Annotated in this window: 46 protein-coding genes and 2 pseudogenes; 29 read left to right on the top strand and 19 right to left on the bottom strand. The window is 73.9% G+C overall.

All coding sequences use genetic code 11. From position 1 onward, the window contains the following. The first annotated feature begins 29 nt into the window (after positions 1–29). Positions 30–974 (top strand): aldo/keto reductase, encoded by a 945-nt coding sequence (locus ACZ4W9_RS18720; RefSeq protein ID WP_467936985.1) that lies wholly within the window; start codon positions 30–32, stop codon positions 972–974. A gap of 18 nt (positions 975–992) precedes the next feature. Here the strand turns inward: ACZ4W9_RS18720 and ACZ4W9_RS18715 are convergent, their stop codons facing one another. Further along, entirely contained in the window at positions 993–1,952 is a 960-nt protein-coding gene (locus tag ACZ4W9_RS18715; protein WP_467936983.1) for a DUF4232 domain-containing protein, read from the bottom strand. Positions 1,953–2,630: 678 nt separating this feature from the next. On the opposite strand from ACZ4W9_RS18715, the gene ACZ4W9_RS18710 reads away from it, so the two are divergent. Beyond that, positions 2,631–3,239, top strand: coding sequence for a CocE/NonD family hydrolase C-terminal non-catalytic domain-containing protein (locus ACZ4W9_RS18710; RefSeq protein ID WP_467936981.1), 609 nt, complete (start codon positions 2,631–2,633; stop codon positions 3,237–3,239). Here the strand turns inward: ACZ4W9_RS18710 and ACZ4W9_RS18705 are convergent. Next, entirely contained in the window at positions 3,176–4,150 is a 975-nt protein-coding gene (locus ACZ4W9_RS18705) for an NAD(P)-dependent oxidoreductase (RefSeq protein ID WP_467936979.1), read from the bottom strand. The two genes, ACZ4W9_RS18710 and ACZ4W9_RS18705, sit on opposite strands and share 64 nt — an antisense overlap. A gap of 64 nt (positions 4,151–4,214) precedes the next feature. Here ACZ4W9_RS18705 and ACZ4W9_RS18700 point away from each other — a divergent pair, with 64 nt between their 5' ends. Beyond that, the gene (locus tag ACZ4W9_RS18700; protein WP_467936977.1) at positions 4,215–4,604 is read left to right on the top strand and encodes a MerR family transcriptional regulator; all 390 of its coding nucleotides are present in this window, start codon (positions 4,215–4,217) and stop codon (positions 4,602–4,604) included. A gap of 316 nt (positions 4,605–4,920) precedes the next feature. Beyond that, entirely contained in the window at positions 4,921–5,961 is a 1,041-nt protein-coding gene (locus tag ACZ4W9_RS18695; RefSeq protein ID WP_467936975.1) for a ParB/RepB/Spo0J family partition protein, read from the top strand. Positions 5,962–6,001: 40 nt separating this feature from the next. On the opposite strand, the gene ACZ4W9_RS18690 is transcribed toward ACZ4W9_RS18695, so the two are convergent. The 8 genes from ACZ4W9_RS18690 to ACZ4W9_RS18655 all read right to left on the bottom strand — a co-directional run bounded on the left by ACZ4W9_RS18690 (position 6,002) and on the right by ACZ4W9_RS18655 (position 14,673). Then, positions 6,002–6,604, bottom strand: a complete 603-nt coding sequence (locus ACZ4W9_RS18690; protein WP_467936973.1) for a hypothetical protein — start codon at positions 6,602–6,604, stop codon at positions 6,002–6,004. 89 nt (positions 6,605–6,693) lie between these two features. Continuing rightward, positions 6,694–7,683 carry a TauD/TfdA family dioxygenase gene (locus ACZ4W9_RS18685; protein WP_467936971.1) on the bottom strand — a complete coding sequence of 330 codons (990 nt, stop codon included), beginning with the start codon at positions 7,681–7,683 and terminating at the stop codon, positions 6,694–6,696. Continuing rightward, entirely contained in the window at positions 7,680–9,560 is a 1,881-nt protein-coding gene (locus tag ACZ4W9_RS18680; protein WP_467936969.1) for a WD40 repeat domain-containing protein, read from the bottom strand. Before ACZ4W9_RS18680 ends, ACZ4W9_RS18685 begins: the two co-directional genes overlap by 4 nt. A 48-nt stretch (positions 9,561–9,608) precedes the next feature. After that, positions 9,609–10,793: a hypothetical protein gene (locus tag ACZ4W9_RS18675; RefSeq protein WP_467936967.1), complete on the bottom strand. Its 1,185-nt coding sequence runs from the start codon at positions 10,791–10,793 to the stop codon at positions 9,609–9,611. Between the two features lie 81 nt (positions 10,794–10,874). After that, entirely contained in the window at positions 10,875–12,248 is a 1,374-nt protein-coding gene (locus ACZ4W9_RS18670; RefSeq protein WP_467936965.1) for an MFS transporter, read from the bottom strand. Next, the gene (locus tag ACZ4W9_RS18665) at positions 12,245–13,375 is read right to left on the bottom strand and encodes a glycosyltransferase family 2 protein (RefSeq protein ID WP_467936963.1); all 1,131 of its coding nucleotides are present in this window, start codon (positions 13,373–13,375) and stop codon (positions 12,245–12,247) included. The genes ACZ4W9_RS18670 and ACZ4W9_RS18665 overlap by 4 nt, the downstream gene beginning before the upstream one ends. Before the next feature lie 443 nt (positions 13,376–13,818). Next, positions 13,819–14,463, bottom strand: coding sequence for a GTP cyclohydrolase II (locus ACZ4W9_RS18660; protein ID WP_467936961.1), 645 nt, complete (start codon positions 14,461–14,463; stop codon positions 13,819–13,821). A 54-nt stretch (positions 14,464–14,517) separates the two neighbouring features. Further along, entirely contained in the window at positions 14,518–14,673 is a 156-nt protein-coding gene (locus ACZ4W9_RS18655; protein ID WP_467936959.1) for a hypothetical protein, read from the bottom strand. A gap of 154 nt (positions 14,674–14,827) precedes the next feature. On the opposite strand from ACZ4W9_RS18655, the gene ACZ4W9_RS18650 reads away from it, so the two are divergent. The 7 genes from ACZ4W9_RS18650 to ACZ4W9_RS18620 all read left to right on the top strand — a co-directional run bounded on the left by ACZ4W9_RS18650 (position 14,828) and on the right by ACZ4W9_RS18620 (position 23,788). After that, positions 14,828–15,853: a helix-turn-helix transcriptional regulator gene (locus ACZ4W9_RS18650; protein ID WP_467936957.1), complete on the top strand. Its 1,026-nt coding sequence runs from the start codon at positions 14,828–14,830 to the stop codon at positions 15,851–15,853. A 177-nt stretch (positions 15,854–16,030) separates the two neighbouring features. After that, positions 16,031–17,134 (top strand): radical SAM protein, encoded by a 1,104-nt coding sequence (locus tag ACZ4W9_RS18645; protein ID WP_467936955.1) that lies wholly within the window; start codon positions 16,031–16,033, stop codon positions 17,132–17,134. A gap of 67 nt (positions 17,135–17,201) precedes the next feature. Beyond that, positions 17,202–19,289, top strand: coding sequence for a DegT/DnrJ/EryC1/StrS family aminotransferase (locus ACZ4W9_RS18640; RefSeq protein WP_467936953.1), 2,088 nt, complete (start codon positions 17,202–17,204; stop codon positions 19,287–19,289). Continuing rightward, complete coding sequence (locus ACZ4W9_RS18635) at positions 19,286–20,485, top strand: hypothetical protein (RefSeq protein WP_467936951.1); 1,200 nt, start codon at positions 19,286–19,288, stop codon at positions 20,483–20,485. The genes ACZ4W9_RS18640 and ACZ4W9_RS18635 overlap by 4 nt, the downstream gene beginning before the upstream one ends. Then, positions 20,482–21,615 carry a class I adenylate-forming enzyme family protein gene (locus ACZ4W9_RS18630; RefSeq protein WP_467936949.1) on the top strand — a complete coding sequence of 378 codons (1,134 nt, stop codon included), beginning with the start codon at positions 20,482–20,484 and terminating at the stop codon, positions 21,613–21,615. The genes ACZ4W9_RS18635 and ACZ4W9_RS18630 overlap by 4 nt, the downstream gene beginning before the upstream one ends. 45 nt (positions 21,616–21,660) lie before the next feature. Next, positions 21,661–22,545: a phytanoyl-CoA dioxygenase family protein gene (locus ACZ4W9_RS18625; RefSeq protein WP_467936947.1), complete on the top strand. Its 885-nt coding sequence runs from the start codon at positions 21,661–21,663 to the stop codon at positions 22,543–22,545. Between the two features lie 34 nt (positions 22,546–22,579). Continuing rightward, positions 22,580–23,788 carry a glycosyltransferase family 2 protein gene (locus ACZ4W9_RS18620; protein ID WP_467936945.1) on the top strand — a complete coding sequence of 403 codons (1,209 nt, stop codon included), beginning with the start codon at positions 22,580–22,582 and terminating at the stop codon, positions 23,786–23,788. On the opposite strand, the gene ACZ4W9_RS18615 is transcribed toward ACZ4W9_RS18620, so the two are convergent. Genes ACZ4W9_RS18615 through ACZ4W9_RS18605 form a run of 3 tightly spaced genes read right to left on the bottom strand, consistent with a single transcriptional unit; the run spans position 23,769 to position 27,118 of the window. Beyond that, on the bottom strand, positions 23,769–24,725 hold the full coding sequence (locus ACZ4W9_RS18615) for a Gfo/Idh/MocA family protein (protein WP_467936943.1): 957 nt from the start codon (positions 24,723–24,725) through the stop codon (positions 23,769–23,771). The two genes, ACZ4W9_RS18620 and ACZ4W9_RS18615, sit on opposite strands and share 20 nt — an antisense overlap. A gap of 22 nt (positions 24,726–24,747) precedes the next feature. Further along, positions 24,748–25,743: a zinc-dependent alcohol dehydrogenase gene (locus ACZ4W9_RS18610; protein ID WP_467936941.1), complete on the bottom strand. Its 996-nt coding sequence runs from the start codon at positions 25,741–25,743 to the stop codon at positions 24,748–24,750. Continuing rightward, positions 25,730–27,118 carry an MFS transporter gene (locus ACZ4W9_RS18605; protein ID WP_467936939.1) on the bottom strand — a complete coding sequence of 463 codons (1,389 nt, stop codon included), beginning with the start codon at positions 27,116–27,118 and terminating at the stop codon, positions 25,730–25,732. Before ACZ4W9_RS18605 ends, ACZ4W9_RS18610 begins: the two co-directional genes overlap by 14 nt. Before the next feature lie 247 nt (positions 27,119–27,365). Between ACZ4W9_RS18605 and ACZ4W9_RS18600 the strand changes: the two genes are divergently transcribed. The 3 genes and pseudogenes from ACZ4W9_RS18600 to ACZ4W9_RS18590 all read left to right on the top strand — a co-directional run bounded on the left by ACZ4W9_RS18600 (position 27,366) and on the right by ACZ4W9_RS18590 (position 30,704). Then, entirely contained in the window at positions 27,366–28,880 is a 1,515-nt protein-coding gene (locus ACZ4W9_RS18600) for a glycoside hydrolase family 3 protein (RefSeq protein ID WP_467936937.1), read from the top strand. Positions 28,881–29,014: 134 nt separating this feature from the next. Continuing rightward, positions 29,015–29,161: a hypothetical protein gene (locus ACZ4W9_RS18595; RefSeq protein WP_318199498.1), complete on the top strand. Its 147-nt coding sequence runs from the start codon at positions 29,015–29,017 to the stop codon at positions 29,159–29,161. Positions 29,162–29,358: 197 nt separating this feature from the next. Then, positions 29,359–30,704: pseudogene (locus ACZ4W9_RS18590) on the top strand (phytase). Between the two features lie 64 nt (positions 30,705–30,768). Here ACZ4W9_RS18590 and ACZ4W9_RS18585 read toward each other — a convergent pair. Then, positions 30,769–32,103, bottom strand: coding sequence for a hypothetical protein (locus ACZ4W9_RS18585; protein WP_467936935.1), 1,335 nt, complete (start codon positions 32,101–32,103; stop codon positions 30,769–30,771). Between the two features lie 510 nt (positions 32,104–32,613). Here ACZ4W9_RS18585 and ACZ4W9_RS18580 point away from each other — a divergent pair. The 3 genes from ACZ4W9_RS18580 (at position 32,614) to ACZ4W9_RS18570 (ending at position 36,045) form a co-directional block, all read left to right on the top strand. Continuing rightward, entirely contained in the window at positions 32,614–34,608 is a 1,995-nt protein-coding gene (locus ACZ4W9_RS18580; RefSeq protein WP_467936933.1) for an eCIS core domain-containing protein, read from the top strand. Between the two features lie 115 nt (positions 34,609–34,723). Further along, positions 34,724–35,392 (top strand): hypothetical protein, encoded by a 669-nt coding sequence (locus tag ACZ4W9_RS18575; protein WP_467936931.1) that lies wholly within the window; start codon positions 34,724–34,726, stop codon positions 35,390–35,392. A 2-nt stretch (positions 35,393–35,394) separates the two neighbouring features. Continuing rightward, positions 35,395–36,045 carry an RES family NAD+ phosphorylase gene (locus tag ACZ4W9_RS18570; protein WP_467936929.1) on the top strand — a complete coding sequence of 217 codons (651 nt, stop codon included), beginning with the start codon at positions 35,395–35,397 and terminating at the stop codon, positions 36,043–36,045. Between the two features lie 37 nt (positions 36,046–36,082). On the opposite strand, the gene ACZ4W9_RS18565 is transcribed toward ACZ4W9_RS18570, so the two are convergent. Beyond that, positions 36,083–38,071 (bottom strand): caspase family protein, encoded by a 1,989-nt coding sequence (locus ACZ4W9_RS18565; protein ID WP_467936927.1) that lies wholly within the window; start codon positions 38,069–38,071, stop codon positions 36,083–36,085. A 96-nt stretch (positions 38,072–38,167) separates the two neighbouring features. Next, positions 38,168–42,310, bottom strand: a complete 4,143-nt coding sequence (locus ACZ4W9_RS18560; RefSeq protein ID WP_467936925.1) for a CHAT domain-containing protein — start codon at positions 42,308–42,310, stop codon at positions 38,168–38,170. A gap of 267 nt (positions 42,311–42,577) precedes the next feature. Here ACZ4W9_RS18560 and ACZ4W9_RS18555 point away from each other — a divergent pair. Both ACZ4W9_RS18555 and ACZ4W9_RS18550 read left to right on the top strand, forming a co-directional pair. Further along, positions 42,578–42,628: pseudogene (locus tag ACZ4W9_RS18555) on the top strand (LacI family DNA-binding transcriptional regulator); the annotation flags it as partial. 471 nt (positions 42,629–43,099) lie between these two features. Continuing rightward, positions 43,100–43,576, top strand: a complete 477-nt coding sequence (locus ACZ4W9_RS18550) for a substrate-binding domain-containing protein (RefSeq protein ID WP_467937030.1) — start codon at positions 43,100–43,102, stop codon at positions 43,574–43,576. Here the strand turns inward: ACZ4W9_RS18550 and ACZ4W9_RS18545 are convergent. Next, positions 43,566–43,988, bottom strand: coding sequence for a DUF6003 family protein (locus ACZ4W9_RS18545; RefSeq protein ID WP_467937029.1), 423 nt, complete (start codon positions 43,986–43,988; stop codon positions 43,566–43,568). The genes ACZ4W9_RS18550 and ACZ4W9_RS18545 overlap by 11 nt on opposite strands. A gap of 278 nt (positions 43,989–44,266) precedes the next feature. On the opposite strand from ACZ4W9_RS18545, the gene ACZ4W9_RS18540 reads away from it, so the two are divergent. Then, positions 44,267–45,793: a glycosyl hydrolase family 18 protein gene (locus ACZ4W9_RS18540; RefSeq protein WP_467936923.1), complete on the top strand. Its 1,527-nt coding sequence runs from the start codon at positions 44,267–44,269 to the stop codon at positions 45,791–45,793. 68 nt (positions 45,794–45,861) lie between these two features. On the opposite strand, the gene ACZ4W9_RS18535 is transcribed toward ACZ4W9_RS18540, so the two are convergent. Next, positions 45,862–46,386, bottom strand: coding sequence for an Lrp/AsnC family transcriptional regulator (locus ACZ4W9_RS18535; RefSeq protein WP_467936921.1), 525 nt, complete (start codon positions 46,384–46,386; stop codon positions 45,862–45,864). A 136-nt stretch (positions 46,387–46,522) separates the two neighbouring features. Between ACZ4W9_RS18535 and ACZ4W9_RS18530 the strand changes: the two genes are divergently transcribed. The 3 genes from ACZ4W9_RS18530 to ACZ4W9_RS18520 all read left to right on the top strand — a co-directional run bounded on the left by ACZ4W9_RS18530 (position 46,523) and on the right by ACZ4W9_RS18520 (position 49,262). Further along, positions 46,523–47,209 (top strand): nitroreductase family protein, encoded by a 687-nt coding sequence (locus tag ACZ4W9_RS18530; RefSeq protein ID WP_467936919.1) that lies wholly within the window; start codon positions 46,523–46,525, stop codon positions 47,207–47,209. 266 nt (positions 47,210–47,475) lie between these two features. After that, positions 47,476–48,192: a lytic polysaccharide monooxygenase gene (locus ACZ4W9_RS18525; protein ID WP_467936917.1), complete on the top strand. Its 717-nt coding sequence runs from the start codon at positions 47,476–47,478 to the stop codon at positions 48,190–48,192. A gap of 128 nt (positions 48,193–48,320) precedes the next feature. Beyond that, a complete protein-coding gene (locus ACZ4W9_RS18520; RefSeq protein ID WP_467936915.1) occupies positions 48,321–49,262 on the top strand; it encodes a Rieske (2Fe-2S) protein in 942 nt (313 codons plus the stop codon). Positions 49,263–49,370: 108 nt separating this feature from the next. Here ACZ4W9_RS18520 and ACZ4W9_RS18515 read toward each other — a convergent pair whose 3' ends face one another. Next, positions 49,371–49,946, bottom strand: a complete 576-nt coding sequence (locus tag ACZ4W9_RS18515; protein WP_467936913.1) for a phosphodiesterase — start codon at positions 49,944–49,946, stop codon at positions 49,371–49,373. A gap of 275 nt (positions 49,947–50,221) precedes the next feature. Between ACZ4W9_RS18515 and ACZ4W9_RS18510 the strand changes: the two genes are divergently transcribed. The 6 genes from ACZ4W9_RS18510 to ACZ4W9_RS18485 form a co-directional block, all read left to right on the top strand. Further along, positions 50,222–51,148 (top strand): ABC transporter permease, encoded by a 927-nt coding sequence (locus ACZ4W9_RS18510; RefSeq protein WP_467936911.1) that lies wholly within the window; start codon positions 50,222–50,224, stop codon positions 51,146–51,148. A 70-nt stretch (positions 51,149–51,218) separates the two neighbouring features. Then, positions 51,219–52,994 carry an ABC transporter substrate-binding protein gene (locus ACZ4W9_RS18505; RefSeq protein WP_467936909.1) on the top strand — a complete coding sequence of 592 codons (1,776 nt, stop codon included), beginning with the start codon at positions 51,219–51,221 and terminating at the stop codon, positions 52,992–52,994. Between the two features lie 11 nt (positions 52,995–53,005). After that, positions 53,006–53,998, top strand: a complete 993-nt coding sequence (locus tag ACZ4W9_RS18500; RefSeq protein WP_467936907.1) for an ABC transporter permease — start codon at positions 53,006–53,008, stop codon at positions 53,996–53,998. Then, positions 53,995–55,644 (top strand): dipeptide ABC transporter ATP-binding protein, encoded by a 1,650-nt coding sequence (locus tag ACZ4W9_RS18495; RefSeq protein WP_467936905.1) that lies wholly within the window; start codon positions 53,995–53,997, stop codon positions 55,642–55,644. Before ACZ4W9_RS18500 ends, ACZ4W9_RS18495 begins: the two co-directional genes overlap by 4 nt. A 287-nt stretch (positions 55,645–55,931) precedes the next feature. After that, positions 55,932–56,261, top strand: coding sequence for a hypothetical protein (locus tag ACZ4W9_RS18490; protein WP_467936903.1), 330 nt, complete (start codon positions 55,932–55,934; stop codon positions 56,259–56,261). A gap of 384 nt (positions 56,262–56,645) precedes the next feature. After that, a partial coding sequence (locus tag ACZ4W9_RS18485; protein WP_467936901.1) for a HAMP domain-containing protein occupies positions 56,646–57,671 on the top strand: 1,026 nt, incomplete at its 3' end.

Raw genomic sequence — 57,671 nt, 5'->3', positions numbered from 1 at the left:
ACCCCGACACGTCCACCACGGAGACCGACATGGCGGCAGAGACCGACATACGCACACACAAGCTGCTGTACGGCTGCATGGGGCTCGGCGGCGGCTGGGACACCGAGCCGTACACGGCCGAGGACATCCGGCACGCGGAGTCCGCGATCGAGGCGGCGCTGGCCGCCGGCATCACGGCCTTCGACCACGCCGACATCTACCGGTACGGCAAGTCGGAGGCCGTCTTCGGGGAGGTGCTCGCCCGCAGCCGCGGCCTGCGGGAGCGCATCGTGCTGCAGACCAAGTGCGGCATCCGGCTGCCCGACGGCGACCGGCCCGGACACTACGACCTGCGGGGCGCCGGCATCGTGCGGCGGGTCGAGGAGACCCTGCTCCGGCTGCGCACGGACGTCCTCGACGTGCTCCTCCTGCACCGGCCCGACCCGCTGACCGACCCCCGGGAGACCGCCGGGGCACTGACCTCCCTGCACGCCCAGGGGCTGGTCCGGCAGTTCGGCGTGTCCAACATGAGCGGCCCGCAGATCGCCGCGCTGCAAGCCCACACGGAGCTCCCGCTGGTCGTCAACCAGCTGGAGATGAGCCTGGCCCGGCGGGACTGGGTGGAGGCGGGCGTCCTGTTCAACACACCCGACGCCACCCGCAACGGCTTCGCGCCCGGCACGCTGGAGTGGTGTGCGGCGAACGGCGTGGGGCTCCAGGCGTGGGGCCCGCTCGCCCAGGGCCGGTTCACCTCGGGCGCGGACACACGGGTGAACCGGCTCGTCGCGGAACTCGCCCGGCGCAAGGAGACCACACCGGAGACCATCCTCCTGTGGTGGCTGCGCCGCCACCCGGCGGGCATCGCCCCCGTCGTCGGCACCACCCGCCCCGGACGCATCACCGCCTGCCGGGACGCGGCCCTCCGCGAGCCGGACCTCACCCACGAGGAGTGGTACGGCCTGTGGACGGCCGCGCGGGAGGCCCCCCTGCCCTGACCGGTGGCCGGCCGGTGCCTAGCCCCGCTTCTTCTTCCACGGTCCGACCCCGAGCTTGCCGGTGGTCCCGAGGTCCAGGTGCGGGGTCACCGTCACCGGTTCGGCGCCCTCCTTCGCCCGGACCCGCACGTAGGGCGCGTTCACCGGTGTGCCGAACCCGGTGGTGTTGCGCCAGACCAGGCCGGCGGTCGCCGACTCGCCGGGTTCCAGGGTGACGGTGCGGGGCGGTTCGTCGAGCCCGGTGCCGGTGGTGATCCCACCGCTGCCGTGGAGGATCCGCACCCCGTCGACGGGCCGGCGGTCGCCGTCCAGGAGTTCCAGCAGCGGGTAGCCGTCGACGGTGTAGGCGCGCGTGCCGCAGTTGTCGAGGTGCAGGCCCACGACGCGCAGGCCCATGGCCGCGTCGCCCTCGTCGGCAGTGACCCGGATCCCGGAGGCCGGGCACGTGCCGGGCCCGGCCGGTGCCTCGCGCGCGGGCACCTTGGTCACCCGGAACACCTCGGCCCCCGTCACCCGTGGTGCGCCGGGCGGCAGTTCCCCGGCCCGGACCGTGCCCCGCGCGGTCTTCCCCGGGCCGATGTCGCGCACGGTCCCGGTCCGGTTGGTCACGGCCCCGCCGTCCGCGCTCACGAAGGTGAAGACGACCGAGTACGTCAGTGTTTCGGTGCCCTCGTTGGTGACCTCGTAGGCGGCGGAGACACCCGAGTCCGCGCCCGTGGCGAGACCGCCGGCGGAGACGGAGTGGTCGCGGGTGGGCGAGGGGGAGGCCGGGGGGAGGGTCAGCGACGTGATCCGTACGCCGTCCTTGCCCGGGTCGTCGACCCGCGTGACGTTCTGCGACGCGGCCGGGCGGGCGTCGGTGCTCCCGGCTCCCGCGCGCTCCGCCCCGCAGGCCGTGAGCAGCAGGGCGGTCGCGGCCAGGGCCGGCAGGAGAAGGGGCGCGGCACATGTCGGCCGGAGGTCAGCGGGTCTGCGCATCCCGACATCTCATCAGGGCGCGCCCCCCGCGCATGCGACGGGGGTCACAGTTCCCGTCACAAGGACGTCACAAGCGAAGGGTCGAGCGGAGCCTGTGAAGATCACCGGTTCCGGTGAGCGGGGCACTGATCGGCGGCACGTGTGAACGGCATCGCGGCGGCGGCCGGCGTGGGCGAGGCCCTGGTCGCCGCCCTGCAAGGCACCGCCCGCCGCCAGGTGCTCACCCCCCACCTGCAGGAGCTGGTCGCCGAGGTCCAGCGGGGACTACGCGCAGGAGTACTTCAGCCCGAGCCGGATCGCGTTCCTCGGCGAGTCCTGCGGCTCCGGGATCAGCCGGCTGGTCGCCGCTCACGACCCCGACGGCCGGGTGGAGACGGTGGTGGCGCCGAGCACCTGGGGCAACCTCCACACCGCGCTGCCCGGCAACGACACCCGGCACCGGGTCGCCGTCGACACGCTGGTCGACGTCACCGGCGGCCCGGAGGAACGGAAGTCCGACGCGGACACCCGGAAGATCCTCCAGGACTTCCGGGACGGCGTGGATCTGCGCGCCGTGCGCGACTGGGCCCTGGAACGTTCGCCGCAGACCTATGCCGACCGGACCAACACCCGTGGCGTCCCGACGTTCTACTCCAACACCTGGCACGAGCCCCTGTGCCCGGTCAACGTGCCCCGACCGTGCGCGAGGCCAGGGCGGGCTGGGACGAGGTCACCACCGGCACCGAGAGGCTGTACCTGGGCGCCACCCCGCCGGGATCCCAGGACGGCGCGCTCGGCACCGATCCGGCCGCCGGCTGGCAGGTCTCCTTCACCACCGGCAATCTCACCGAGGCCACCGCCGTGGACGCCCTGATGACCACCGGCCAGGAAGAGCGGAAGGGCGACCCGAAGGTCTACGACACCGGGAAGTCCGACCGCCGCCACCTCGCCACCTGGGTCTCCCCGGCCGGTGCCCGCCGCGTGCGCGGCATTCCCCGCGTGCACCTGACGGTCACCGGCATCGCGGACCGCTCGACGCTGGTGGCCTACCTGTTCGACCTGGCCCCGGACGGGACCGCCCGCATCATCACCCACGAGCCGTACACCCTCACCGCGGACGGACCCGGCCAGGCCACCACGGCCGCCTGGGACCTCCAGGCGGCCGCCTACGACATCGCCCCGGACCACAGGATCATGCTCGTGGTCAACGCCGGGGACCAGCTGTGCTCGGACGACAATCCCGCCTACAGCTCCCTCCGGATCAGCTCCACCGCGGGCTCCGAGGCCCGCTGCGACCCCCTGGGCTGACCACCCCGTGGGGCCGGCTTCTTGAACAGCTCGTGGACGGCCAGGTAGCTCTGCCCGCCGTGGCCCTCGGCGACGGCGCGCTCGGCGATCTCCTTCATCAGCCGGGGATGGTCGGAATGGATGCCCTGCTCCTCGCTGGTGCGGGTGATGTGGTCCAGCGCGTTGAGGTTCATCTCCAGCGTGTTCAGCGTGCCCGGGTAGTGGCCGGCGTCCAGGTCGGGCGCCACCCGTGCCAGGGCCGCGTAGTCGACCACGACCGGCATGAACCAGCCGAGCGCCAGCTCCGCGAACGTCTCGGCCGGCACGTTCGCGGAGCCGACCAGGGCGGTGGCGTGCAGCCAGCCGTTCAGGGTCGTGTACATCATGTCGAGCATGGCGGTGTTGTAGAGCACCGCGAGACCGGGGTCGTCCCCCAGGTGACGCGGGTCGCCGAGGCTCGTCAGCGGCTCCAGATGCTGTTCGAAGACGGCACGGGAACCGCTGTACAGGAACACCGCGCCCGGTTCGCCCACCATCGGCGGCGGCACCATGATGGCGCCGTCCAGGTAGTCCGCGCCCCGCTCCCGCGACCACCCGACGGCCGCGTGTGCCTCGGCGGGCGTACCGGAGCAGAGGTTGACCAGGGTGCGGCCCCGGAGCGCCTCGGCGGCAGGCTCCAGGACCTCGTACAGGGTGGCGTAGTCGGAGAGGCACACGATGACGAGGGGGCTCGCGGCGACCGCCCCGGCCACGGTCCGCGCCCGCCGGGCCCCCTTCGCGACGAGTCCGTCGGCCTTCTCGGGGCTGCGGTTCCAGACGGTGAGCGGGTGGCCCTTCCTCAGCAGGGTCTCGGCCAGGGCCGTGCCCATCGGGCCGAGTCCTATCAGGGTAACGGGCTTCTTCTGCCAGTCGGTTGGCTGCTGTGTGGTCATGCCGACTAGGTTGGGGTCTCACATCGATGTGAGAGTCAACCCGAGTCTGTGTGGTGAGCGGCACATGCGTATCGGAGAGCTTTCCCGCCGGACCGGCGTCAGCGTGCGTCTCCTGCGCTACTACGAGGAGCAGGGGCTGCTGCGGCCCGAGCGCCGCCCCAGCGGGTACCGCGAATACCCCGAGGACGACGTCCGTACGGTGCGGAACATCCGTACGCTGCTGGGGGCCGGTCTCTCCACGCGGACGATCGCCGCGCTGTTGCCGTGCATGGTGGACGACGGTGACACGCTGATGGCGGCCTGTTCCGGGACGCTTTCCGACCTCCGGCGCGAGCGGGAGCGCATCGACCGGGCGGTGGCCGATCTCCAGGCCGCCGGCGCGGTCCTGGACACCCTCATGACCGCCCCGCTGCCGTACGACATCACCGAGACCGGCGCCTGCCACGCGGCGTAGAAGCTTTGCTCACGCGCCCGCGCTTGCCACGCGTGCGGCCGTTCAAGTGCGGAGGGGAAACGGTTGAACGGCGGGGAGCCGTACGGGGCTTCACCTGCCTCCGTATGATTTGACTAGACCAATCATCGGGTCTACTGTCCTGCGGGTGTTGTGATCACCCGGTGACGGCGTACGGGGAGGGGGAGCCGAGGGCCGGGTGGATGCCGGCGCTGTGGGCCCCGTTCTCGACGGCTTGTCCTTTCCGGTTTTCCAGCGCGACCGGTGCTGTCCAGCGAGCCGCCCCTCATCGTGTGTGCCCGCGGAGGTGCATGACGCAGTGACCGGAACCATCAGGAGCATCGCGCCCATCACCGACGACGTCGATTTCCCTGACGGGATCGACCTCTCCGCCCTTCCGGTCCACCTGCTGTCCACCACCGGTCTGAAGACGGACACCCCTTCCTTCCTGCGGTCGGCGGGTCTCGATCCGGAACACGTGCGCACGCTGTACGAGGCGGGAGCGGACGCGCCTCCGATCGTGGTGCACCGGCGCACCATGCGGGTCGTCGACGGCAGGCACCGGCTGTGCGCCGCCCGGCTCCGGGGCGAGGAGTACATAGCGGCCCGGCTCGTCGACGGCGAGGACGACGAGATCTTCCTCCTGGCCGTGAGGCTCAACATGAGGCACGGTCTTCCGCTGTCCCGGGACGACCGGATGGCCGCGGCCCGGCGCATCATGCGCGGTCACCCGGACTGGTCGGACCGGCGCATCGCGCGGGCCAGCGGTCTGTCGGACAAGACGGTGGCCGCCGTCAGGCGCTCGGCCGGCGACCTGGCGGAGCCGGATACGCGCGTGGGGCGGGACGGGCGGGCGCGCCCCCGGCAGACCGCCGAGGCCCGCACCCGCGCGGCGGAACTGCTGCGGGACAATCCCCGCATCTCCCTGCGGGAACTCGCGAGCGCGGCCGGGATCTCGCTGGGTACGGCCCGGGACGTCAAGGTGCGGGTCCTGCGCGGCGACGACCCGGTCCCGGACGGGCAGCGCCGGCCGAGGGCCTCGCAGGGTCCGCCCGCGCCGCCGGCGGAGCACCGTACCGCGCCGCTGGACCCCGGGGAGCGGCAGCGTGCCATCGCCCGGCTGGCCCGTGACCCGTCGCTGCGGCAGACCGAGACGGGCCGTACCGTCCTGCGGATCCTCGCCGTCCACTCGCTGGGGGCCGCCGAGTTGGAGCGGCTGGCCCGCGCCGTCCCGCCGCACGGGGTCGACGCGGTGCTCACCCTGGCCCGCGCGTGCGCCGACGACTGGTCCCGGTTCGTCCGGCGCCTGGAGTCGGGGGCGCTGGTCGGGCCGGCGGCGGAGGGCCGGAGCCGGCCCTGACCGGGGATGCGCGCAGGCCGCCTCCGGGGGACGTGCGGTGTCAGAGCGGCCTCTCCCCCGCGAGGTTTCCCCCGCGGCGGGACTTCCCGGTCCGCGCGTCCCCGGGCCGTGGGCGCTCCGTGGCCAGCAGGGCGGCCGCGTACGCGCGCAGTACCGGCTGTTCCCACGGGCCGACGACCTGGCGGACCCGGCAGCCGCCCGCGCGTACCGGCAGGGCGACCGCCGCGGCGTACCGGTACATCCGGTAGTCGCCGGACGCGGTGGCGTGGAAGGCGCGGGGGCTCGTGCCGGCCAGCTCGGCCCACTCCCGCTGGCCGAGGCCCAGCGCCGTACGGGACAGCTCCAGCAGGACCGGTGCGCACAGTCCCGGCCGCAGCGCCGTCACCGCCATGCCGTTCCGCGTGGTGGCGAGGTCGGCGCAGAGCGGTCCGTCGTCGCAGGCGTGCCGTTCGTCCAGCGCGCCGAGCACGGTGTCGACGGCCCAGTCCTGCTCCGGGCCCCGGCGGGGCAGCAGATACGCGGCGTGGAACGCGCACGGATGGGAGCCACCCGCGGCCCCGCCCACCCTCCAGATGGCGCAGATCCGGCGGGTGCGCCCCAGCACCAGGGCGTTGACGTGAAGTCCTGGTCCGGTGGCTGGCATCGCGTGTCTCCTGGAGGGCACCGCGTGGTGCGGTCGGGATGGTGGGCGCCGGCCGGGTCCGGGGCTGCCGGACCCGGCGGGTACTGCCCTCAGCGGCTCAGGACGTAACCGTCGCCGGGCCGGTGATCGCGGGAGCGCCGCAGATCGGCGACGGCGAAGGTACGCAGCAGCCAGCGGTCGGCACCGTCGTAGCGGGGCCGGAACGCCGTACGCCCGTGCGTGGTCACCCGGTTGTCGACGACCACGAGGTCGCCCGGGGCCAGCCGGACCGTGTGGGCCGCGGCGTCCACGGCGGCCTCCAGTTCGGCGAGCGCCAGGCGTGCCCGGGGTGTGGTCCCGGTGGTGGCGGCGAAGTCCACCCGCAGGTCGGGGTCGTCCGGGTCGCCGCGCAGGACGGGCCCGGGCGGGGTGGCCCCGCCCGCCGCCCCGAAGGAGGGCGGCGGCTGGGTGCTGAACTCCGGGAGGCGCAGGATCTCGCGGGTCCGGTCCGCAAGGGCGGGCAGCGCCTGCCGGACCGACCCGGTGCGCAGGCCCGCCGTGCCGTCGTGGTCGGCGCGCAGGCACAGCAGCATCACGAAGTCCGGCCGGTGCTCGTGGAAGGCGTTCTCCGTGTGGAAGGAGAGCGGGGTGGAGCCCGCGTTCCCCTGGAAGTCCTCCTGGCCCGGGACCGGCACCACGTCCTGCACCAGCGCGCCCGACTTCTCCGGGGCGTAGGCGGCCGGGTCCCCCAGGCCGCCGGCCGCGGTCATCAGCAGGGCCGTGGCCGGCACCGTCGCCCGGCGGCGGACGGAGCCGCTGACGGTCGGGGTGGGGGGCAGCAGTGCCTCGTCCACGGGGATGCCCCTGATCAGCAGGGCGCCGCTGTCGCCGGAGTGCCTGCGGAAGGCGCGGACGGTCTGCCGCAGCCGGACGGGCAGCCGCTCCCAGGCCGCGCACGCGGCGGCGGTGAACTCCGGGTCGTCCAGCATGCCGTCCGCGGTGTGCGCCACGCTCCGCGCGGCCCGCCGTACGGCCTCGGACTCGTCGGCGGACAGCGCCAGCGCGGGCGGAGCGGCCGTTTCGAGGCCGACGGTGCTCATCGGGTCTCCCTCCGGTCCTGCCAGTCCGTGGCCAGCTCGGTGGGGGCGGGTGCCCGGCCGGGCTCGGCCTCCGCCGACCAGAGCAGCACCCTGCTGTCCCAGGAGGCGGTGACCGGGTGGTCGCCCAGCCAGGTCACCGCGCTGACGGCGCTGCCGTGCCCGTCCAGCACGTGGCTGTGCAGCGGGGCCAGGGTGTCGGGGTCGAGGACCCACAGCCGCGCGGTGTAGTCGTAGGAGCCGGTGACCAGCAGCGGCCGGCCGCCGGGGTGCCACGCCGCGCACTTGGCGGACTCGTCGTGGCCGACCAGGACCTGGAGCAGTTCGCCGGTCTCGAGGTCGTACAGGCGGCAGGTGCGGTCCCGGGAGACGGTGGCGAGCAGCGCCCGGCCGGCCACCTCCGTCACCGATCCGCCGTTGAGCAGCTCGCCGTGCCCGCCGAAGGAGCGGATGAGGGTTCCGTCCGTGTCGATCAGGTGGGCCTGGCGGTCGGTGGAGTAGGTGACCAGGCGTCCGGAGTCCACCCAGGACACGTCCTTGATGGCTCCGTCGTGGCCGTCGTAGTGGACGCCGGGCACCAGCTCGGCGCCCGTCCAGGTGTACAGGTCGAGCCCGCCCTCGTAGTCGGCGACCGCGAGCCGCCGGCCGTCCGGCGACCAGGCGACCCGGTTCACCGGGTGCTCGCGCTCGACGAACGCGACATCGCGGCCGGTTCGCGCGTCGGCCACCCCGACCCGGCCGGAGAAGGAGCCGTACGCGACGAGTCCGGGCAGCCCGGCGGACAGCGCCACCGTGTTGACGAGGCTGCCGTTGCCCACCGGGACCTCGGGCGCCGTCGCGCCCGGCTCGCCCCAGAAGCGGACCGTGCCGTTGTCGCAGCCCGCCGCGAGCGCCTCGCCGGCGGCGGAGACGTGGTTGACGCCGTGGGTGGCGACCGGCGCGTCGAGGGTGATCTCCCGGACCTCGTCGGGCAGGGCGTCGGCGGGGATCTCGGGAACGTCGATGACCGCCGGGCGCGCCGAGAAGGTGCCCGCGACCAGGGTCCGCCCGTCCGCCGACCAGTCCACCGAGCGGGGCCACAGGTGCGGGCCGTACCAGCGCACCAGGGGCCGGCAGTCGGCGATGTGCCAGAGGGTGACCGTGCTGTCGTAGGCCCCGATGACGAGCCGTGAACCGTCCTGGGACCAGGCGACCGACTTCACGGCGGCGGTGTACGGGCCGACCTTGGTGACCAGTTCGCCGTCGGACCGCACGATGTGCACGAAGCCGTCGTCGCAGCTGGCCGCCAGCAGGGTGCCGTCCGGGGACCACCGGCACATCTCCGCGTGACCGGCCTGCGGGAGGTCGCGCAGCAGGGAGCCGTCGGTGTCCCACAGCCGGATGGTCGCGTCCTCGCCGCAGCTCGCGAGGACGCCCGTGGCGGAGGCGTCGACCGACATGCAGTGGTCGGCGTGGAAGATGACACCCTCCTCCAGGGTGCCGGTGCGGATGTCCCAGATCCGGCCCGTGCCGTCCTGGGAGACGGTGACCAGGCGGTTCTCGTCCAGCCAGGCCAGCGCGTTGAGGTCGTCGGGCTGCCGGGCGAGCAACTGGACCTGACGGCCGGTGGCCACGTCCCAGATCCGGCAGGTCTTGTCGGCCGAGCCGCTGGCCAGCAGCCGGCCGGAGGGGGAGAACCGCACACCGTTGACCAGGCGGGAGTGGCGGCCGACCCAGAGCGGGGCGGTGCCGGACCGCTCCCACAGGGCCACCCGGCCGTCGTACCCGGCGCTGGCGAAGTGGACGCCGTCCGGGCTGAACGCCACGGACGTCTGGGGGGAGGCGTGCACCGCGGTGCCGCTGTCGGGGGACTCGGGCTGGAAGACGTCGACGGTTCGCATGCTCTTCTCGCACTCCTTGAACGCGTTTCGGTGTCGGCGGCGGAAGGGTCAGGGTCCGGTGGTGCGGTGGGGTGTCCGCGGGCGGGCCGGGGGCGCCGGTTCGCGGGCCAGTTCCGTGCCGGTGGTCAGGCCCTCCTCGACCAGCGTGCGCAGGGGGTCCATGACCCGGCGCAGCAGCGGGAGCCCGGCCACCTGTGCCAGGCCGCCCAGGGGGATGGTCTCGGCCGCGCGCGCCCGTACGGCCGGATCGGGGCGCGGCTCGCCGGTCAGCGCGGGGCCGGTGGGCAGGCGGGCCAGGACGAAGCCGTAGAGGACTCCGGCGGTCCAGGCAGCGGTGGCGTGGTGGATGTGCAGTCCGCCGGCCGTGAGCCGGCGCAGCAGCGCGGCCGGCCGGGGCTCGTCGCGGGCCAGGCGCCGGATCCGGTCGGGGTCCAGGCCCAGCTCCGGTACGCACTCGTCCCAGTAGGTCTTCACGTAGGTGCCGTCGGGGCCGGTGGGTGTGATGCCGTAGACGTGGCCCTTGAAGAAGTGGGGGTAGAAGCCCAGTGGTCCGAGGGTGGCGGTGCCTGTCCGGCCGCCGCCCGTGTCGTCGGCGAAGCAGGCAGAACGCCGGGGCCCCTGGTTGTCGTTGCCCACCAGGCTGTCGCCCGCGCCGTGTTCGACCAGGTTGGGCACGGAGATGAACAGGGCCCGGCCCCGCCGGCGCAGGAAGGCGGCCAGCGCCTCGTCGTCGGGGGGCGCGTCGGCCGCGAGCAAGGTCTTCGCGTGGGCGGCGAATTCGGCGGCCAGCGCGCGGGGCAGCACGACGGCGAGGGAGGGCACGTACTCGTCCGGGACGGCCTGGGCCCAGCCGGCGCCCGCGAGGGCGGCGAGCCGGACGGGTGAGCCGTTCCAGTGGTTCCAGTTGCTGTAGAAGGCGATCGGGTCGTCCGGCCGGCTCCGTACGGCCTCGGCCACGAGGTCCGTGAATCCGGCGGCGGGCAGGGCGTCGTCCTGGAGGACGAGCCGGTGGCTCGCCTCGCCGTACGGGCCGTCCCAGGCGGCCGCCGCGGTGCGCAGGGCGCTCGGGGGGCCGTCGGGCTCCGGGTCGAGGACGACGCACCGGTCGTCGCCGTCGAGCCGGGCCAGGACGGCCTCCGCCTGGGGCCGTCGACGCGGGTGGGCCATGATCCGGATGCCGATGCGCGGCGCCGGTCCGGGACGGCCGGCGTCGGTGGCCGGGCGCTGTGCCATGTCACTTCCTCGGAGGGCCGCAGGGATCTGTGTCATGTCACTTCCTCGCAGGGCGTGGGGCACGGCGGGCGGGGGAACCGGTCATGTCGCTTCCTTGGCCGTCGCGGGGGGCGGGTCCCGGTCCGGCCCGGTGTCCCGGGTCGCCCGCGCCGGGTCCGGGCGGTCGGGGGGCGGGCCGGCCGTCTCCTCCTCTTCCTCCGGGCCGGCGGCGCCACGGGCCGCCACCCGGTGGGCCGTGGCCCGCAGCCCCGCGGCCGCGAGCAGGGCGATCCCGCCGAACGCGGCGCACACCCAGGGGGCGCCCCGGTCCAGGACGAACCCGGCGAGCGCGGGGGTCAGGAGCCCGGACACCGCCCAGGAGAGCTGGAACAGCGACATGTACCGGCCGCGGATCGCCGCCGGGGCGCTGCTGGCCACCAGGGCGTTGGCGGCGGGGAGGCTGATCATCTCCCCCACGGTGAAGGCCAGCAGCACCGGCACGAGCAGGACGATCGCGATGGTGGTGGGCAGGCCGGTCACCAGGTACAGGCCGGTGAAGACGGCCGTGAAGACCAGTGCCGCCCGCACCAGCAGCCGCTCCCGGGGGACACCGGAGACCTTCGCGGTGACCGGCAGCTGCGCCAGCGTGATGACGACGCTGTTGATGCCGAGGAAGAACGCCGGGACCCAGCCCGGCAGTCCCATGATCTCCACGGTGTAGGCGGGCAGCAGCGTCGCCGGCAGCGCCCAGGCGAAGGTGAGCAGCATGAAGGAGAGGCAGAACGCGGTGAACGCGTGGTCCTTCACCGCTCCCCGCCAGCCGGTCTCCGGTCCGGTACCGGGCGCCTCGGTGCCGGCCGTGCCGTCGGCGGCGCCGGCGGCCCCGGTGCGCGGCCGGGTCGCGGGAGCGCGCACCCCGGCCAGCAGCACCGCGGCGACCAGTGACGTCGCCACGTTCACGGCGAGTACCAGGTCCGCGGCCCCGTGACCGAAGGCGACGGTCAGCGCGGAGCTGGCGAGCGCGCCGGTCGCGACGGTGAAGTTCTTGATGGTGCCCACCGCCGCGTAGGTGGCGTCCAGCGCGCGCCCGGAGGCCAGGTCGACCACGAGCACCGGCCAGCTCGCCCAGTACAGCCGGTCGCCGGCCATGACCAGGAACGTCGCCACCGCGATGAGGGTCCAGTCGGAGGCGAACGGATAGAGGCCGTAGCCCAGGGCGGTGACCAGGTTCGAGCCGACCAGCACGCCCTTGGCGGCGAACCGGTCGACCAGCCAGCCCGCCACCAGCGCCATCGGCAGGGAGGCCAGGGTGCCGGCGCTGACCGCCGAGCCGATCGCCGAGAAGGACAGGCCGGTGCCGAAGGAGAAGTACAGGAACGCGAGGGGGGCGAACAGGCCCCAGCCGAACGTGTCGATGAAGACGGAGGCGAAGATCCGGCCCCGCTGCCGGACCCGGGGCAGCACCGGGCCGATCACGCCGGCCCCTGCCCGGACTCGGGCCGCACCTTGTGCCAGGTGTCGCGGCCGGTGGCCAGTTCCCACACGGCCCGCCAGGCGGAGGTCGACTCCAGGACCTCGAAGGGCAGCAGGAAGAACCAGCCCGAGCCCACCCGCAGGACCTCCCACACCGGGTCGCGGGCGACCGCGCGGATGCGCAGCGCCTCGCCGGCCAGCAGGGCGGCGGCGGGGAGGCGCAGCGCGCGGCGGCGCACCGCCGCGGCGGCCACGGGTACCACTGCGAGCTGTGCCAGCAGGCTGAGCGTCATCAGCGCCACGGCGCGGCGCGGCCGGGGCGGCAGCGGGGCGCCGGCCAGCAGCCGGAAGCCGATGTCGAGTTGGCCGCGGATCCAGCGGGTGCGCTGCCGGAGCGCGGGGCCGACCACCGAGGTGCGCGTCCCGTACGAGAAGGAGACGATCCGGCCCATACGCACCCCGCGGGCGGCGGCCCGTACGGCCCACTCGTACAGCTCCTCCACGCCGTCCTCGCGCAGCGGCCCGACCGCGTCCAGTGCCGTGCGGCGGAAGTAGACCGAGCTGCCGAGAAGCATGTGCATGCCGGTACGGCGGTTCACGTACTCCATCGCGCCGAAGAAGGCGGCCGACTGGGCCAGCGTGGTGCGGTTGACCAGGTCACCGCCGGGTTCGGGGAGTTCTATGGCGTCCACCACGTCCAGGCCCCCGGCTTCGAGCGCCGCGACCGCCTGCCGCAACTGGCCCGGGTCCGGCACCGTGTCGGCGTCGTAGACGGCGACGAACGGATCGCCGGTCCCGCGCAGCGCGTGGTTGAGGGCCTTGGCCTTGGGGGTCATCGAGGGGACCGCCACCACCCGCAGATCACCGGCGAAGTCCGCCCTGGCCGACTCGGCGACGGCCTGCGCCACCGCCACGTCGTCCGGCGTCCGGGCGTCCAGCAGCCAGCGCACGGACAGCTTCTCGTGCGGGTAGTCCAGCGACCGCAGCATGCCGGCCGAGCGCCGCAGGATGTCGGCGGGCTCCCGGTAGAAGGGGATGAGAACGGTGACCGGGGGCAGGTCCGGGCCGTCGGCCCCGGGCGGCTCCCGGTGTGCGTCGAGACGGGCGGAGGGGAGAAGGAATCCAGTCACTGTGATCCTCTGCTGGGGGTCCTCTGCTGGCGGGCCCTCTGTCACGGGGCCTCTGCCGGGGGTCAGGCGGAGGGACGGGGCCCGGGCGGCCGTGGGTCGCGTCCGGCGGGGCGGGCACCGGCGCGGAGCGCGCGGTACGGCGCGCCGGCCGGACCGGTCCCGGCCGCACGGGGCGCCGGCCGAACCGGAGCGGATCTACGGGGGCGTCGGCGGTCCGGCGCGGGCGTTCCGGTGCGGGCGTCGGCCGCCGCGCCCGGACCGCCCACGGTGGTGGCGCACTCCCGGGGGGTCCACCGCCGTTCGGCGCGTACGGCGGTGAACCTCCTCCCGGGCGGGGCCCCGGCCTTGCCCGCACGGTCCTCGCCGGCCGGTTCGGCACGAAGGCTCCCTGCCCCGGTCAGGGCCCGGGGGCAAGGGCCGGCGCGGCCCCGGTGGGCGCGCGGTCAGATGTCCAGCGCATGGCCGGCTCGCTCGCGCTTGGCCTTCAGGTAGGCCCGGTTGTTCTCGTTGAGGAACGTTCCCGTGGTGAGGACGTCGGTGATGTCAATTCCGTGCGAGCGCAACTGGGCGCCCTTCTCCGGGTTGTTGGTGAGGAGGCGGATGGTGGTGACATCCAACGCCCCCAGCATGTCCGCGGCCACCCGGTAGTCGCGCAGATCGTGCCCGAAGTTCAGTACCGCATTGGCCTCGAAGGTGTCGAGTCCCTGGTCCTGCAGGAGATATGCGTCGAACTTGTTGTAGAGGCCGATCCCGCGGCCTTCCTGCCGCAGATAGAGGATGATTCCGCCTTCCCTGGAGCAGACGGCCAGGGCCTCGTGCAACTGCGGTCCGCAGTCGCAGCGCTGCGAGCCGAAGACGTCTCCGGTGAGGCATTCGGAATGCACCCGTACCAACGGTTCGGGGGTCCGGTCCCAGCCGGGCAGGAGAAGCGCGATGTGCTCGCGGCCGTCCTGAAGGCCGTGGAAGCTCACCATCGTGCTGGGCCGGCGCCCCAGTCCGGGCACATCGACCGGCACGTCCACCCGTGATCTCACCCGTACCGTCTGCGCCGGCGCGTCAACTACGGCCGAGTTCTCCTCCGTACGCATGTCCCACCCTCCAGCCACTCGTTTTCCTGCGGAATTCGATGAACGGTGCGGTGGTCATCCCCACTGCGAATCCCCGGCGTTTCCGTCGGCCACGCTGATCTCGTGGTGAGGTTCGTGGTGCATTCCTCCGAGGGCCGGTGAACCGAGCACCAAGGCGGCCGCCACGACAAGGGCGGCGATGATTCCGTGAAGGTTCTTGGACGCGTCCATGGATACACCTCTCCGTCCTTTCCGGCGCATCCGTCCGGATCAGGTCCGGGTGTTTCCCGGTGCACCCCATGCTGCGCAGGAGTTCACTCTTGCGACAGGGGAAAGCTGTGGCAAGATCCTGCATCGCGTGAACATGAAGGTGGGACATATGTGCATGAACGCGCACACCGCGCCCGGAATTCAGGATTCCGATATCTGCGAGGCAGGACTGAGCTTCTACGCGGACGTACTGAAGGGCCGCACGCCGGCCGAGGAGTGTCCCGAATGCCTGACCCGCCTGGGGCTGCTCCGGCGGGGGGCCGACGGCTGCCTGGTCGCCATACCTCCGGGACTCGCCGCGATCGGCCTGGTACGCCCCCTCGAAGCCGCCATCGACGCCCGGCAGCACGCCCTCGACTCGGTACGCAGATCGATCAACCGCGCCGAGCTGGTCTACCGGGAGACCTACCGCAGCGACGGCGTCCAGGCCGCCCGCGTGATCACCGGGGAGGAGATCATCAGCACCACCCTCTCCCTGGCCGTTGAGTCCTGCCAGGAGGAACTGCTCACCGCCCAGCCCGGCGGCGGCCGGCCGCGGGAGCTGCTGGAGAAGGCCCTCGCCTCCGACGTGGCCGCACTCCGCCGCGGCGTCCGGCAGCGCACCATCTACCAGCACACCGTCCGCACCCACAGCCCGACCCTCTCCTACGTGGAGAGGATCTCCGAGGCGGGGGCCGAAGTACGCACCCTGGACACGGTGTTCGACCGTCTCATCGTGTGCGACCGGCGGATCGCCTTCGTGCCCGACCCGGGCGCCCGGCGGAGCCAGACCGCCCTGGCCGTCGAACATCCCGGCCTGATCCGGTACCTGGTCTCGGTCTTCGAGGACGCCTGGGAACGGGCCACCCCGCTCGACTGCCCTCCCGGCACCCACCGCCCGCCCCTGCTCGCCGACGAGACCCGCCGGGCGGTGCTGCAGCTCATGGTGAACGGCTACACCGACGAGGCCATCGCCGGCCGGCTCGGCATGAGCGTCCGGACCGTCGCCAACCACGTGCGCAAGGCGTCGGAGGTCTTCAACAGCCGCAGCCGCGCCCAGCTCGCGTACCTCATCGCCAAGGCGGGCGCCCTCGACGAGGGGCTCGACGCCTCCGCCCGCGCGCCGGAGGAATCGGATTCGCGCGTGGTACGGACCTGTTGACCCTCCGCTCAAGGTCACTTTAGGGTTGCGTCCGGATCACCGAACAATGGACTTTCGGCCACAGATGGGGATTCCATGGACCAGAACGGCACATCTCGGCGCAGTTCGGTAGGAACCTCGGATTCCGCAGCCACGCTGCCGCCGGTCAGTCTCGATCAGGCCCACTCCCCGCAGAAGGTGCTGGCACACGGTGACCTGCTGCGGAGGTTCGTCGCCGGCGAGGAGTTCAAACCGGTCCACATGAGGATCGGGATCATGGGCGCCTGCAACATGCGCTGCAACTTCTGCAACTTCCACTCCCCCAACGAGAAACAGTTCTACGACCTGTTCTCCTTCAAGGACTCGATCCCCACCGACAAGGCCGTCACGCTGATGCGGGAGTTCGCGGCCAACGACGGCCGCGCGGTGACCTTCTGCGGCAGTGGCGAGTGCACCATCCACCCCGGGTACACGGAGATCAGCCGGGCCGCCCACGAGTCCGGACTGCGCATCGGCCTGATCACCAACGGTTCCCGGCTCGGCCGTCCGGCCGTCGCCGAGACCGTCGCGGCCACCCACACCTGGGTGCGCATCGGCCTCAACGCCGGGACCGAGGCCACGTTCAACGAGATCACCCGGGACCGGGAGCAGACCTTCGCCTCCTTCGTCGGAGCGGTCGGACGGCTGCGGGAGACGGCGGTGGCGCCGGACTTCCGGATCGGCTTCAACTTCGTGATCACCCGGCAGAACCACCGGGAGATCCTGGCCGCGGCCCGGATCGGACGGGAGTCCGGGGCCCACTACGTGCGCTTCGAGCCGGAGTTCTACAGCGCGCTCGGCCACGAGACCATCGAGACGGTGATGCCGGACATCGCCGAATCCCTGCGCCGGGCGGCCGAGTTGTCCACCGACTCCTTCGAGGTCTCGGTCCCCAAGCTCGACCGCGGCCCGATGGACCGGGTCGAGGAGGTCGAGGGCGACTTCGAGCGGTGCCACTACAGCCGCTTCGTCACCGCGGTGGGCGCCGACGGCAACCTGTACCCGTGCCCGCAGGTCCACCTCAACAGCCGCTACCTGATCGGCAACGTGCTCGACCAGGGCTACGCCCAGGTGCTGGAGGGCGGCCCGCGCGCCGAGTGGGAGGCCGCCAACCCGCGCCGTACCGACCTGTGCAAGTCGTGCTTCTACCGCCCGCAGAACGAACTGCTGGAGCACCTCCACCGCGGGCAGATCCAGCTCGACCAGGCGCTGGACTCGTACGCCGTGGAAGTCCCGAGCACCCTGCACGCCGACTTCGTCTGACGGCCGTGCCGCCGGCCCGGCGGCCGGAAACACCCACCCCTCTCACGGAACCGGTCCGGCACACACCATGCAGATCCGCCACTTGCAACGGGTCCTGACGCCCGAGCCGACCCCGCGTGACACCCCCGGCGGCCGCCCGCTGCGCTCCCTCGTACGGCGGCTGGCGCGCGTCGATCCCGGGTCCCGCGACGTCACGGTCACCGCCTCCGCCACCACCGTCCGGGACGGCCTGCGGTACGAGGAGCTGACGCTCGGCTCGCCGGCACGCGGGGAGTTCCGCGCGGTGCTGCTCTCCCCCGAGCACGCCCGGCCGGGGCCCGGCGTGCTCGTCCTCGGCGGCAAGAACGCCCGGCTGGAACAGCTGACCGGCGAGGTGGCACCCGACCACCCGGACCGCAACACCGCCGAGCGGCTGGCCCGCGCGGGTTTCACCACCCTGGCGTTCGACCACGGCGTCCTCGGCGGCATCGCGCCCGAGCGGCTCGGCGGGCGGGACGAGGGTGCCGTCCTGGCCCACGCGTTCGCCCTCACCGGCCGCTGTCTGCTCGGCGCCCTCGTCGGGGACGCGCTCGGCGCCCTGGCGGTGCTGCGCGCCCATCCGCTGGTCGACGGCGAGCGCGTCGGGCTGCTCGGGCACAGTCTGGGCGCGGCCGTGGCGCTGCACACCGCGCTGCTCGCCGACCGTCCGCTCCCGGTGTGCGCCGCCAGTCACCTGGGCACCTATCCGGCCCTGTTCGGGCGGCTCTTCACGGGGTTCGAGGGCGCGGCGGTGCCGGGCATCCTCGAATACGCCGATCTGCCCGACCTCTACGCCGCGCTGGCCCCCGCGCCGCTCCAGCTCCAGTACGGCACCGACGACCCGTTCCTGGAGCCGGCCGACGCGCGTGCCGCCGCCGAGACGGTCCGCCGGGGCTACCGGGCGGCGGGCGCGCCGGAGCCCCGGGTGCTCGAACTCCCCATGGGCCACGGCACCCACGTGGCGCACGCGGTGGAGTTCCTCACCCACGCGCTGGCCGCGCCCCCGGCGGACCCGGCCCCCGTGCCGGCCCAGCGCATCCGCTTCGACGTCACCGAGCGCCGTGCCGTCCTGGACCGTGTGGACACGGCCCTGGCCTCCGGCGTTCTCACCCAGGGGCCGCTGGTCGCCCGGTTCGAGGAGCTGGCCGGGGACTGGACCGGCACGGCGGGCGTCGCCGTCTCGTCCGGTTCCGCCGCCCTGGAGATCGCCCTGCGGATCCTGGACGTGGCGGGCGGGACCGTGCTGATGCCCGTCAACACGTTCTTCGCGACCGCCGCCGCGGCCGTCCGCGCGGGCGCCCGGGTCCGGTTCGTCGACATCGAGCCCGAGGGGCTGGGCATGGACCCGGCCGCGCTGCGCGCCGCCCTGGACAGCGAGCCCGGCGCCCGGGCCGTGGTGCCCGTCCACATCGGGGGCATCGTGCCGCCGTCGCTCGACGAGGTGCTCGCCCTGTGCGCGGAACACGGCGCTGCGGTGCTGGAGGACGCCGCGCACGCCTTCGGCAGCACGCTGCGCGGGCGTCCGGCGGGCAGCCTCGGCCGGTTCGGCGCGTTCTCCTTCTTCCCGACGAAGGTCGCCCTCAGCGGCGAGGGCGGACTGGTCACCGGCGCGGCGCCGGAGGACCTGGAAGCCGTACGGCGGTGGCGCGACCACGGCAAGAGCGCGGCGGGCTCCACCCTGCACGACCGGCCGGGCGGCAACTGGCGGCTCAGCGAACTGCACGCCGCCGTCGGCACGGTGGACCTCGAACGCTTCGCCGCCACCCTCGCCGCCCGGCGGGCCCTCGCCGCGCGGTACGACGCACTGCTCGACGGAATCCCCGGACTGCGGCCGCACCCGGTCCCCGGGGAGTCCGGGAGCAACTACTACAAGTACCTGGCCCACCTGGACGAGACCGTCGACCGGGAGGTCCTGAAGAAGCGGCTGCGGGACCGGCACGGCGTGCACCTCGCGGGCGAGGTGTACGACCACCTCCTGTGCGACCAGCCGTACTTCGGCGCCGCCGCGGGCACGGACGGCGACTTCCCGCGGGCCCGGCGGTTCGCCCGGCACCACATCGCCCTGCCCCTGTTCCCCTCGCTCACCGAGGAGGAGCAGGAGCGGGTGGTCTCGGCGCTCCGTGGCGAGCTGTCATGACGCCCGTCGTCCACGCGTTCCGCCGCGGGGCGTGGCAGTCCTCCCTCGACACGGCGGTGCTGCCGGGGCCGGCCGGCACCCGGCTCGCCCTGGTGCCGGAGATCGTGGCCGCGGACGACCGCCGCTGGTGGGACCGTACGGCGCCCGGCCTGCCCCCCGTACCGGACGGGCGGCGCGGGCTGCTGCTGCGCGCCCTGGACCTGTTCGAGCACGGGACCCTCGCGGTGGGCGGGCTGGGGCGGCAGAGCGCTGAGGACTTCCGCGCGGCGCTGTGGGAGACGGCCGGGCTCCCCCGGTCCCTGGTCGACCGCTGGTGCGGGATGCTCAGGGCCGCGTCGGCGGAGCGGCCGGTGCCGCAGGCCGACGCGGCGGTGGCGCTGGTGGCGTTGCCGGGCAACACCTTCACCTGCCTGGACGCGGTCCTCGAACAGGCGGAACGTTCCGCCGCGGTGTGGATCCGGCCCAGCAGGCGCGAGCCCCTCTCCGCGGCGCGGCTGACCGCGGCCCTGCTGGAGGCGGGCTGGCCGCCGGAGCGGATCGTGTTCTGCCCGACCGGCCGGCGGGAACTCGACGGCCTGGTGCGGCTCACCGACCGCCAGGTGGTCTTCGGCGGTTCCTCGCTGGCCGCGTCGGTGCGCTCCGCGGCCGGGCTGAGCCTGCGCGGGCCCGGCCGGGGCTGTGCGCTGGTGCCGCGGGACATGGGGACCGCCGAGGCGGTCGACTGGCTGCTGCCTCTGGTCGCGGCCGACTCCGGGCGGTTCTGCAGCAACGTGCGCACCGTGGTCCGTCCCGGGCCGGCCGAGCCGCTGGCCACCGCCCTGGCCGACGCCCTGGACGCGGCCACCGGTGAGTCCGGCGGCGGCGACTGGCCGCTGACGGCCTTCCGGGAACCGGGCGCGGCCGAGCGCGCGGCCCGCTCCGTGACGGACCTGATGGGTCCGGCGGACCGGTTGCTCACCCGCCGGCCCCCGGTCCTCGCGGCGCCCGGCGGCGACCGGTACGTCACCCCGCACCTGGTGCTGATCGGGGAACCGGACCCGGACCCCCGACGGCACCCGCTGATCGGCCACGAGGTCCCGTTCCCGTTCGCAGCCGTGGTGAGCGCCACCGGCGCGGCCGCCGAGGCGATCGCCGGCCGGTCCCTGTTCGTGTACCGCCCCCCGGGCGCGGGCGACGGCGTGAGGAGAAGTCGATGACCAGCGTACGAAGCGCTCCGCCGGCCCCCGCGACGGTCTGGGCCGCCATGCGCGAGCGCGTCCCGGAACTCGCCGTCGACCTGGACACCTGGACGCGGCGCATGATGCGGTGGCACTTCTCGCCGGAGACCGGCTCGCCCTTCTGGGTCTCCCGCCGGGACTCCCTCGGCTTCGACCCGCTGAAGGACGTCGACGGCTTCGCGGCCCTGGAACTCTTCGGCCTCTTCGACAAGGAGGAGCTGCGCGCCGCGCCCGCCCGCGACCTTCGTCCGCGCGGCTACCGGGGGCGCCCCTTCCGGATCTTCGAGACCGGCGGAACGACCGGCGCCCCCTGCCGGATCGTCAACGTCACCCGCCTCGGCCTCGACGTGCGGATCTACTCCGTCATGCTGCGGGCGCGCGGGCTGGCGGGCGGCGACATCCTGGCGATGACCCCGATGGGACCGCACGCCTACGGGCACTTCGTGGAGGCCCTCGCGGACACCTGGAACGGGGCCGTGCACGCCATCGACCTCGACCCGCGCTGGGTCAAGGCGACACTGCGCACCGGCGGCGACCCCCGCGCGTACACCGACCACCTGATCGCCCAGACGGTGCCGCTGCTGGCCCGCGAGCGGCCCGCGCTGCTGTTCACCACCCCGCGTCTGCTCGTCGAACTCGCCCTGCGGCTGCCGGAGCCCCTGCACACGTACGGGGTCCGCGCGGTCTGCACCGGGGGCACCTCCTGCACCCCCGCCGAGGCGCAGCACCTGCGCGAGACGCACCTGACGGGCGTGCAGTGGATCGACACCTACGGCAACACCCTGGTCGGCCACGCCCTGCAGGCCGACGCGGTGCCGGGCGGCCCCGCCCTGCCGGAGGGCGCCACCCACTCGTACCATCTGCCGCCGCCGTTCGCGGTGCTGACCGTCGTCGACCCGGACGACCCGTGGCGTCGGGTCGCGGTGGGCGAACGGGGCCGGGTGCGGGCCACCACGCTGCTGGAGGACCTGTTCATCCCGAACCTCCTCGAACGCGACAGCGCGGTCCGGACGGGCCCCCATCCCTGGTTCCCCTGGGAGGGAGTGGCCGCCGTACGGCCGGTCGAGACGGCCGGCGACGAGGAGGAAGCCGTGGAGGGCGTGTACTGACCCGCTCGCCGCGAGCCGCCCCCACTCCCGCACCGGAGGAAACCCATGCCGCACCCCACCATGCCGCGACCGGCCCTGTCCTCCAACGGCGTGCCGATCGCGTTCTCCCCGGACCTGTTCGGCCCGCTGCGCAGCAGTGCCGGACTCCTCGGCGACCCCCGGGCCCTGCGCGAACGCCTGCACGCCGACGGCTACGTGTACCTGCCGGGCGTCCTGGAGCGCGCGGAGGTGCTGCGCCTGCGCGGCGCGTACTTCTCCCTCTTCCCGGACGGCTACCTCGCCGAGGGCACCCGCCCCGAGGACGGCGTCTTCTCCGGCAGCGTGCCCGCGGGGCTCCCGGAGCACGGGGTGCCCCGGCACCCGGCCCACGCCTTCGTCCGGTCGGCCGCCTTCGAGCGGTTCCTGGCCGACCCGCTGCTGTCCACGCTGGCCGGGGCCCTGCTCGACGGCCGTGCGCAGATGCTGCCCCGGCGGATCCTGCGCCACTTCCACCGGGGCTCGCGACGGGCGTCGCGGGCGCATGTGGACCTCGACTACATGAACGCCGTCTCGGCGTCCCCCCGGGTGGTCACCCTGTGGATACCGGTGGGCGACTGCCCGCTGGCCACCGGCCCGCTGATCTACCTGGAAGGGTCGCACCGGCTCCGGCCCGAGGAGTACGCGCCGCTGCGCGAGGTCACCGACCGGCCCGGCGACCGGCGGCCGATCAGCCACGACCTGGAGCTGACCGCCCGTCACCTGGGGCGCCGCTGGCTGTGGACCGACTTCTCCGCCGGAGACCTGATGGTGCACCTCCCGCGGATCGTGCACGCTTCGCTGGACAACACCACCGACACCCTGCGCCTGTCCGCCGACGTGAGATTCATCCGCGCGGAGGACACGCCCGACCCGCGCTGGCTCGCCCCGTGGTCCGCGGACGACGGCGCCTGACCCTTCCGCACCCAGCCGATCGGAGCCCTCTCCTGTGTCCACCGCACCCGAGCCGACCGTCCCCGCTCTCGCCGAACGTCTGACCGCCTACGCCGTCCTGGCCCACGACCCGGCGGTGCCGCGGATCGCCGCCGACTACTGGGCCCTGAGCGAGGACCACTACCGCACGGTGGACGCCGCGCTCGCCGATCTCGTGGCCACGGACCCGGCCGCCGGGGGCGCCTACCGGGACATCGTCGGCGGCCCCACGGACACGGCGGCGCAGCACACGCTGCGCGGGCGCCTCGCCGTCCTGCTCGCCGGGCGCGCCGGGCGGCGGGCGGAACTCGCGGCCATGGTCGCCGAGGCCGACCGGCGGATCTGGATCGACTACCACCTCGGGGCCGACTACACGGCGGCGGATCCCGCGCCGCGCGCCGGGACACCCGCTGTGCCGCGGGCCCCCCGGAGGTCCCCCGGTGCCGCCCCGGTCCAGGTGGTGATCCCCTTCCGGGACCGCTCGGGCGGGCCGCGCACCCGGAACCTGCTGGCCTGCCTGCGCGCCCTCGCCGACCAGGAGGGCGCCCCGGCGCACCACGTGACGGTGGTGGAGTGCGACAGCGGGCCCCGCACCCGGGACCTGCTCGACGGCGTGGCCGACCGGTATGTCCTCGCCCCCAAGGACGGCCTGTTCAACAAGGCGTGGGCGGTCAACGTGGGGGTCGTGGAGGCCACCCGCGGCCTCCCGGACGGCGCGGCCGTCCAGGTGTGCGTCCTGGATGCCGACATCCTCGTCGACCGGCACTTCGTCGCCCGCAACACCGCGCGGCTGACCGACGACGGGCACGGCGCCCACCTGCCGTTCCGCTGGTCGCTGTCGCTGGACGCCCCGTCCACCGCGCGCGCCATCGGCCTGCGCACCGAGGAGGGCGCCGCCGATGTGCCCGGTTCCGTCCTGCGCGGCCTGCTGCTGCGCGAGCCCCCGGGCGGCTGTGTGTGGGTGCGGTCCGACGTCTTCCACGCGGTGGGCGGGTTCGACGAGCGGTACGAGGGGTGGGGCGGCGAGGACGACGACGTGGTCGCCCGGCTGGCCGCCGCCGCGCCACTGCGCCGCTACGACGACGCGCTGCTGCACCTCGACCATCCGCGGCCGGAGATGACCCGGGACGACGGCAGGCCCTTCAACGCGCACATCGAGCCGCTGAGCTGGTCCCCGGGGCACGGCTACGGCGACCCGGGGAAGTTCACCCCGGCCCCGGCCTGACCCGCGCCCCGCCCAGGGCGTGGGAACGCTCCGCGGCCACGATCACGTCGTCGACGAGGACGGCCTCGGCCAGCGGGCACACCGGCGGCCGGCCGTCCCGCACGGCCGCCCGGAAGTCGGCGACCAGCGGCAGATGGGGGTTGGGGTGCGGCGGCGCGTCCACCACACGGTGCTCACCCGCCGGGCCGGTGACGCGCAGTGCGCCCGAGTCCAGCGGGTCCAGTACCAGGGAGCGACCGCCGCCGTGGAGGGCCAGCCGGTCCGCCGGCGGCCCCCCGCCCCACTCCAGCAGGCAGTGCGCACGCGGCCCGCCGGGCCAGTCCAGGTCGACGGCGGCGGTGCGTTCGGCGCCCGCCGGGAACCGCCGGCCCAGCCGGGCCCGTACCCCGGCGGGCGGCCCGAACAGCGTCAGCAGCAGGTCCAGGCGGTGGCTGCCCGCGTCGGCGAGCACCCCGCCGCCGGACACGGCCGGATCGGTGCGCCAGCGCATGGGGTCGAGCGGGCCCGGGTCGAACGCGTACCGGAACCGGACCTCGATCCGCTCCGGGGTCCACCCGGCCAGCTCCCGGCGGACCTCGCCGAGGACGGGGGCGAGTCTGCGGTAGTAGGCGACGCCCGCACAGGCCCGTGCGGCGGCGAGCCCGGCGCCGCCCGGGCGCAGGGCCCCGGCCAGTGGCTTCTCCACCAGCACGGGCAGCCCGGCGCCGAGGGCGGCCGAGGCCAGCGGGACGTGGCGGGCGACGGGGGTGGCGACGTACACCGCGTCCGTCCCCTCCAGCAGGCCCCGCGGGGAGGTGCCGGACCGGGGCACGCCCCAGCGGGCCGCCGCCGACGCCGTACGCCCCGGGTCCCGGCCCCACAGGAAGACCGGCTCCTCGCCGAGCGCACGCAGGGCGGGCAGCACCCGGCGGGTGACGATGTCGCCGTGGCCGGCCACGCCCCACCTCACGGGCGCGCCCTCACGGGACGATCGCCACCTTCAGCGTGCGGGGCGGCGGGCCGTCGTAGGGGGCCTGCTCCGCGTCGGGGTACAGCACGCGGCTGGCCGACAGCCGCTCCATCGCCTTGGGCAGCTCCTCCAGGGGGTAGGTGTGGGTGAGCAGCTCGGGCAGGTGCAACTCCCGGCTCAGGGCGAGGCGTTCGGCGGTCGCCAGCGCCTCGGCCCGGGCGGTGTCCAGGGGTTCGGCGGAGCTGTGCACCCGGATGCCCTTGCGCTCCCAGGCCACCAGGTCCACGGTGACCCGGGTGTCGATGTGGTGGGTGCCGAGCATCACCACGAGCCCGTTCTGCCGCACCAGGTCCACGCAGGCGTTGAGCGTGGTCGGGGTGCCCACGGCGTCGACGGCCACGTCGAACGCGGCACCCACGGCGAGCAGTTGGTCGCGGCCGCCGTCGACGCGGCGCACCACGTCGGCGCCGAGGCGCGAGGAGCGCTCCAGCCGCCAGTCGTCCAGGTCGACGGCGGTGATCTCCGCGGCCCCGCGCAGGGCCGCCATCCGCAGGGCCATCAGGCCGACCGGGCCCTGCCCGACCACCACCACCCGGTCGCCGAGCCGCACCCCGCGGGTGGCGTGGACGGCCAGCGGCAGCAGTTGCAGCAGGGCCCCCTGTTCGAAGGGCACCGCGTCCGGCAGCGCGCCCACGGAGATCTCCCGGGCGAGCGCGTAGTCGGCGTACCCGGAGGTCAGCGGTGTACGGACGAACACGCGCCGGCCGGGCGCCACCCGGGTCACGCCCGGTCCGACGGCCTCCACGGTGCCGGCGATCTCGTGGCCGAAGCAGCCCTGGGAGCAGTGGTCGCGCAGCCCGTGGTAGTGGTAGTAGGCGAGGTCGCTGCGGTTGCAGACGGTGCACGCCCGCACCCGGACCAGGACCTCCAGCGGCCCGGGCCGCGGCACCGGCACGTCGGTGGCCAGGCGGATGTCGCGCCGGCCGGCCAGCTCATACCGTCGCATGCTTCTTCTCCTCCGTCGGGGGCACTGCGATTCTGCGGGCGACCGGAACGGCCGCGGCGGTGGCCGTCAGCGCGACGGCGAACACGGCGGCGAAGGCGGCGGAGTCCTGCCCGACCCGCACGTGCGCCGCGTTGAACAGCGCGCCGCACAGGCCGACCAGGAGCACGCTGCAGAGGTTGTCGGACAGTTGCAGCGAGGCCGAGTTGCGGCCCTGCCGGCCGGCGGGCGAGTGTTCGAGGGTGAGGACGCCGATGCCGGGCAGCAGCAGGCCCATGCCGAACCCGGCGATCACGAGCCCGGCGCCCACGGTCGCGGCGGGCATCGCCCGCAGGGTGCCGCAGAGGGTCAGGGCCGTGCCCGCCCCGTGGATCAGCACGCCGGCGAGGACCACCCGCTCGCGGGGCAGCGGCAGCCGGGGGTGCCCCTGCAGCCAGGAGCCGGCGAACCAGGTGAGGGCCGCGCCGGTGAGCGACATCCCGGCGGTGCCGGGCGACCACTGGCGTTCGTTCACCAGCATCAGCGGGATGTAGGTCTCGATGGTGAAGTAGGCGCCCGCCGTGACGCCGCGCAGCAGCACCAGCGACGGTATGCCGCGCGCCGCGCGCAGGCTGCCGGCGGGCAGTGCCGGACGTACCCAGACGGCCAGCAGGACGAGTCCGGCGGCGGCCGCCGCCGCCCGGCGCACGCCGGTCTCCGCGCCCGCGTACTGGAGCAGTCCGGCGCCGAGGGCCACCGCCGTCGCGGGCAGCAGCCGCAGCCCGTCCGGCTCCTCCCGGTCCTCGCCGCCCGTCGCGGGCAGCCGTCGCAGCAGCCCGGCGGGCAGGGCCAGGGCCGCCACGCCGAGGACCGCGATGCCGTGGAACACCCACGGCCACGACAGGTGCTGCGCGACCGCCCCGGCGACCGGCGGCCCCACCATCGAAGGAACGATCCAGCAGGCGGTGACCAGGGAGAACATCCGGGGTCTGAGGGCCGCCGGATAGACCCGGCCGACGACCACGTACAGCGCGACGGTGACCGCTCCCCCGCCGAGTCCCTGGACGCAGCGGCCCAGCACGAACGGGGCGATGGAGGCGGCGGTGCCGGAGAGCAGCGCGCCGCCGGAGAAGCACAGCAGCCCGGCGGACAGCACGGGCGCGGGTCCCCGCCGGTCGGCCGAGCCGCCGCCCAGCACCGTGCCCACCATGCCGGTGGTGAGGAACCCGCCGAAGGCCAGGCCGTACAGCCCGAGCCCGTCGAGGTCCTGGACGGCGAGCGGCATCACGGTGCTCAGGGCGAGCCCGGCGAACGCGACGAGGACGAACAGGGCGGCCACCGCGAGGGTGCACGCCCGGTAGGCGGGTGAGAACAGACCGCCCGCGGCCGACGACGTCATGACGTCTCGAAGGGGGCATACATGGTCGTCTCCCGTCACCTGAGGTCAAGCACCGGGGGAGGCTCGCACAGCTCCCGTGGCCCGTCAACCCCAGTGATCACCAAGGAAGTTGGCCCACCGGAAAAGGCAAGTGATCTCCTTGACACCGCGGATTGGTACAGGCCAATATCCCCCTCATCATGGCGCCGCCGTCGCCGGGGGCCCTTGTGTCACCGCCGAACACATCGAGCTCACCCGAAGGACTCACATGGCCGCCACCAGCCACCCGGACCTCATGCGCCTGGCCAACTCCGTGCTCCAGCCGGGGTTCGTCGGAACCACCGCACCGGACTGGCTGCTGCGCAGGATCGGCGAGGGGCTGCGCTCCGTCGTGCTGTTCGGCCGCAACATCGTGGACCCCGAGCAGGTCCGCGCGCTCACCGAGTCGCTGCGTGCCGAGAACCCCGAGCTCATCGTGGCCATCGACGAGGAGGCCGGGGACGTCACCCGCCTGGAGGCCCGCAACGGCTCCTCCTGGCCCGGCAACCTGGCCCTCGGCGCCGTGGACGACGTCGACCTCACCGAGCGGGTCGCCCGTGACATCGGCCGCGCGCTGCGCGAGGCCGGCGTCTCCCTGAACTACGCGCCCAGCGCGGACGTCAACTCCAACCCGACGAACCCGGTGATCGGCGTGCGCTCCTTCGGCTCCCGCACCGATGTCGTGGCCCGGCATACCGCGGCCTGGGTCCGCGGCCTGCAGTCGGCCGGCGTCGCCGCCTGCGCCAAGCACTTCCCCGGGCACGGCGACACCAACGTCGACTCCCACCACGGTCTCCCGCGGGTGACGGCAGACGCCTCCAGCATCGCCCGGATCGCGTTGCCGCCCTTCGTCGCGGCGATGGAGGCGGGGGTCCGCACCGTCATGACCGCCCACATGCTCGCCCCCGCCTTCGACGAGGAGTGGCCCGCCACCCTCAGTGACCGCGTCATCGGCGACCTGCTCCGCAAGGAACTGGGCTTCACCGGCCTGGTGGTCACGGACGGCATCGAGATGGCCGCGGTCTCCGACCGCTACGGCATCGAGGGCGCGGCCGTCCGAGCGGTGACGGCGGGGTGCGACGCGGTGTGCGTCGGCGGCGAGAGCGCGGAGGCCGTCACGACGGAACGGCTCGCGGACGCGCTCGTCGCGGCCGTGCTCGACGGCACCCTGCCCGAGGACCGGCTCGCCGAGGCGGCCGGCCGGGTCGAGGAGTTCGCCGCCTGGTCCGCCGGGCTGGTCCGCGCGGCCACGGCTCACGAGGCGGCCGACGGCATCGGTCTCGTCGCCGCCCGGCGCGCGGTCACCGTCCACCGGAACCCGGCCGCAGACGTCCGGTTCCCGCTGGTGGGCGACCCGCACGTGGTGGAGCTGTCCCCGGTCACCAACCTCGCCATCGACGGCAGCACCCCGTGGGGCGTGGCCGAGCCGCTGCGGGCCCTGCGCCCCGGCACCACCTCGGTGCGGATCGGCGAGTACGACCTCACCGGCGACCCCGGCCTCCTGGAGCGGGAGGCGCTGGCCCCCGCCGCCGGCCGGTCCCTCGTCGTCGTGGTCCGCGACGCCGCCCGCTGCGCGTGGATGGCGCGGGCCCTGGCCACCCTGGTCCGCCACCGGCCCGACGCCCTGGTCGTGGAGATGGGGGTCCCGGGTGGCGAACAGCTCGGCGCGGTCCACGTGATCACCCACGGGGCGACCCGGGTCTCGGGCGTCGCGGCGGCCGAACTGCTCACCGGGGCCGGCTGACCCGGTCCGCTCGCGGCGCGGTCCCGAAGGACACGGGCCCGGCGGACCCCGGGAGGGGGTGGACCGCCGGTCACCGGGTAGCCGGGACCCAGGAGTGCCGCGGAGGGACAGGGCACCACGACGGAAGGAAGGTCATGGCCGGAGTCGTTGAACGCATCAAGCAGTTCGCCAGGAGTCCGCAGGGCCGGCGGACGATCGAGCAGGTGCGCAGGACCGCCGCCGATCCGCGCCGCCGCGCCCAGGCGCAGGAACTGGTGCGGAAGCTGCGCGGGCGCCGGTAATTCCGGGGCGCCCGCGTTCCCGGGACGGTCTTTCGCGGGGTCTCCCGGCCGGTGGACGGCCGGGGGGACCCCGGCCCTCGCCGCAACCCGGCCCTTCGAAGCGCTGGTGAACGGCAGTTGGCGTGCGGTGGTCCCTTCTGTGACCAGGTGTCCGGCTCACGGTCTCCTGCGGGCAAAGTTCTCCCCCCAGGATCGGCATGTCCGCGACACCCAACTGGGAAGCGCTTGTGAGAACACACCGCATACCGCGTAAGGCCACCACCCTCGCCTTGGGCGCCGCCCTGCTCGCCCTCCTGACCGCCGCCCCCGCCGGGGCCGACGACGAGGACCTGCCGACGGTCACCCCGACGAGCGAGACCCCCGCCCTCTACGACGACGAGGCGGGCGGCAACTCGGACGCGGACGACCCCGCGATCTGGCGCAACGCGGCCGATCCCGACCGCAGCCTCGTCATCGCGACCGCGAAGGAGGGCGGCCTGCGCGTGTACGGCCTCGACGCCCGCCCGGTGCAGTCGCTGCCCGCGCCGCGTCCGCCGGCCGAGGACGACGCCCCGGGCCGCTTCGACAACGTCGACCTCGTCACCGGCCTGAGCACCCCGGCCGGCCGGCCGGACGTGGCCGTGGTCAGCGACCGGGGCAACGACCGGCTGCGGATCTACCGCATCGACCCGTCCAAGCCGGCGCCCCGCTGACCGACGTCACCGACCCGGCCGCCGTGCCCGTCTTCTCCGCCGGCCAGGCCGAGATCAACGACCAGCGCACCGCGTACGGCCTCGCCACCTGGAAGGACAAGGCGACCGGACGCTCCTACGCCCTGGTCAGCCGGCGCGAGCGGATCCGGCTCGCGCTCCTGGAACTGACCCCGGCCGCACGCGGCACCGTCGGCTACCGCAAGGTCCGCACCCTCGACCTCCCGGCCTCGTTCCGCCTGCCCGACGGCACCGCCTGGTCCCCCTGCGCCGAGCCCGGTGAACTCCCCCAGGTCGAGGGCATGATGGTGGACCCCGCCACCGGCACCCTCTACCCCGGCCACGAGGACGTCGGCATCTGGCGGCTGCGCGCCGACCTGACCGACAGGCCGGTCTTGGTCGAGAAGGTCCGCGAGTACGGCGTCCCCGGTGTCTACGACGAGACCACCGAGGAGTGCACGGCCGGTGCCGACCCCGGTTTCGGCGGCGAGCGGCTGACCGCGGACGTCGAGGGCCTGACCCTCTTCCAGGAGTCCGACGGGGACGGCTACCTCTTCGCCTCCAGCCAGGGCGACAACACCTTCGCCGCGTACGACCGCGAGGTGAGCGAGGACAACGAGTACGAGGGCGGCTTCCGCGTCGGCCCGGCCTCCGCGACGCTCGACGGATCCGAGGAGTGCGACGGCGCCGCCGTCCTGAACGCCCCGCTGGGCAGCCGCTACCCGAACGGCCTGCTGGTCGTCCAGGACGGCCACGGGACTCCCGGGACCCCGGACGGCGAGGGCGGCACCCGCACGGCCACCGGGTTCAAGTTCGTCGACCTGGGCGACGTGGTGGACGCCGCCGGCCTGTGACACCCGCACCACGCCGACCCCCGCACCGGCCGCCGGGTGGACCACCCCGCCCGGCGGCGTGCCGTCAGCGCGGGCGCACGGCGAGAACGTCCCGGTGGCCGTTGGTGTCGCCCGGCACCAGGCCGTCGTCGTGGGGGAAGACGGCGGTGCGGCCGGTGGCGTCCGCGGTGACCTCTGCCGTTCCGGTCAAACTCTCGGTGCCGTCCGCGGCGACGTCCAGTCGGCTCACCCCGCCCGTGCGCGGGTCCTTCACGAACACGTCGTAGGCGCCGTTGGTGTCGCCGGGCACCAGGTTGTCGGCGGCGGAGGCGAAGAACACCCTCCGCCCGCCCGCGCCGACGCTGCCCCGGACCGAACCGCCGTCCGCCTGCGTGCCGTCGGCGGCGGTGCTCACGCGCCGGGTGGTGCCGGCGGCCAGGTCGCGGACGAACACGTCGGCCGCGTCGTTGGTGTCGCCGTCCACCACGTCGGCCGACGGGGACGTGAACACCGCGTAGCGCCCGTCCGGGCCGAGGGCCGCCGTGGGTGACGGCGGCAGGTTCAGGGGGGCGCCGGCGCGGTCGACGGCGGCGGGGACGGTCTCGCCGGTGCGGGTGTCGTGGACGTAGAACCACCAGGGCCTCGGTGCCCGCGGCTGTTGCGCGTGCGCCCCGCGCGGCGGGTACCAGATCCGCCGGAACCCGATCCTGGTACCGTCCGCGCTGATCGTGGGCGCCAGGGAGGTGCTGGTCCCCGCGAGGTGGTCGCTGAAGACGCTGACCAGCCTCGTGGTGTCCCTCGCCCGGTCGTACACGAACACGTCGATCCCGTCGTTGGTGTCCTGCGGCACCAGGTCGTCGCGGTAGGAGGCGAACGCCACGTACCTGCCGTTCGCGCTGATCACCGGGTCGTAGCTGTTCCCGGGAGTCCCGCCCGGGCGGGGCACGACGGCCTCGGTGCGCCCGGTGACGCGGTCGTGCACGAAGACGTCCCAGGCGCCGGGCATGTCCGACGGGGCGAGGTCGCCGGCCGCGGAGTCGAACGCGACGTAGCGGCCGTCCGCGCTCAAGGAGACCCGTGACGCGGTGGCGTCGGCCTGGCTGCCGTCATCGGCCACGTTGACCCGGTCCACGGCGCCCGTGCGCAGGTCCTTCACGAAGACGTCGGCAAGGCCGTTGGTGTCGCCCGGGACCAGGTTGTCGGCATCGGAGAGGAACGCCACGAAGCGGCCGTCCCCGCTGACCACGGCGCCGTCCGAGTCCCCGTTGGCCGGGGCGCCGTCCGCCGCCGTGCTCACCACCGTCGGCCCCGGCCGCCCCGCCCCTCCGCTCGCCGACGGCACGCCCGCCTCCGCCGGAACCACCCCCGCCACGCAGGCCAGCACCGCCACCGGCAAGACGGCCGGTCTCCACCACCGCATGTCCCCTCCCCTGTCCACCCGGACCGGTCGCCACCGCCGGAACCCGGACGGCACGCGACCGAGCGACCCCCTGCTCCGCGCTCGTTCCGCGGACCACGGCGAGCCAACCCCGGCCCGCCCGCCCGGGTCAACAGACGATCCGGCCAGCCCGGTCCGCCCCGGAGGAGCGCGCGGGCTCCCGGCGAGTCCGGCCGTTCACGGGTGACCGTTCGGGCAGACCGGACGGGCCCTTCGTCCGGCCGCCGTGCCCTTCCCTCACGGCGGTTCCTGCGGCAGAGTCGCGTGCTGAGGCGATGCACGAGATCTCGTTCGAACGGATCTTCCATGCGGCACACCAGCGAATCCCGACGGACCACCGGCCCCGACCGCGAACCGGCCCGGCCCCGCGGGCCCGTCCAGGGCCCTGGCACGCGTCCGGCCGGCAGGGTCGCGACCGGGCGTGGCAGGCCGTCCCAGGCGGGCTCGCCGACGGCCCTGCAACGAGCGATCGGGAACGCGGCCGTCGCACGGATGATCGAGCGCGAGCGGAGCCGGGACGGTGCCGACCGTGACGCCGTGCAGGCGTTCGAGGGCGGCGAGGCGAGCCGGGAGGAGGCCGTGCGGGAGGCCGCGAGGACGGCCCGGCGCGGCGGTGGCCGACTGCCGGACGGTGTGCGCACGGCCATGGAGAACGCCTTCGGCACCAGGCTCGACCACATCAGGGTCGCGGTCGACGGGCAGGCCGCCGCGAGCATCGGCGCCAAGGCGTACACCGTCGGCGACCACATCGTCGTCCAGAGCGCGAGCGTCCTGCGCGACGTCGAGACGATGGCCCACGAGATCCACCACACCACCCAGCACGACGCCCCCGCCGGTCTCAGCGATCCCGGCGACAGATGGGAGCGCGAGGCGACCGACGTGGGAGCCAGGGTCGCCCGCGGCGAGAGCGTCCACCACCACGCCGCCGACGCCGACGCCGGGGAACAGCGGGACGGCGCCGTGCACCGCACCGCGATCCAGCGCCGCGTCGGCTTCGAGTTCGAGTCCCAGTGGCGTGTGCGCGATCACAACGACCTGACCCCGGAGGACGAGCGGAGACACCAGGACGAGGTCTCCGAGCGGGACGCCGTCATCGGAGTGCAGGTGCTGGCGCGCATGGCGGATCGGAATCAGAACAGCGATCTCCTGGACGAGACCGAACGGGGCATGACCAGCGAGGACTTGAGGAGGAGGTGGCTCACGGGCGAGCCCGGGCGGTACCAGGCCACCGATGAGGGCAGAGCACGGCTCGAGCGGGCGCGGCGGGAAGCCCCCGGCGCGTACGCGGCACACATGGCTTTCGCCACCCTGCCGCTGCTCCAGAACGGCCGGATCCGGGAGGCCCCCGTCCCCGGCCGTGACGTCCCCAAGATGGGCACCGTCGGCAGCGGCACCGGCTACCGGCTCACCTCGGACGTCAGCCCGACGGGCGGCTCGGCCCTGGAATGGGTGACCGATCCGCTCACCACGAAGGACGAACTGCTCCAGGTCATGAACGAGATCACCCAGGTGTCGAGCGCCCTGGACGCCCGGAAGGACCGGGAGTCCTTCCCGCTCCAGGAGGTCGATCTCGGCGGCTTCAAGGCGTCCCCCGGGATCATGGTGTTCCCGTTGAACGGCGTGCTCGTCTACACGCCGCAGATGACCGCCGGGTTCAAGCTGGACCAGCTGCCCCGGCTGGTCGAGTACCTCCAAGTGCCGGACAAGCGTCCCCTGTTCACCCTGCCCGGCGCCTTCGAGCGGCGCAAGGAGGCCAGGCGTGATCTGCACCAGGACAGCCTCGGCGAGGCCGACGGCGTCCGCCGGGCGGCCGAGGCGCGGGCCAGGGACCTCCCCGAGGAGGTCACCGGAGGCCTGCCCACGAGAGGGCTGGTCGGTCTGGCCACTGTGATCGGCAGCTATTTGAGGTACGGCGCGGGGCTGGGCGACCGGGCGAACTCGAAGTCGATCGCGGGCGGCCTGATGTCCCGCACCTCCTTCGCCCACAACTTCACGCTGCTGCCCCGTCCGATGCAGCTCTACTACCAGGCGCACCCGGCGGAGTTCGCCTCGTTCGTCCTCGAGGCGGCCGGTTACGACCCGGCCGACGAACAGGCCCTGGTGTACCCGAGGAGCGTCGAGCACGGGGACGCCGGTCACCGCGTCGAGCGGCGGATCCCGCTGACCCGCCACCAGTGGCTGAAGGGCATGCCGGCCGGCAAGGACCTGCTGCGGAATTACAGGCACCTGACCGAGGAGGAGAAGACCCAGGTCGACGGGAACGCGGAGGACTGGGAGCACATCCACGGCTCACTCGGCGCGCTGGGCACGGTGGACGACCGGGTGGGCAGGCCGGGCAGGGAGGAGGGCGCCCTGGTGGCCGAGCTGCGCCGGATGAAGGACGGTCTGCGCACCGCGGACCTCACTCCCCTCACCCTCGCCGCCTTCGGCCTCGTCGAGCGCCTGAACGAGGGCAGGTCCCTCACGTACAAGAAGAGGAAGCGGTAGCGCCCGCGCGGGCGACCACCGCGCTGTGTCCGCACGGTCGGGCTGTGTGCGGCACGGGCTCCCGGGCGCGGTGCGCGCCCGGGGGCCCGTGGCGCCGGGGAAGGGGGAGGAGCCGGTGAATCCGTTCCGGGTACTGGCCGCGGTGGCGGCCGCGTGGGAGCGGCTGGGGCCGTATCTGACGCGTCTTGAAGCAGAGCCCGGGGCGCGGTTGGCGTCGGCCCTGGAGGGGCTGCGCGCGGCGGGCGGTGAAGGCGAGCGCCGCGGCCACGCCGAGGCCGCCGCACGACTGGTCCTCGGCTGCCTGCCGCCGGAGGAGGCCGGCAGGCTGGGTGCCGGTGACGGCGCCCGGTACTCCCCCAGCGCGCGGGACGTCGCCGTCCACGGATTCCGCGCCGCCGACCTCGCCGTGCTCCTGGTCGACGGCAGCCCCATGGTGGGTCCCGTGCTCGGTGCGGTCCGTGAGCGCCTGCTCGCGCATCCGGTGCTGGACGACGCGGACGTCCGCCGCCGGGGCGGTGATCCGACGGCGCCGGACCTGATCCGGCTGCCCGGGACCGGGGGGCGGGCGGTGCTGCCGCGTTTCCAGTTCCGCGAGGACGCACTGCCGTGGCGGGTGGTGCTGGAGGTGAACGCGCTGCTGGACGCGGGCCGGGATCCGTGGGGAGCGGCCGACTGGTGGCTGTCGGCCAACGCCTGGCTGCGCACCGAGCCGGCCGCGCTGCTGGGAGCGGCCCGGGACGGGGAACTGGTGGCCGCGGCGCGGTCGTTGCTGGACGGGGAGTGACGGTGCCGAACGTACCCCCGCCCACCGCGCTGCCCGGCACGCCCACGAAGGTGACGCTCCCCGAGGGCACCCCGCTGTTCCGGGTGCACGCTTCGGCCCTCGCCGGCACCGCGTTCAACCCCGTCCCGGCCGACCGGCTCTACGGCGGCGGGCGCTTCGACGCGACGGAGGACCGTCCCTACACCTATCTGTACGCGGGGCTCGCGCCCGCGGCGGCGGTCTGCGAGTCGCTGCTGCGATCGGTGCCGTTCACCGCGGACGGCGGGCCCCGGCTGCTGCCGCGCACCGGCATCGCCCGCAAACGCTGCGCGTTCCTGAGGCTGGCCGCCGACGTCACGGTGGTGTCGCTGATGTCGGGCGCCGACCTCGCGGCGGTGGGGCAGGACTCCTGGCTGGTGCAGGCCGAGGCCGCGGAGTATCCGTGGACGCGGAACTGGGGGCACTGGATCCGCGACCGGACCGAGCCGTGGGCGCAGGGCTTCGTCTGGCCGTCCAAGCGCGAGCCCGCCGACCGGGTCGTGATCCTGTTCGGCGACCGGTGCGCGACGGACACGGTGACCGAGTCCGAGCCGGCCGTCGACTTCGGCACTCCCGGCGGCGAGGACTGGCTGAACTCCGTCCTCGCGCCGTACCACGCACGCCTCGCGCCCTGAACCCGCGGCCGACGGACGAACTCCGGCGCCGTACCGGTCAGTCGTCGTCCGGGATGATCGTGCGCAGCGGGATCGTACGCGTCGTCCACTGGCCCGGCGCCTGCGGGCGGGCCTCTCCGAGGTCGCGCAGGCCCTGACCGGGCGGCGTGAGCCGCAGGACGGTGTCGGGCCGGTGGGCACCGCGATCGCCGGAGCTGTCGGGGTCCCAGGGCGGCAGATGGAAGGGAGCGGTGTTCAACTCGCCTTCGGCGACGATGAGTTTGAGCCAGTCCCGGACCTCTGCTCCGGGGCGGGCCCGGCGCGCGGGCACCGACAGCGCCACCGGCCGGTCGTTCAGCGCGAAGCCGGTACGGCCGGGCCCGATGAAGTGGCCCGGATACAGGTCCGTGTGGGCGGCATGGCTGTCGGTGAGATTCATCAGGACGCACCACAGGGTTCGCGTCGCCGAACGGTTGTGGAGGCGGATGGACAGCCAGGGTTCCTGCGGGCGGCCGGCCGGCGAGTGCCCGTAGCGGCAGACGACCTCCCCGCCGCCGTCCGGGAGGACGGGTCCCGGCCGGTCGGAGCTCCAGGGCCCGTCGTAGGTCCAGGGGAGGATCTCGACGCGGACCAGGTCCTTCAGTGGTGACGACGGGTTGTCCAGGGTGAACAGCTGGTGCCAGCGCGTGAGATGGTGCAGGCAGTCGGCGACGCGGCGGGCGTCCTCCTGCCCGCCGAGCGGCAGCGGCGGTACGGCCGCCGAGCCGTCGCGCCGCAGGACGCCGGCCTCCGGGCCGGTGTCCCGCCTCGCGGACACGACGACGCGCAGCAGGTGGCCCGGGGCCGAGGCCGGGTCGTCGGTCAGCCGGAGCAGCGGTGCCGGCCCGCCTCCGGGGCCCGCCGATCCGATGACGTCCCGGAGCAGTGCGGCCGCCTCGCGGGCCGCGCCGGAACCGTCCGGTGTCTCGACGCGGACGCGGGTGGGCGGCACGGCGAGCGCCGACAGCGCCACCGGATGGGCCCGCCGGCGGTCGGGCTCCGGGCCGACGGGTTCCACCTCGGCACGGTCGGCGTGGACGGTCCGGACGCGTACGACGCGTGGTGCGGCTCCGGGTGCGGTGACGGTGAACTCGGTGCCGTCGGGGTCGTCCCCGGACAGCCCGTGCGCCCGGCCGCAGTCGACCTCCCAGCCGTGCGGCCCGTGCCGCAGCAGGTGCGGATCGCGGGCACGGGTCACCGTTCCGCCGAGGAAGGGCTGGTCGGCGGGGCCTCCGGGGGTGGGCGGGAACAGGACCGGGTGCTGGTCGGCGCGCTCGGTCTGGACCGCGCAGTGGGCGGCGGCCAGCACATCGCGGTAGGTCGCGCCCGGTCCGGCCGCCCGCAGCGCCGCCAGCACGGCGTGGGTGAACACTCCGTAGGGGACGCCGTCGAAGTCCCTTTCGTAGGAGAGCTGGTCGAGCCGGCCGGCGGCGAGGAGCACATGACTGCCCGGGGGTGTGCCGGTGCCCCCGGTCAGCCCTCGTGCGGCGGGGGGCGCGTCCCACCAGGCGGCGGGCGGGGCGTAGCGCGCGGTCAGTCCCGCCGGGGCGGGCGCACGGGTGGCGCCGCCGGAGAAGCAGCAGTCGAGGACGGCCGCCACGTGCGCGCCCCGCGCGGCGACCGTGTCCAGCAGCCCGCCCAGCTCTTTGTCGACGAGCGGCCGGCCGCCCTCGCGCGGGCTGTCGGCGCAGACCAGCGCCTGGTAGCGGCCGGTGGCCTCGGTGCGCCGGTGCAGGGGCAGGACGGCCTCGTAGTCGGTGCCGTGCCCGGAGAACCAGAAGAGCGCCGTGTCACCGGGGCCGGCGGCCCCGAGGTGGTCGCGGAGGGCGCCGACCACGCCGTCGGTGGTGGCCTCGGCGTTCCGCAGGAAGCGGGGCTCGAACGGTCCCCGCGCCAGGGTGCCGAGCAGACCGGCCGCCGCTTCCACGTCGTTGACGGCGCCCCTCAGCCCCCGCTGGGGAGCGGGATAGTCGTCGATCCCCACGAACAGCGCGTACACGGTTGCCATGACAGAAGCCTCCCAGTCAGCGACCCGCGCGCTCGGCCGCGACCGGGTCGTGTGCGCGGTGAGTTGTGGGTGCCGCCCTTTCCGATCGCCTCTTCCTCACTGGCCGAGGTGGGTGAAGCCCGCCCACCCCCGCAGGTCGTCGGGGTCCACGGAGCCGACCCGGCGGGCCAGTTCGGGCGGCATGGACGAGGGAGGCCGCCGGTCGGGGTCGAGCATCCACAACTGGGCGAGCCGCAGCGCCACGGCCGGGCGCACGCCCTCCGCGTTCAGGTAGTGGTGCACCATGAACATCAGGTACGACGTGGCCGCGTCCGGCACCGGCCACAGCGAGCCCAGCACCGATCTGGCCCCCTCCACGAGGAACGCCGTGGACAGCGTGAACGCCTCGTCGTAGCCGCGCCCCGAGACATGCGTGGTGCAGGCGGCCAGCGACACCAGCCCCAGCCGGCCGGGCCGGTCCCGGTGCTGGGCACGTTCGGTGAGCTGTTCGGCGGCGAGGGTACCGCCCGCGAGGTGCAGCCGCGCGGTGCCGGCCGCCGCGTCCATGGGTACGTCGGCGTGACAGGCCAGGTGCAGTACCCCGCCCGGGGACAGGCCGCGCAGGCGCAGCCAGCCGAGCACCTCCGCCGGAGTGCCGGTGCCGCTCGGCGTGCCCGACTCGTGCCGGCCCAGGTACGGCGCGGTGCCGTAGAACGCGGCGTGCAGGGCGGCGGCCTCGCGGCCCGCGTGGGGCAGGTCCCCGGTCGGGTTGCCGACGACCAGGCCCGGTGCGTCACGGGGAACCGGCTCACGGGCGACGACCTCGCAGAACAGCCGGGCCGAGGCGGCGTACGAGACGACGGCGTCCTGGACGGCGTACCGGTACCGGCCGCCCGGCGCACGTCTGCGGGCCGCGTGCCAGGGCACGGCGGCGAGGTGCCCCATCGGGACCAGCACGACCTTGGGGGGCCAAGTGGCGCCCTGGGCGCGCAGGTGCGCGAGGAGCGGCTCCAGCACGGCCCGCGACGCCCAGTCGCACAGGTCCTCCAGCGTGCGGCGCCCGATGTCCCGGCCGTGGGCGGACGGTGGCGGCACGCCGTCGGCGGGCCCCATGTCCCGGTCGCCGGGGATCGGGCCCGGGCCGAGGTAGGAGGTGAGCGCGGGGGCGTCCGCCGTCAGTCCTCCGAGGCGCACCAGGCTGGTGCGGCCGTCGGCGTGGACGGTGACGGCCGAGCCGCCCGGGCCGGGTGCCGTCCCCTCGCCGGGCACCAGGTACACCATCGCGTCCGCACCGGTACGGCGCAGTGCCGCGGCGATGTCGCGGAGGGAGGGCGGGGTGAGGAGGTCGCCGGGGCGGGTCCGCGGTCCCGGCATACCGGCACCGTGGGCCGACGTGCCGGGCAGGGGACCGCCGGTGCCGGACAGGAGGTCGTCGGCGTCGGACAGGAGGTCGTCGGTGCCGACCAGGACCCGGAGCGCCCGGTACCGCAGGTCGCCGGAGATGTCCTCGGCCGGGGCGCGGTCGTCCGCACCGGCCGCCCCGCGCCACTCGGCGGCGAGGTCGGGGCGGCCCGCGGCCGTCAGCCGTTCCGGGACCGTGCCGGCCGCCGAGGCCGCGTGCAGGACGAGTCCGCGGCCGGAGTCCAGGGCCCGCACCGCTTGTTCCGGGCAGCCGTCGGCGATGCACCAGCGCGCCACCGTCAGGGCGTCTTGGGCGCAGAGGGAGAGGGTCTCGGTCGTGTACTGCGCACGGGACTGCAGCAGGACCTGCCAGGCGTGGCCGCGCAGGGCCCGCAGCCCGGCCGCGCGGCTGCGGGCGAAGTAGGCGGCCGGGTCACCGCGTCCGGCCAGGCCGGCCGTGCGGAGGGCGTCGGCGAGTTGCATGCCTGCCATCGCCCATCCGAAGTGGCCCGGATGGGCCAGGAGCCGCATGGCCTGCTCGGACCAGCGGACGGCTTCGTCCAGGTCGGTCCCGTCGCGGCCCACACGGTACCTGCGCAGCCGGAACAGGGCCAGGGCCTGGGCGAACCGGAACCGGTTCCCGCCGCCGGCGGTGGGATGGGGCGGCGCGAGGGCTTCCTCCAGCAGAGTGATGGCGTCGTCGAGCCGGCCGTCCTCCCGGCCTTCCAGGACGCGCAGGCCGAGGGCGAGACCGGTCAGGCCCCGGGCCTCGGCGCGGTCCGCCGCCGGCAGCGGCACCGCTTCGTACCGGAGCCGGTCGACGTCCATGGCCTCGGGGTCCTCGGGCGGCGGCTCGGCTCCGGGGGCGATGAAGCGCCGGGCGGTGGTCAGCGCGTCGAGCATGGCGGTCGCCCTGGGCCGCATGGCGTCGTCCGCGGGGAGCCTGTCACGGGCGTCGGCGAGGTCGGCCGCCGCCGCGGCCAGCCCGGCGGCATCGTTCACGGCGAGCGCCTGGCGGGCCCTGACCAGGGCGAGCTGCACCGCCGCGCACACGCGCGTGTAAGCCGTCACCGACGGGTCGGCGCGCAGGACGGCCAATGCGGCGGCGGCCTCGGCGAGGGCGTCCTGCGTGCCCCGCACAAGCGCCCGGAAAGAGAGCGCGTTGACGCGCCAGACCTCCCGGCTGCCGCGCAACACGGCATCCTCCGCCGCGGCGTCCGTCATGGCGAGGGCCGTGTCGAAGTGTTCCAGCGCGACCTCGACCCGGTCCAGGTCGTGGGATTGACCGGCCTCGTTCATCGCCGCCTGGCCGGCCACCATGTGCAGGCTCGCCCGCACGGGGTCGTCCACGGGCAGGACGTCCATGGCCGCGCGGATCCGCTCCCGCACCTCCTCGGCGGCGGGCCGGATGCCCAACTCGCCGAGGAAGGGCGCGAAGAAGGCCATCAGCATCAAGGGCAGGCGGCGCAGCGCGGGGGCCGCGGCGGCGTGCTCGCAACGCTCGATCACCCTCTGCAGGTCCTCGCCCCCGGACATGACACCCGTCAGCCCCAGCGACGGGGGCTCCTCGGTCCCGTCTTCGCCGGCCTCCTGCCCGCTCGTGCCCGGCTCGGCGATGGCCCGTTGCAGGGCACTCGCCGCCTGCCGCCCCGCGTGGACGACGGGATCGCCGGGCACGTCCGGCAGGTGTCCGGCGCGCACCCGCATCTCTCTGACGTAGCCGCGGGTGGCTTCCACGAAGTGCCGCAGCCGGGGCGGACACACGGCGAGGGCGTCGGTGTACGCGTCCTCCGTGGCGCGCAGCGCCTCCGCGTCGAGCGTGGTGAGCCCGACCAGTTGCCATCCGCCGGCCAGGCTCATCAGGGCGATCCAGCGGTCGGGGGCGTCCACGGGCCACCGCTCGGCCACCTGCCGCAGCACGGCGAGCGCCCGTGACGCGTCCTCGGACCGCGTCTGCTCCCCGGCCCGTTCGCACAGCAGCACGCCGTACTTCCTCAGCAGCGGCACCGGGAGTTCCGCCAGCGCGGGACTGTCGAGCGGCAGCCGGTCCAGTTGCGCCAGGGCCTGCGCGGCGTCGGCCCGGTCTCGGTGTTCACGAGCGTCCGGCAGCCGCAGGAGCAGGATCCGGGCGAGCTGGACGCGGGCGATCGGGAACCAGCCGTCCTCGCACTCGGTGGACTCCTCCCCGTCCTCGACGGCCCGCCGGATCTCGGCGAGCGCCCGGTCCAGGTCGGCGTCGGCGCCGGTCAGGTCGTAGCGGGAGGCGTACTGCTGGCCGTAGTGGAAGCGGAAGAAGGCCGGCTGGCCCATGGGGTCGGGCACACCGTCGAGCGCCTCGCCGAGTTCCGCGATCGCCGCGTCCAGGTCGGCCGGGTCGTTCACCAAGAAATAGCGCAGTTCGTAGGCGACGCCCAGCCGGGCCCGGACCTGGCGGGTCATCTCCTCTCCCGGGGCGAGGACGGCCGCGGCGGCCTCCAGTTGCCGGACGGGCTCCACCAGGAGTCCGGCCTGCCGCTGCGGGGCCGCCTCCGGGTCGAAGGCCGCCTCGTAGCGGTACCAGAGCAGTTGACCGAGGATGCCGCGCCACTGGGGTGCGTCGAGGTGGCCGGGGTCGTCGCCGAGCGCCTGCTCGACGGCGGCGATCGCGGCGTCGAGGTCGCGGGGGTCGCCCTGGCGTGTCTCCAGCTCCGCGAGCCACAGGGCCATCGTCACCCGCGTCGCCGGGGCATCGGGGTCGCCGCCCGGAGGCTGTCCGGCCAGCTCCGCGCGCGCCTGGTCGACCCATTCCCTCAGTTCCTCGTCCGACACGCCACCGAGGTCCCCGTCCGCCCGCTCCCGCTCGGCACTGCCGTCCCGCATCCCCGCACTCCGTCCCGGAGCGGCTTCGCCCCCGCAGACCAGTGAATCCCAACTTCCCGCGTTCCGCAGGTTGTCGGCGGGGCGTCCTCCGGGTGGATTCCGGTACCGCACCCGTCCGCTCGGCCGGTCCGCCCGACAGGCGCCGCCTCTCCCGATTTCCCGCGTCGCGTGCCGGTTCGCGGGCCGCTGTCCGCCTTCTGCCGTACCCGTCGGCTCTCTTGACGTCTGGTCCGGCACCGCCGCGGCTTCGCCGGGACGCGGCCCGTGATGGACGACGTGGCCAGACTCGCGGGTGTCTCCCGGCAGACCGTCTCCCGCACTCTCGACGACCATCCGGCCGTCCGCCCCGCCACCCGCGAGGCCGCCCGCTCCGCGGGTGCGCACCCTCGGCCGCCGGCCCGGCCGCAGTGCCCGCTCCCCGGCGGGCGGACGCACCCGCATGCTCGGCGTCCTCTCCCTCGACGCCGCCCGCTTCGGCCCCGCGTCCCTTCTCACCGCCATCCGCGACGGAGCCGAGGAGGCAACCCGCGTCCTGTGCCGCCGAGTTGCGAAGAGCGCGGACGGTGTCATCGCGATCGCCCCGCGGGAACAGGTCGGCAAGGCGCCGGCACAGGCCGGGAGCGAGAGGCCGCTGGTCGTCGTCCTGGAGAACGACCTCGGCAACGGCACGTCCCGGGTGACCGCCGACTCGTGCAGCGGTGCCCGCCTCGCCACCGAGCACCTGCCGCGCCCCGGCCACCGTACGGTCCGGCACATCGCGGGGCCGGCCGGACGCCCGCCGGCCGCCGCGTGGACAGCCGGCAGCAGGCCCTGCGCGGCGCCGGGGCCCCGATCACCGAGCCGCTCTTCGGCGACCGGAGCGCCGGCTCCGGCTACGCGTTCGGCCGCACGCTCGCCGAGGACCCGGACGACACCGCCGTGCTCGTCTCCGACAATCAGATGGCCCTGGCCGCGCTGCGCGCCTTCCACGAGGCCGGGCGGCGCGTCCCGGACGACGTCAGCGTGGTCGCTTGCGACGACATCCCCGAGGCCGCGCACACGCTCCCCCGCCGACCACGGTTCGTACCGACTCCCCCGACGCCGGCCACCGGCCCCTGCGCCTCCTCCTCGACCGCGTCGACGGCGGCACCGTCTCCCCCGTCTCCCCGTGCCCGTCGAACTCGTCGTCAGGCGCAGCACGGCTCCGGTGGGCGCGCCCGGCCACGGTCGCCGGGACCGGCAGGGGCGCGACGCGCCGACCCCGCCCGCGCGCTTCTCAGTGGGTGACCGCCTCGACGGTGGCCAGGTCCTCGCCGGTCAGTTCCGCGACGCGGTGCGCCGGCACACCGGCGGCCAGGGCGCGGGCGAGCAGGGCGTCGCGGCCGTCGGTGCAGGAGCGGTAGCCCAGCAGTTCCTCCTCCAGCCGCGCCAGGTCCGGCGGGGCGCTGTGGTGGCGCAGCCGGCTCAGTTCCTCCTCGCCGAGCGGCACGGGCAGCCGCTCGGCGTCCCCGGGGATGGCCGCCGTCTCCTCCGGCGCCACCAGCCGCACGTCGGGGGAGGTCTCGGTGACCCCCTGGGCCTCGAACCAGGCCCGTACCGCGGGTGTCTCCAGACAGGCCAGATCACCGACGGCCGCGAGCGGCACGCCGGGCGCGGCCGTCGAATCGGGCTGCAGCACGAGATAGGCGTCGTCGGTCATCATCTGCTCCTTGCTTCGGAAACTTGTCGGCCCGGCACCTCGTGTACCCGCGTTCGGCGCATGATCATCCTCACGCGGACCTGTTCTGACGTTCGAACGTGGTCCAGTCCGCCGCCGCGTGCCCTGTACTGCGCGAGGGCGCCCCGGCTCGCCAAATTGGTCTAGTCCCTTTTTGGTCCAGACCATTGACCCGCCCCGGTGGGGGCGCTATCCCAGTAGTCGGCAACACCCTCCCCGCTCGGAAACTTGGGCCACCCCCTCCACACACCAGGACTGACATGAGACTCGTGCGTTCCTTCCGCGCGGCCCTCACCGCGGCCGCCACCACGGCGGCCGCGGTGGGCCTCGCCCTCACGGGAACCGGCACCGCCGAAGCCGCGACACCCTTGCCGAACCACGTTTTCGCCCCCTACTTCGAGGCCTGGACCGGCGACAGCCCCGCCGCCCTGTCCGCCCAGTCGGGCGCCAAGCACCTGACGATGGCGTTCCTCCAGACGGCCACCAAGGGCTCCTGTACGCCGTACTGGAACGGCGACACGAGCATGCCGATCGCCGCCTCCACCTTCGGCGCCGACATCAAGACGATCCAGGCGGCCGGCGGTGACGTCATCCCCTCGTTCGGGGGATACACGGCCGACACCACCGGCACCGAGATCGCCGACAGCTGCACCGACGTCCAGCAGATCGCCGCCGCGTACGAGAAGGTCATCACCACCTACGACGTGTCGCGGCTCGACATGGACATCGAGGTGGACTCCCTCGACAACGCCGCCGGCATCGACCGCCGCAACAAGGCCATCAAGCTGGTCCAGGACTGGGCGGCGGCCAACGGGCGCAAGGTGGAGATCTCCTACACCCTGCCGACCACCACGCACGGCCCCGCGGAGAACGGCGAGGCCCTGCTGCGCAACGCCGTGAAGAACGGCACCCGGGTCGACGTCGTGAACCTCATGACGTTCGACTACTACGACAACCAGCCGCACGACATGGCGAAGGACACCCAGACCGCCGCCCAGGGCCTGTACGACCTGCTCGCCCAGCTGTACCCGAACAAGACCCCGGCCCAGTTGTGGAACATGGTCGGCGTCACCGAGATGCCGGGCGTCGACGACTTCGGCAAGGCGGAGACCTTCACCCTGGCCAACGCCCGGACCGTGTACGACTGGGCGGTCGCCAAGGGCATCAACACCCTGTCGTTCTGGGCGTTGCAGCGGGACAACGGCGGCTGCCCGGGCGGGGGAGCCGCGGACAACTGCTCGGGCATCGAGCAGAACACCTGGGACTTCACGCGCATCTTCGCGCCGTTCACCGGCGGCGGTCCCACCAACCCGGCCAACGACTTCTCGGTGGCGCTCAGCCCGGCCTCCGGGTCCGTGACGGCCGGCCAGACCGCGACGGCCACGGTGAAGACGGCCGTGACGAAGGGCGAGGCCCAGGACGTGAAGCTGAGCGTCAGCGGGGCCCCGGCGGGTGTCACCGCCTCCCTCAGCCCGTCGTCGGTCACCGCGGGCGGCTCCTCCACGCTCACCCTGGCCACCACCTCGGCCGCGGCATCGGGCACGTACACGGTCACCGTGACCGGCGCGGGCGCCTCGGGCAGCCACTCGGCGTCGTACTCCCTGACCGTCACCGGCGGCTCCGGCAGCCAGTGCACGGCCGCCCCGTGGGCCAAGGACGCGGTGTACACCGGCGGCCAGCAGGTCTCGTACAAGGGTCACACCTGGAAGGCCAAGTGGTGGACGACGGGCGAGGAGCCCGGCACCACCGGCCAGTGGGGCGTCTGGCAGGACCTCGGCGCCTGCTGAACCGCGCCACCACCGTCCGGGCACGCCCGGACGGCACGTGAACGGCAGGCCTGATGCGCCGGGATCACCTACGGGGTGGTCCCGGCGCGGGGCGCCGGACGCGCGTCCGGGTCGCCCGTCAGGCCGGCCAGTTCGTCGACCAGGGGCTGGACCCGGTAGGGGATGACGGCACTCAGGGCGATGACCGTCGTACTGCGGCGCACGCCCGGGACCTCGAGGACCTGGTCGATCACCTGTTGCACGTGCTGGTTGCTCGTGCCCGCGATGCGGCACCAGATGTCTCCGGGGCCGGTCACGATGCGGGCCTCCAGGATCTGCGGGACGGCCCGCAGACGCGCGGTGATGGCCGCGCGGGCCGACTGCTCCACCTCGAACGTGGTGAACGCCTCGACCACATGACCGAGTGCGGCGACGTCCACGTCCGGTCCATAGCCGGTCACCACACCCGCACCGGTCAGCCGGTCGAGCCGGGCCTGCAACGTGCCGCGGGCGACGCCGAGTTGGCGGGCGATCTCCAGCAGGCCCTCACGCGGGCGCTCCCGGAGCAGGCGCAGCATCCGGCCGTCGAGCGGATCGAGTCCCTGTCGTGCCACCGTACCTGCCGATCTGTCACCCGGGAGACACCCTCACGCCTCGTTCTTTGCCAGATTAGCAACGCGATGAAGCATCTGTTGCCTATTCGACTGCCGATGTCCCACGCTGTGGGCTCCCCGTCCACGAGGAGCAGTCGTGAGGCAGCACACCCACCCGTTCGTCCCCTACCGGCCCGAACGGTACGGCGAAGCCGAGACGGTCCGGCGGGGGAAGGACTTCGTGTCGTTCCTCGACCGCCGGCGCAGCGTGCGTTTCTTCAGCGACGAGCCGGTCCCGCGCGCGTGCGTCGACCTCGCCATCGCCGCGGCGAACACCGCCCCCTCCGGGGCCCACTACCAGCCCTGGAAGTTCGCCGTGATCGGCGACGCCGAGACCAAGCACCGCATCCGGGTCGCCGCCGAGGAGGAGGAACGGGTCAACTACGAGGGCGGACGGCTCCCGCCCGAGTGGCGGGCCGCGCTCGCGCCCCTCGAGACGAGCGCGGACAAGGACTACCTCGACGTCGTGCCGTGGATCGTGGTCTGCTTCGCCGAGAAGAGCACCGCGATGCCGGACGGTTCACTGCGCAAGAACTACTACGTGAACGAGAGCGTGGGCATCGCGTGCGGCTTCTTCATCGCCGCGTTGCACGCGATGGGACTGAGCACCCTGACGCACACGCCCAATCCGATGGGCTTCCTCACCGAGATCTGCGAACGCCCCGGCAACGAACGGCCCTACATCCTCTTCCCCATCGGCTACGCCGCACCCGACTGCGAGGTCCCGGACCTGACCCGCAAGTCGCTGGAGGAGGCGACCGTAGAGGGCCCGCGCCCGCGCTGAGCCGGCGCCGTGCCGAACGACGCTCCTCCGAGGGAAAGTTCACCCTGTCCGAACCCTTGACCGAGCCCGGTCCGCGGCTATGGTCTAGACCTAACGAGCGAAAGGTCCAGACCAAATCCGGCCTCCGCTCACGGCGCACGGCGCAGGCGCGTCCGGCGGACCGCGCCTGCCGCACGGCCGGTACAGCCGGCGTGACCGGCACGGCCGACATGACCGGCTCCCCCAGGCGACGGTATCGACACACACATCGAAGGAAGTGGCACGGCATGAACACGAAAAGACGAGCGGCTCTCACGATCGGCGCACTGGTCGCTCCGGTGCTCGCCGTCAGCCTCCCGGCGAGCACGGCCAGCGCCCACGGCTGGGTGACGCTGCCCACGAGCCGGCAGCAGCAGTGCGCCGAGGGCGTCGTCGCCTGCGGTCAGATCAAGTACGAACCGCAGAGCGTCGAAGGACCGAAGGGCCTGCGCAGCTGTAGCGGCGGGCACGCCGAGTACGCCGAACTCGACGACGACAGCAAGGGCTGGAAGGCCACCGCGGTCGGCACCACGGCGACGTTCACCTGGCACAACACCGCCCGCCACGCCACCACCAACTGGCAGTACTTCATCGGCGGCCAGAAGATCGCCGAGTTCGACGGCCGCAACCAGCAGCCGGCCGCGGACGTCAGCCAGCAGGTGAACTTCGGCGGCTTCACCGGTCGTCAGAAGGTGCTGGCCGTCTGGAACATCGCGGACACCGCCAACGCCTTCTACTCCTGCGTCGACGTCAACATCGGCGGCAGCGGCGACGGCGGCAGCGGCGGTGGCAACGGCGGCGGCGACACCTGCGCGGTGCCGGCCTGGGACGCCACGCGCGTCTACAACGGCGGCGACACCGTCTCCTATGGCGGCCACACCTGGCGCGCCAAGTGGTGGGTGTCCGGTGACAAGCCCGGCACCACCGGGCAGTGGGGCGTCTGGGAAGACCTCGGGGCCTGCTAGACCGTGCTCCCGGCGTGCCGGCGCGCTCCCCTCGGGGGCCCGCCGGCACGCCCCGGCCGGACGAACCAGGGCGGCCGGCCACCCGTGCGGCCCGTTTGCGGCATGCGCGGCTGGGGACCCAGCGACTCATGAGAACAACACCACCTCGCCGGATGCGGTGGGACACGGTTCCGCGGCTCCTGGACGGTCTCGAACGGCAGCCGCGCGGCGACGCGGTGATCGGCGTGCTCAGCCGGGGCGTGCGGGCCCTGCCGCTGCGCGGTGGCCGGGATCTGCTGCACGGCAGGTGGCTGGGCCACCCGGTGCATCCGCTGCTGGTGCAGGTGCCGGTCGGCAGCTGGCTGTCGGCCGCGGTGCTGGACCTGTGTCCGGGCCGCGCACGGGAGGCGGGCTCGCTGATCGCCGTGGGACTGACCGCCGCCGCCCCGGCCGCGCTGGCCGGAGCCGTCGACTGGGCGGAACTGCACCCCCGCCAGCAGCGCGTCGGCCTGGTGCACGCGCTGGCCAACACGGCGGCCGTCGGACTGTACGCCGCCTCGCTCGTCTGCCGCGTCAAGGGCCGCACGATGGCCGGCCGCGGCCTCGGCTTCCTGGGGCTGACGGCCGTGGCGACCGGGGGTCTGCTGGGCGGCCACCTCGCCTACCGGCAGGCCGCGGGCGCGAACCACGCGGAGGAGGTCCCGCAGGTCGTCTCGGAGGGCTGGCACCGGATCGGGCCCGTGGCCGAGTTCCCGGCCGGCCGGACGGCACGGCGCAGCGTGGACGATGTCCCGGTCCTGGTCGTCCGTGAGGCGGACGGGACCTTCCACGCGCTGGCCGACCGCTGCAGCCATCTCGCGGGGCCGCTGTCCGAGGGCACCGTCGCCGACGGGTGCGTCCGGTGCCCCTGGCACGGCAGCGTCTTCCGGCTCGCGGACGGCTGGAACGTACGCGGCCCGGCCACTTCTCCCCAGCCCGTCTTCGACACGCGCGTCCTCGACGGCCACCTCGAGGTGCGCCTGCGGGAACCGGGCCGGACGGAGAACGGCCCGGAGGAGCCGGGGGCGGCGCAGGACGGCACGGCCGAGTGAGCCTCCGGTGCCGGGCGGGCCGGCCGCCGGCAACCGGTGACCACGTCACTGCGCCGCGGTGACGTCGGCACCCCTGCCCGGCCCACCCGCCTTCTCGCCCCCGGCCCGTCAACGGGGCGATCCGCCCTCCTGGCGGCGACCGGCCCTCGACCCCCGACAAGCCGCGCGGCGGACGGCGGCGAGCGCGGGGCCGGGCGTGAAACCCCGGGCGTCGTGCTCGTAGATGTCGAAGCCCGCGCTCTCCTCTAAGCCGGCCGGCAGCGCGGAGCGCACGGTGAGCACGGCGAACGCCCGCCAGGAACGGCCGGGCCCCTCGGCGCACAGGTCGAAGACGAGCGGTCCGGCGGCCAGCGCCCGCGCCAGGCTCGCCGGGACCCCCTGCACCGGGGCGTGCCCGCGGCACCGGGGAAAGGCGGCCAGGGCACCGGAACGGCCGCCCACCCGGTAGGGCAGCAGGCTGGAGTACGGCCCGCCCAGCGCGTCGGCGCGGGGCAACGGCAGGTGCCGGGCCACGCGTTCCCGACCGCTGCTCGTCAGCAGCAGGTCGAGGGCCCGGCCGGGACCGTCGGCCCGGTCCACCCGTACGGCCGGCCCCAAGGCGTCGGGCAGGCGCCGGGGCAGCCCGGCCGCCCGCGACAGCCGTACGGTCGCGGCGAACCGGCCCGGTCCGTCGAGCCACGGCACGCCCCAGCGGTACCCCTCAGCATGGCCGCCGAGTACCCCGGGCCGGCTCCCCCACGAGTGACACCGCTCACCCCCGTCGATCCGATTCGCGGCGGATTGAGGGCATTTTCATTTCGGCAACATGAACGCCGCAACATTCTTGCAATCCTAAGTGATCGAACGTATCAACCTTCGATTCCACTCCCTTGCAGGCGTAACGATCTTCGGATCTAATGTCCGATATCCGGAGAGGCAACACCGCCTCCCGGAATGATCCAGGTCGGGAGTACGGCGGCATGGCAGCGGTATCGGTGGCACAGGTGTTCCGGCGCGATCGGGTCGGGATCGTCTCGCTCGCCGTCGTCGGGTTGTTCATGGTCCTCGCCGTCACCGCACCCCTGATCACCGCCCTCTACGGCAACAACCCCACCGAGCACTACGGTCAGAACGAGACCGGCCTGCTGAGTCCGGAGGGCCTGCCCGTCCTGCCCAACGGCGGCATCTCCGCCGAGCACTGGTTCGGTGTCGAGCCCGGACTCGGCCGTGACGTCCTCGCCCAGCTCCTCTACGGCATCCGCACCTCTTTGCTGATCGCCTTCGCCTCGACGGCCGTCGTCGCCGTCATCGGCGTGGTGGTCGGTGTGACCGTGGGCTACCTCAGCGGCCTCGTCGACCGGGCGTTCACCTTCGTCTGCAACGTCCTGCTCGCCTTCCCGGCCCTGCTGCTCCTGCTCACGCTCGGCCCGGTCGTCCAGACCCGCTTCGTGGGGCCCGACGAGAGCGAACCCGCCTGGATGCAGTTCACCGTCCTCATCCTCGTCTTCTCCGCCTTCGGCTGGGTGCCGCTCGCCATGGTGCTGCGCACGGTCGTACGGTCCCTGCGCGAGCGCGAGTTCGTGGAGGCGGCCCGGGCCCTCGGCGCGAGCCGGCGGCACATCGTCTTCCGGGAGCTGCTGCCGAACGTGTGGGCGCCGGTGTTGGTGCACATCACCCTCACCGTGCCCGCGCTCGTCACCACCGAAGCCGCCCTGTCCTTCCTGGGCGTCGGCATCAACGAACCCATCCCCGACTGGGGCCGCATGATCTCCCGGGGCTCCGAGGTCTTCTACGACGACCCCACCTACATGGTCTTCCCCGGCGCCTCCCTTCTCGTCTTCGTCCTCGCCTTCAACCTCCTCGGCGACGCCGTGCGGGACGCCCTCGACCCGCACACGGTCCGCTGAGCCCTCGCGCACCCACCCATCCTCACCCACCCCCACCCGGCATTCCCCGCACCACACAACGGAGTTCGTCATGCCCGCAGTCACCCCGCGCACCGCAGCCGTCCCGGCTCTCGCCACCGCCGCCGCCCTGCTGCTGTGCTCCTGCTTCGCGGGCGCGGGCACGGACCGGGACGGGAACAGCACCGCGGCCGGGAGCGGCCGGCGGCTGACCGCCACTCTCGGCACCGCCAAGGACAGCCAGGGTCCCGCCCCGGCGATCCCCGGCGCCCGCGAGGGCGGCACCCTCACCATCGCCAACCCGGTCGACTACAGCCACCTCGACCCGCAGAAGATCTACGCCGGCGAGGGGTACAGCACCTCGCTTCTGTGGGGCAGGCAGCTGACGCAGTATCAGGTCGTCGACGGCAGGCCCAGACTGGTCGGCGACCTCGCCACCGACACCGGCACCTCCTCCGACGGCGGCCGGACCTGGACGTACCATCTGAAGGACGGCATCGCCTGGGAGGACGGCGAGCCCGTCACCTCGCGGCAGGTCGAGTACGGCATCGAGCGCACCTTCGCCCCCGGCTTCGAGGCCGGCCCCACCTACTGGCCCGAGTGGCTCACCGGCTCCAAGGACCGCACCGAGGCGGTGGAGAAGTACGGCGGACCCAAGAAGGACGGCGACCTGAAGGCCATCGAGACGCCCGACGACAAGACCATCGTCCTCCACTTCCCCGAGCCGCAGTCCGACGTGCCGTACATGGCCGCCCAGTCCTCCTCCTCGCCGGTCCGCGAGGACAAGGACACGGGCACCGGCTACGACGTGAAACCCTTCGCCACCGGGCCGTACCGCATCGTCGAGCACAAGCAGAACAAGAGCCTCACCCTGGAGCGCAACCCGCACTGGAAGCCGGCCACCGACCCGATCCGGCACGCCTACCCGGACCGCTTCGAGTTCACCTTCGGCAAGGCGAACCTCAACACCGCACAGGAGGTGTTCAACGGCCAGGGCGCGGGCCCGGCCACCCTGACCACCAAGGGCACGCTGCCGCCGGAGCTGATCTCCACGGTCGAACGCGACCCCGCCAAGCGGAAGCTGGTCGTCTCCGGCAGCCAGGGCGCCTTCACCACGGACCTGTACATCAAGAACGACCGTGTCGCCGACCCCGAGGTCCGCAAGGCCATCCACTACGTCTTCCCCCGCCGGCAGGCCCGCCAGGTCCTCGGCGGCCGGCACGCCGGCGACTTCGCGACCACACTGTCCTCCCCGGCCGTCGTCGGCTGGAAGAAGTACGACCTCTACCCCGTCGCCCCCACCGGTGACATCGCCAAGGCCAGACAGCACCTGGCCCGGGCGAAGACGAAGGTGACCAAGCTGACGTACGCCTACGCCGTCGACAGCGCCCAGGACGACCAGGTCGCGCGGGTCCTCGCCGACGCCTTCGCCAAGATCGGCGTCGAGCTGGTGGTGAAGGGCCTCCAGCCCGCCGCGTTCCACGACCAGGTGTTCCGCAACGACGCCCCGTACGACCTGTGGCTGTCGAGCAACTCCGTCGACTGGCCCACCCCGTCGACCCTGCTCCCCGACAGCTTCGAGAGTCACCTCGACCCGCTGTCCAACTCCGTCCGCTACGCCAACCCGCGGGTGGACGAGGAGCTGGCCCGCATCGAAAGGATCGGTGACGCGCGGAAGAAGGCAGCGGAACTCATCGACCTGGAGCAGACCGTCATGAAGGACGTCCCCGTGGTGCCCTTCCTCTACAACAGCGTCTCCCAGTTCCGCGGCAAGGACGTCGGAGGGGCCGCCATCCACCCGCTCTACGGCGCCACGGCCGCGGCCGACCTGTACGTCAGGAACGGCTGACCCCCGCGATCATGACCCGATACCTCCTCAGAAGGGCCGTGCAGGCCGTGGCGGTGCTGCTCGCGATCACCGCCCTGGCCTTCGCGCTCTTCTACGCCGCCCCGTCCGACCCGGCCCTGATCGCCTGCGGCCCCAAGTGCGACACCGCGCAGGTCGAGGCCGTCCGCGCGAGCATGGGGCTGGACCAGCCGATCGTCTCGCAGTTCCTCGACTACATCGGCGGGATCGTGACCGGCCGCACCATCGCGGACGTCGACGGCTCCCCGATCCCCTGCCCCGCCCCCTGCCTCGGCTACTCGTACACCCTCCACCAGCCCGTCCTCGCCGCCATCGGGGACCGCCTGCCGGTGACCGTCTCCCTCGCGGCCGGCGCCCTCGCCGTGATCCTCGTCCTCGGCGTCGGCTCGGGCCTGGCGGCGGCACTGCGCCGGGGCAGGGCGACGGACCGGCTGCTGTCCGGCTTCAACCTGCTGGGCGCGAGCGTCCAGATCTACTTCCTCGGCTACGTGCTCCAGTTCCTGCTCGTCTACTCCACGGGCCTGTTCCCGCTCCCCCGCTACGTCCCCCTCGCCGCCCACCCCGGCCAGTGGGCGCTGGGGCTGCTCCTGCCGTGGCTGGTGCTCGGCTTCGTCAACGCGGCCGTCTTCGCCCGCCTCACCCGCTCGCAGCTGCTGGAGACCATGCACCACGGGTATGTGCGCACGGCCCGCGCGAAGGGCCTGGGCACCCTGCGCGCCCACCTGAAGTACACCGCGCGCGGAGCGGCCGGCCCGCTGGTGCAGCTGCTCGGCCTGGAGGCCGGGGCGCTGTTCGGCGGGGCGTTCATCACGGAGACCGTGTTCGGCCTCGGCGGCGTCGGCAAGCTGGCCGTCGACGCGGTCAACGGCAACGACCTGCCCACGGTCGTCGGCACCGTGCTCCTGGCCGCGTTCTTCGTCGTCGTGTTCGTGGCCGTCGCCGATGCGGTGGTGGCCTGGCTGGATCCCCGAGTGAGGCTCGCATGAGCAGGCATTTCGCCCTGTCCGTCCGCGATGTGGCGGTCACCTTCGGCACGGCGCGCGGCCCGGTGCCGGCGGTCCGGGACGTCTCCTTCGACGTGGCCCCGGGCGAGGTGCTGGGGCTCGTCGGGGAGTCGGGCTCGGGCAAGTCCACGATCGGTCTCGCGGCCCTGGGCCTCCACGACCCGGCGCGCACCCGGGTCGAGGGGAGCATCCGGCTGGGCGACGACGGGCCGGAGCTGGTGGGCGCGCCGGAGAAGACGCTGCAGCGGATCCGGGGCGCCAGGGTCGCGATGGTCTTCCAGGACGCCCTGGACGCGCTGTCGCCGTACCACACCGTCGGCGCGCAGATCGCCGAGGCGTACCGCGTCCACCACCCGGAGGCGGGCCGCAAGGCGGCGCGGGAGCGGGCGGCGGCGATGCTGGAACGCGTGGGCATCCCGGCCGCCCGCGCCTTCGACCACCCCCACCACCTCTCGGGCGGCATGCGCCAACGGGTGGTCATCGCCATGGCGTTGGTCAACGACCCGGACGTGCTGATCGCCGACGAACCGACCACCGCGCTGGACGCCGGGGTCCAGCGCCAGGTCCTCGACCTGATCACCGGCCTCCAGGCGGAGACCGGTACGGCCATGCTGCTGATCACCCACGACGTGGGCGTGGTGGCGGCGACCTGCCACCGCATGCTGGTCCTGCGCGACGGCGAGGCCCTGGAGGAGGGTCCGACGACGCACCTGCTGACCTCCGCCGCCCACCCCTACACCCGGGCGCTGGTCCGGGCGGCCCCCACCCTGCGCACCCCGCCCGGCAGCCGCCTGCCCACGGTCGAGGACCCGGAACCCGAGCCCCGCACGCGGGTCCGCGTCCGTACCGCCCCCACTCGCGGCGTCCTGGCCGAACTGCGCGATCTCCGCGTGGACTACCCGGGCCGTCGCCGCGCCCGCCCGCACACCGCGGTGAACGGCGTGAGCCTGCGCGTGGCCCGTGGCGAGACCCTGGGCCTGGTCGGCGAGTCCGGTTCGGGCAAGTCCACGATCGCGCGGGTCCTGGCCGGTCTGCGCCGCCCCACGAGCGGGGAGGTCCGCTTCGACGGCCGGGACATCTCCGGCGCGGCGACGGACGCGCGGCTGCGCCGGGAGCTGAGCCGGGACGTCCAGCTGGTCTTCCAGGACCCGTACGCCTCGCTGAACCCGCGCCGAACGGTGGAGCAGATCGTCACGACCCCCCTGCGCGTGCACACGGACCTGGACGCGGCGCAGCGGCGGAAGAGGGCGGCGGAGCTGCTGGAACAGGTGGGCCTGTCCGCGTCGCATCTCTCCCGCCACCCGCACGAGTTCTCCGGCGGCCAGCGCCAACGCGTGGGCATCGCCCGGGCGCTGGCCGTCCGGCCGCGCATGGTCATCGCGGACGAACCGGTCTCCGCGCTGGACGTGTCCGTCCAGGCACAGGTCCTGAACCTCCTCATGGACCTGCGCGAGGACCTGGACCTGTCGCTGCTGTTCATCTCCCACGACCTGGCGGTGGTACGGCACTTCTGCGACCGGATCGCGGTCCTGAAGGACGGCGAGCTGGTCGAGACGGGACCGCGCGACACGGTCTTCGACACACCGAGCGCCCCCTACACGAGGGAACTGCTGGCCTCGGTCCTGTGAGCGCGTCCCGCCATCCGATCCTCGAGGAAGTGACAAGACCTTTGACGAACACGCCGACCGGGCCCGGGGCCGTCCCCGGCCTCCCGGAGAAGCCGGTGCGGAAGAAGGGCGGCTGGTCACGGACGCCGCCCTGGCCGTCGCAGCCGTCGCGGTGGCCGCGACGCTGCTGATCACCCACCTCACGGGAGGCGCGTCGGGCGCCGGCCCGTCGCATCGCCCGTGCGCTGGACCCCGAGACCACCCGGGACGTCCTGCGCCTGCTGCGACGCGTCAACGCGGAACTGGGCGTGACGGTCGTCGTCACCCACGAGTGGATGGTCGCCGCGACGATGCTCGTGGGCGGCTTCCTCGGACTGCTGCTGGGCATCGCGCTGTACACGACCGGCCGCGGTGGTCCGCTGGAGAACAAACTCGTCCACACGGCCGTGAACCTCGTGGTCGATGTGGTCAGGCCGATCCCGTTCATCGTCTTCGTCACCGCCCTGGGCCCGCTGACGCTGAGCGTGGTGGGTGCCACCATCGGCACCGGTGCCGCGACCTTCGCCCTGATCGTCGCCGCCGCCTTCGGGGTCTCCCGCATCGTGGAGAGAACCTGGTCACCGTCGACCCCGGGGTGATCGAGGCGGCCCGTTCCATGGGCGCGGGCCCCCTGCGGATCATCACCACGCTGCTCATCCCCGAAGCGCTGGGTCCGCTGATCCTCGGCTCCACCTTCGTCTTCGCAGTTCCCCGGCGACCGGCTCGCGCGCATGGCGCTGCGGCAGTGAGGGCGCCCCCCGGACCCGCCCGTCACGGCCCCGTACGCCCGGCGGCGGTGTGCGCGGGCGCACGGCGGGGGAGGTTTTGTGCGGTGGGGCCGGAGTGGGTTAGCCTGCGGCGTATTTTCTCATCACGCAATTCCGTGAAGTGCGGAAATGCACAGCATTGGGGGCCCTTGCGGGCCGCCGGGGTGTTCGGGTCCTCGCCGCCGGGGACCCCTGGGGAGCGGGGCGAGGTTGCGCATGACCAGCGACAAGTCCGAGACCGTCGACGCCGCGCCGGGCGACCAGGAGCTGCGACAGCTTCTGGCGGGCCTGACCGCCGTGCGCGACGGCGACTTCGGCACGCGCCTTCCAGAGGACGCCCACGGTCTCATGGGCGACATCGCGACCGTGTTCAACGGCATGGTCGATCAGTTGTCCGTGTTCACCTCCGAGGTCACCCGGGTGGCCCGGGAGGTGGGCACCGAGGGGACGCTCGGCGGGCAGGCGGAGGTGCCCGGGGTCTCCGGGACCTGGGCCGACCTGACCGACTCGGTCAACGCCATGGCCGGGAATCTGACCACCCAGGTCCGTGACATCGCCCAGGTGGCCACGGCGGTGGCCAAGGGCGACCTCTCGCAGAAGATCGACGTGCCCGCGCGCGGCGAGATCCTCCAGCTGAAGAACACCGTCAACACGATGGTGGACCAGCTCTCCGCCTTCGCCGACGAGGTCACCCGCGTCGCCCGCGAGGTCGGCACCGAAGGGCGCCTCGGCGGCCAGGCGAAGGTGCCGGGGGTCGCCGGCGTGTGGCGGGACCTGACCGACTCCGTCAACTTCATGGCGGGCAACCTCACCAGCCAGGTCCGCAACGTCGCCCAGGTGACGACGGCGGTGGCCAAGGGCGACCTCTCACAGAAGATCACCGTCGACGCCCGCGGCGAGATCCTGGAACTCAAGAACACCATCAACACGATGGTCGACCAGCTCTCCGCCTTCGCCGACGAGGTCACCCGCGTCGCCCGCGAAGTCGGCACCGAAGGACGCCTCGGCGGCCAGGCCGACGTCAAGGGCGTCAAGGGCACGTGGCGGGACCTGACCGACTCCGTCAACTTCATGGCGGGCAACCTCACCAGCCAGGTCCGCAACGTCGCCCAGGTGGCGACGGCGGTGGCCAAGGGCGACCTCTCGCAGAAGATCACCGTCGACGCCCGCGGCGAGATCCTGGAACTCAAGAACACCATCAACACGATGGTCGACCAGCTCTCCGCCTTCGCCGACGAGGTC

The sequence above is a fragment of the Streptomyces sp. NPDC029296 genome (assembly GCF_055569255.1).
This window is presented reverse-complemented; position numbering and strand designations above follow the sequence as displayed.

Bases quoted from the DNA above. Each gene is read 5' to 3' on its own strand.
- ACZ4W9_RS18685 (WP_467936971.1), bottom strand. From the start codon at position 7,683: ATGAGCACCGTCGGCCTCGAAACGGCCGCTCCGCCCGCGCTGGCGCTG.
- ACZ4W9_RS18655 (WP_467936959.1), bottom strand. From the start codon at position 14,673: ATGGACGCGTCCAAGAACCTTCACGGAATCATCGCCGCCCTTGTCGTG.
- ACZ4W9_RS18630 (WP_467936949.1), top strand. From the start codon at position 20,482: ATGACCAGCGTACGAAGCGCTCCGCCGGCCCCCGCGACGGTCTGGGCC.
- ACZ4W9_RS18545 (WP_467937029.1), bottom strand. From the start codon at position 43,988: ATGACCGACGACGCCTATCTCGTGCTGCAGCCCGATTCGACGGCCGCG.
- ACZ4W9_RS18505 (WP_467936909.1), top strand. From the start codon at position 51,219: ATGCCCGCAGTCACCCCGCGCACCGCAGCCGTCCCGGCTCTCGCCACC.
- ACZ4W9_RS18600 (WP_467936937.1), top strand. From the start codon at position 27,366: ATGGCCGCCACCAGCCACCCGGACCTCATGCGCCTGGCCAACTCCGTG.
- ACZ4W9_RS18700 (WP_467936977.1), top strand. From the start codon at position 4,215: ATGCGTATCGGAGAGCTTTCCCGCCGGACCGGCGTCAGCGTGCGTCTC.
- ACZ4W9_RS18605 (WP_467936939.1), bottom strand. From the start codon at position 27,118: ATGACGTCGTCGGCCGCGGGCGGTCTGTTCTCACCCGCCTACCGGGCG.
- ACZ4W9_RS18625 (WP_467936947.1), top strand. From the start codon at position 21,661: ATGCCGCACCCCACCATGCCGCGACCGGCCCTGTCCTCCAACGGCGTG.
- ACZ4W9_RS18565 (WP_467936927.1), bottom strand. From the start codon at position 38,071: ATGGCAACCGTGTACGCGCTGTTCGTGGGGATCGACGACTATCCCGCT.
- ACZ4W9_RS18720 (WP_467936985.1), top strand. From the start codon at position 30: ATGGCGGCAGAGACCGACATACGCACACACAAGCTGCTGTACGGCTGC.
- ACZ4W9_RS18610 (WP_467936941.1), bottom strand. From the start codon at position 25,743: ATGCGACGGTATGAGCTGGCCGGCCGGCGCGACATCCGCCTGGCCACC.
- ACZ4W9_RS18520 (WP_467936915.1), top strand. From the start codon at position 48,321: ATGAGAACAACACCACCTCGCCGGATGCGGTGGGACACGGTTCCGCGG.
- ACZ4W9_RS18660 (WP_467936961.1), bottom strand. From the start codon at position 14,463: ATGCGTACGGAGGAGAACTCGGCCGTAGTTGACGCGCCGGCGCAGACG.
- ACZ4W9_RS18635 (WP_467936951.1), top strand. From the start codon at position 19,286: ATGACGCCCGTCGTCCACGCGTTCCGCCGCGGGGCGTGGCAGTCCTCC.
- ACZ4W9_RS18650 (WP_467936957.1), top strand. From the start codon at position 14,828: ATGAACGCGCACACCGCGCCCGGAATTCAGGATTCCGATATCTGCGAG.
- ACZ4W9_RS18580 (WP_467936933.1), top strand. From the start codon at position 32,614: ATGATCGAGCGCGAGCGGAGCCGGGACGGTGCCGACCGTGACGCCGTG.
- ACZ4W9_RS18640 (WP_467936953.1), top strand. From the start codon at position 17,202: ATGCAGATCCGCCACTTGCAACGGGTCCTGACGCCCGAGCCGACCCCG.
- ACZ4W9_RS18705 (WP_467936979.1), bottom strand. From the start codon at position 4,150: ATGACCACACAGCAGCCAACCGACTGGCAGAAGAAGCCCGTTACCCTG.
- ACZ4W9_RS18715 (WP_467936983.1), bottom strand. From the start codon at position 1,952: ATGCGCAGACCCGCTGACCTCCGGCCGACATGTGCCGCGCCCCTTCTC.
- ACZ4W9_RS18500 (WP_467936907.1), top strand. From the start codon at position 53,006: ATGACCCGATACCTCCTCAGAAGGGCCGTGCAGGCCGTGGCGGTGCTG.
- ACZ4W9_RS18585 (WP_467936935.1), bottom strand. From the start codon at position 32,103: ATGCGGTGGTGGAGACCGGCCGTCTTGCCGGTGGCGGTGCTGGCCTGC.
- ACZ4W9_RS18540 (WP_467936923.1), top strand. From the start codon at position 44,267: ATGAGACTCGTGCGTTCCTTCCGCGCGGCCCTCACCGCGGCCGCCACC.
- ACZ4W9_RS18675 (WP_467936967.1), bottom strand. From the start codon at position 10,793: ATGGCACAGCGCCCGGCCACCGACGCCGGCCGTCCCGGACCGGCGCCG.
- ACZ4W9_RS18525 (WP_467936917.1), top strand. From the start codon at position 47,476: ATGAACACGAAAAGACGAGCGGCTCTCACGATCGGCGCACTGGTCGCT.
- ACZ4W9_RS18595 (WP_318199498.1), top strand. From the start codon at position 29,015: ATGGCCGGAGTCGTTGAACGCATCAAGCAGTTCGCCAGGAGTCCGCAG.
- ACZ4W9_RS18495 (WP_467936905.1), top strand. From the start codon at position 53,995: ATGAGCAGGCATTTCGCCCTGTCCGTCCGCGATGTGGCGGTCACCTTC.
- ACZ4W9_RS18510 (WP_467936911.1), top strand. From the start codon at position 50,222: ATGGCAGCGGTATCGGTGGCACAGGTGTTCCGGCGCGATCGGGTCGGG.
- ACZ4W9_RS18560 (WP_467936925.1), bottom strand. From the start codon at position 42,310: ATGCGGGACGGCAGTGCCGAGCGGGAGCGGGCGGACGGGGACCTCGGT.
- ACZ4W9_RS18680 (WP_467936969.1), bottom strand. From the start codon at position 9,560: ATGCGAACCGTCGACGTCTTCCAGCCCGAGTCCCCCGACAGCGGCACC.
- ACZ4W9_RS18690 (WP_467936973.1), bottom strand. From the start codon at position 6,604: ATGCCAGCCACCGGACCAGGACTTCACGTCAACGCCCTGGTGCTGGGG.